This is a genomic window from Bradyrhizobium sp. STM 3561 (assembly GCF_045571455.1).
GTDB classification, from domain to species: Bacteria; Pseudomonadota; Alphaproteobacteria; order Rhizobiales; family Xanthobacteraceae; genus Bradyrhizobium; species Bradyrhizobium vignae.
On the sequence record NZ_CP120695.1, the window covers coordinates 4,591,621 to 4,649,291 of the forward strand.

At 58.2% G+C, this 57,671-nt stretch carries 43 protein-coding genes, 1 tRNA gene and 1 pseudogene; 11 read left to right on the forward strand and 34 right to left on the reverse strand.

Annotated elements, in window-relative coordinates:
• Positions 1-53: 53 nt before the first annotated feature.
• From P6U28_RS21885 to P6U28_RS21905, 5 genes and pseudogenes are all read right to left on the reverse strand, one after another.
• Positions 54-1,367, reverse strand: coding sequence for an HlyD family type I secretion periplasmic adaptor subunit (locus P6U28_RS21885; protein WP_209296111.1), 1,314 nt, complete (start codon positions 1,365-1,367; stop codon positions 54-56).
• Positions 1,364-3,298 carry a type I secretion system permease/ATPase gene (locus P6U28_RS21890; RefSeq protein ID WP_407119845.1) on the reverse strand — a complete coding sequence of 645 codons (1,935 nt, stop codon included), beginning with the start codon at positions 3,296-3,298 and terminating at the stop codon, positions 1,364-1,366. Before P6U28_RS21890 ends, P6U28_RS21885 begins: the two co-directional genes overlap by 4 nt.
• Positions 3,299-3,392: 94 nt before the next feature.
• On the reverse strand, positions 3,393-5,924 hold the full coding sequence (locus tag P6U28_RS21895; RefSeq protein WP_407119846.1) for an Ig-like domain-containing protein: 2,532 nt from the start codon (positions 5,922-5,924) through the stop codon (positions 3,393-3,395).
• Between the two features lie 518 nt (positions 5,925-6,442).
• Complete coding sequence (locus tag P6U28_RS21900) at positions 6,443-6,637, reverse strand: helix-turn-helix domain-containing protein (protein ID WP_407119847.1); 195 nt, start codon at positions 6,635-6,637, stop codon at positions 6,443-6,445.
• Positions 6,615-7,671 (reverse strand): annotated as a pseudogene (locus P6U28_RS21905) (transposase); the annotation flags it as partial. The gene P6U28_RS21900 and the pseudogene P6U28_RS21905, both read right to left, overlap by 23 nt.
• Before the next feature lie 359 nt (positions 7,672-8,030).
• Here P6U28_RS21905 and galE point away from each other — a divergent pair.
• On the forward strand, positions 8,031-9,050 hold the full coding sequence (gene galE, locus P6U28_RS21910) for a UDP-glucose 4-epimerase GalE (RefSeq protein WP_407119848.1): 1,020 nt from the start codon (positions 8,031-8,033) through the stop codon (positions 9,048-9,050).
• A 28-nt stretch (positions 9,051-9,078) separates the two neighbouring features.
• On the opposite strand, the gene P6U28_RS21915 is transcribed toward galE, so the two are convergent.
• The 5 genes from P6U28_RS21915 to P6U28_RS21935 all read right to left on the reverse strand — a co-directional run bounded on the left by P6U28_RS21915 (position 9,079) and on the right by P6U28_RS21935 (position 14,349).
• On the reverse strand, positions 9,079-9,876 hold the full coding sequence (locus tag P6U28_RS21915; RefSeq protein ID WP_407119849.1) for a right-handed parallel beta-helix repeat-containing protein: 798 nt from the start codon (positions 9,874-9,876) through the stop codon (positions 9,079-9,081).
• 315 nt (positions 9,877-10,191) lie between these two features.
• Entirely contained in the window at positions 10,192-10,980 is a 789-nt protein-coding gene (locus P6U28_RS21920; RefSeq protein ID WP_407119850.1) for an FkbM family methyltransferase, read from the reverse strand.
• Positions 10,981-11,050: 70 nt separating this feature from the next.
• Positions 11,051-12,136, reverse strand: a complete 1,086-nt coding sequence (locus P6U28_RS21925) for an O-antigen ligase family protein (RefSeq protein ID WP_407119851.1) — start codon at positions 12,134-12,136, stop codon at positions 11,051-11,053.
• A gap of 321 nt (positions 12,137-12,457) precedes the next feature.
• Positions 12,458-13,183, reverse strand: coding sequence for a polysaccharide deacetylase family protein (locus P6U28_RS21930; protein ID WP_407119853.1), 726 nt, complete (start codon positions 13,181-13,183; stop codon positions 12,458-12,460).
• Positions 13,180-14,349, reverse strand: a complete 1,170-nt coding sequence (locus P6U28_RS21935; RefSeq protein WP_407119854.1) for a glycosyltransferase family 4 protein — start codon at positions 14,347-14,349, stop codon at positions 13,180-13,182. The genes P6U28_RS21930 and P6U28_RS21935 overlap by 4 nt, the downstream gene beginning before the upstream one ends.
• 422 nt (positions 14,350-14,771) lie before the next feature.
• Here P6U28_RS21935 and P6U28_RS21940 point away from each other — a divergent pair, with 422 nt between their 5' ends.
• Positions 14,772-15,908, forward strand: a complete 1,137-nt coding sequence (locus P6U28_RS21940; RefSeq protein WP_407123096.1) for a glycosyltransferase — start codon at positions 14,772-14,774, stop codon at positions 15,906-15,908.
• Positions 15,909-15,953: 45 nt separating this feature from the next.
• Positions 15,954-17,387: a glycosyltransferase family 4 protein gene (locus tag P6U28_RS21945; protein ID WP_407119855.1), complete on the forward strand. Its 1,434-nt coding sequence runs from the start codon at positions 15,954-15,956 to the stop codon at positions 17,385-17,387.
• A gap of 27 nt (positions 17,388-17,414) precedes the next feature.
• On the opposite strand, the gene P6U28_RS21950 is transcribed toward P6U28_RS21945, so the two are convergent.
• A complete protein-coding gene (locus P6U28_RS21950; protein ID WP_407119856.1) occupies positions 17,415-18,290 on the reverse strand; it encodes a glycosyltransferase family 2 protein in 876 nt (291 codons plus the stop codon).
• 516 nt (positions 18,291-18,806) lie between these two features.
• Between P6U28_RS21950 and P6U28_RS21955 the strand changes: the two genes are divergently transcribed.
• Both P6U28_RS21955 and P6U28_RS21960 read left to right on the forward strand, forming a co-directional pair.
• Positions 18,807-19,982: a DegT/DnrJ/EryC1/StrS family aminotransferase gene (locus P6U28_RS21955; RefSeq protein ID WP_407119857.1), complete on the forward strand. Its 1,176-nt coding sequence runs from the start codon at positions 18,807-18,809 to the stop codon at positions 19,980-19,982.
• Positions 19,979-20,980, forward strand: a complete 1,002-nt coding sequence (locus P6U28_RS21960; RefSeq protein ID WP_407119858.1) for an NAD-dependent epimerase/dehydratase family protein — start codon at positions 19,979-19,981, stop codon at positions 20,978-20,980. Before P6U28_RS21955 ends, P6U28_RS21960 begins: the two co-directional genes overlap by 4 nt.
• 232 nt (positions 20,981-21,212) lie before the next feature.
• Here the strand turns inward: P6U28_RS21960 and P6U28_RS21965 are convergent, their stop codons facing one another.
• From P6U28_RS21965 to P6U28_RS22030, 14 genes are all read right to left on the reverse strand, one after another.
• Positions 21,213-22,337 (reverse strand): glycosyltransferase family 2 protein, encoded by a 1,125-nt coding sequence (locus P6U28_RS21965; RefSeq protein WP_407119859.1) that lies wholly within the window; start codon positions 22,335-22,337, stop codon positions 21,213-21,215.
• 20 nt (positions 22,338-22,357) lie between these two features.
• Positions 22,358-23,542, reverse strand: a complete 1,185-nt coding sequence (locus tag P6U28_RS21970) for a DegT/DnrJ/EryC1/StrS family aminotransferase (RefSeq protein ID WP_407119860.1) — start codon at positions 23,540-23,542, stop codon at positions 22,358-22,360.
• A 168-nt stretch (positions 23,543-23,710) separates the two neighbouring features.
• On the reverse strand, positions 23,711-24,814 hold the full coding sequence (locus tag P6U28_RS21975) for a glycosyltransferase family 2 protein (RefSeq protein ID WP_407119862.1): 1,104 nt from the start codon (positions 24,812-24,814) through the stop codon (positions 23,711-23,713).
• Positions 24,815-24,856: 42 nt separating this feature from the next.
• Positions 24,857-25,354, reverse strand: a complete 498-nt coding sequence (locus P6U28_RS21980) for an acyltransferase (RefSeq protein WP_407119864.1) — start codon at positions 25,352-25,354, stop codon at positions 24,857-24,859.
• 25 nt (positions 25,355-25,379) lie between these two features.
• Positions 25,380-26,858, reverse strand: coding sequence for a lipopolysaccharide biosynthesis protein (locus P6U28_RS21985; RefSeq protein WP_407119866.1), 1,479 nt, complete (start codon positions 26,856-26,858; stop codon positions 25,380-25,382).
• Positions 26,859-26,993: 135 nt separating this feature from the next.
• Entirely contained in the window at positions 26,994-28,040 is a 1,047-nt protein-coding gene (locus P6U28_RS21990) for a Gfo/Idh/MocA family protein (RefSeq protein ID WP_407119867.1), read from the reverse strand.
• 213 nt (positions 28,041-28,253) lie between these two features.
• Positions 28,254-29,243, reverse strand: a complete 990-nt coding sequence (locus tag P6U28_RS21995) for a glycosyltransferase family 2 protein (protein WP_407119868.1) — start codon at positions 29,241-29,243, stop codon at positions 28,254-28,256.
• Positions 29,244-29,375: 132 nt separating this feature from the next.
• Positions 29,376-29,879, reverse strand: a complete 504-nt coding sequence (locus P6U28_RS22000) for a glycosyltransferase (RefSeq protein ID WP_407119869.1) — start codon at positions 29,877-29,879, stop codon at positions 29,376-29,378.
• Positions 29,876-30,373 carry a UDP-N-acetylglucosamine--LPS N-acetylglucosamine transferase gene (locus P6U28_RS22005; RefSeq protein ID WP_407119870.1) on the reverse strand — a complete coding sequence of 166 codons (498 nt, stop codon included), beginning with the start codon at positions 30,371-30,373 and terminating at the stop codon, positions 29,876-29,878. Before P6U28_RS22005 ends, P6U28_RS22000 begins: the two co-directional genes overlap by 4 nt.
• 258 nt (positions 30,374-30,631) lie before the next feature.
• Entirely contained in the window at positions 30,632-32,059 is a 1,428-nt protein-coding gene (locus tag P6U28_RS22010) for an HlyD family type I secretion periplasmic adaptor subunit (protein ID WP_407119871.1), read from the reverse strand.
• On the reverse strand, positions 32,056-34,272 hold the full coding sequence (locus P6U28_RS22015; RefSeq protein WP_407119872.1) for a peptidase domain-containing ABC transporter: 2,217 nt from the start codon (positions 34,270-34,272) through the stop codon (positions 32,056-32,058). The genes P6U28_RS22010 and P6U28_RS22015 overlap by 4 nt, the downstream gene beginning before the upstream one ends.
• On the reverse strand, positions 34,250-34,582 hold the full coding sequence (locus tag P6U28_RS22020) for a hypothetical protein (protein WP_407119873.1): 333 nt from the start codon (positions 34,580-34,582) through the stop codon (positions 34,250-34,252). Before P6U28_RS22020 ends, P6U28_RS22015 begins: the two co-directional genes overlap by 23 nt.
• A 10-nt stretch (positions 34,583-34,592) precedes the next feature.
• Positions 34,593-39,428, reverse strand: a complete 4,836-nt coding sequence (locus P6U28_RS22025; protein ID WP_407119874.1) for a DUF4082 domain-containing protein — start codon at positions 39,426-39,428, stop codon at positions 34,593-34,595.
• Positions 39,429-40,091: 663 nt separating this feature from the next.
• Positions 40,092-40,400: a sugar nucleotide-binding protein gene (locus P6U28_RS22030; protein WP_407119875.1), complete on the reverse strand. Its 309-nt coding sequence runs from the start codon at positions 40,398-40,400 to the stop codon at positions 40,092-40,094.
• Between the two features lie 776 nt (positions 40,401-41,176).
• On the opposite strand from P6U28_RS22030, the gene P6U28_RS22035 reads away from it, so the two are divergent.
• From P6U28_RS22035 to P6U28_RS22045, 3 genes are all read left to right on the forward strand, one after another.
• Positions 41,177-43,510: a Wzz/FepE/Etk N-terminal domain-containing protein gene (locus P6U28_RS22035; RefSeq protein WP_407119876.1), complete on the forward strand. Its 2,334-nt coding sequence runs from the start codon at positions 41,177-41,179 to the stop codon at positions 43,508-43,510.
• 70 nt (positions 43,511-43,580) lie between these two features.
• Entirely contained in the window at positions 43,581-45,563 is a 1,983-nt protein-coding gene (locus P6U28_RS22040; protein WP_407119877.1) for a hypothetical protein, read from the forward strand.
• Between the two features lie 191 nt (positions 45,564-45,754).
• Positions 45,755-47,260, forward strand: a complete 1,506-nt coding sequence (locus tag P6U28_RS22045) for an exopolysaccharide biosynthesis polyprenyl glycosylphosphotransferase (RefSeq protein WP_407119878.1) — start codon at positions 45,755-45,757, stop codon at positions 47,258-47,260.
• A 55-nt stretch (positions 47,261-47,315) separates the two neighbouring features.
• Here the strand turns inward: P6U28_RS22045 and P6U28_RS22050 are convergent, their stop codons facing one another.
• Positions 47,316-47,681 (reverse strand): H-NS family nucleoid-associated regulatory protein, encoded by a 366-nt coding sequence (locus P6U28_RS22050; protein ID WP_407119880.1) that lies wholly within the window; start codon positions 47,679-47,681, stop codon positions 47,316-47,318.
• Between the two features lie 81 nt (positions 47,682-47,762).
• Between P6U28_RS22050 and P6U28_RS22055 the strand changes: the two genes are divergently transcribed.
• Together P6U28_RS22055 and P6U28_RS22060 are read left to right on the forward strand one after the other, a co-directional pair.
• Complete coding sequence (locus tag P6U28_RS22055; RefSeq protein ID WP_407119882.1) at positions 47,763-48,059, forward strand: hypothetical protein; 297 nt, start codon at positions 47,763-47,765, stop codon at positions 48,057-48,059.
• Positions 48,060-48,356: 297 nt separating this feature from the next.
• A complete protein-coding gene (locus P6U28_RS22060) occupies positions 48,357-48,740 on the forward strand; it encodes an H-NS family nucleoid-associated regulatory protein (RefSeq protein ID WP_407119884.1) in 384 nt (127 codons plus the stop codon).
• A gap of 118 nt (positions 48,741-48,858) precedes the next feature.
• Here the strand turns inward: P6U28_RS22060 and P6U28_RS22065 are convergent, their stop codons facing one another.
• From P6U28_RS22065 to P6U28_RS22075, 3 genes are read right to left on the reverse strand one after another with little or no spacing between them, the layout of a single operon-like run.
• A complete protein-coding gene (locus P6U28_RS22065) occupies positions 48,859-49,935 on the reverse strand; it encodes a nucleotidyltransferase family protein (RefSeq protein ID WP_407119885.1) in 1,077 nt (358 codons plus the stop codon).
• Positions 49,922-51,118: a serine/threonine protein kinase gene (locus P6U28_RS22070; RefSeq protein ID WP_407119886.1), complete on the reverse strand. Its 1,197-nt coding sequence runs from the start codon at positions 51,116-51,118 to the stop codon at positions 49,922-49,924. Before P6U28_RS22070 ends, P6U28_RS22065 begins: the two co-directional genes overlap by 14 nt.
• A gap of 51 nt (positions 51,119-51,169) precedes the next feature.
• Positions 51,170-51,415: a hypothetical protein gene (locus P6U28_RS22075; protein WP_407119888.1), complete on the reverse strand. Its 246-nt coding sequence runs from the start codon at positions 51,413-51,415 to the stop codon at positions 51,170-51,172.
• Positions 51,416-52,108: 693 nt separating this feature from the next.
• Here P6U28_RS22075 and P6U28_RS22080 point away from each other — a divergent pair.
• The gene (locus P6U28_RS22080) at positions 52,109-52,324 is read left to right on the forward strand and encodes a hypothetical protein (protein ID WP_122402096.1); all 216 of its coding nucleotides are present in this window, start codon (positions 52,109-52,111) and stop codon (positions 52,322-52,324) included.
• A gap of 610 nt (positions 52,325-52,934) precedes the next feature.
• On the opposite strand, the gene P6U28_RS22085 is transcribed toward P6U28_RS22080, so the two are convergent.
• The 5 genes from P6U28_RS22085 to P6U28_RS22105 form a co-directional block, all read right to left on the reverse strand.
• Positions 52,935-53,010: transfer RNA gene (locus tag P6U28_RS22085), tRNA-Lys, on the reverse strand.
• Positions 53,011-53,190: 180 nt separating this feature from the next.
• The gene (locus P6U28_RS22090) at positions 53,191-53,799 is read right to left on the reverse strand and encodes a Spy/CpxP family protein refolding chaperone (RefSeq protein WP_407119890.1); all 609 of its coding nucleotides are present in this window, start codon (positions 53,797-53,799) and stop codon (positions 53,191-53,193) included.
• 297 nt (positions 53,800-54,096) lie between these two features.
• The gene (locus P6U28_RS22095) at positions 54,097-55,101 is read right to left on the reverse strand and encodes a TRAP transporter substrate-binding protein (protein WP_407119891.1); all 1,005 of its coding nucleotides are present in this window, start codon (positions 55,099-55,101) and stop codon (positions 54,097-54,099) included.
• A 224-nt stretch (positions 55,102-55,325) separates the two neighbouring features.
• On the reverse strand, positions 55,326-56,888 hold the full coding sequence (locus P6U28_RS22100; protein ID WP_407119892.1) for a 2-isopropylmalate synthase: 1,563 nt from the start codon (positions 56,886-56,888) through the stop codon (positions 55,326-55,328).
• Positions 56,889-57,383: 495 nt separating this feature from the next.
• Entirely contained in the window at positions 57,384-57,653 is a 270-nt protein-coding gene (locus P6U28_RS22105; RefSeq protein ID WP_129143958.1) for a hypothetical protein, read from the reverse strand.
• Positions 57,654-57,671: the final 18 nt, after the last annotated feature.

A 57,671-nucleotide genomic window follows, 5' to 3' on the forward strand; every position in this document is an offset into this window, starting at 1 on the left:
AGCGCACGCTTTTTCGTACCCTCCGCCCCCCTGCTGCTGGCCGATCTGCAGGATCAGCGCTCCTTGAACGCCCGCCCCGCCTGATCCTGCAGCGGCTTGAGCAGGTATGAAAGCGCGGTCCGACCTGCCGTCTTGATGAAGACCTCGACCGGCATGCCGGGCACGAGCTTGGCCGAGCCGAGCTTCGCCAGTTCGTCCGGCTTCAGCAGGACGCGGCCCGTATAGTAGCTCGTGCCCGCACGCTGATCCTGCGTGATGTCTGCCGAGACCATGCTGACCTCGCCGTCGATTTCGGGCGTGGTCTTCTGGTTGAACGCCGCGAAGCGCATCGTCGCGGTCTGCCCCACATAGACCTGGTCGATATCCTTCGGCGCGATCTTGACCTCGACCGCAAGCGAGTCCGCGTCGGGCACGATCAACATGATTTGCTCGCCGGGCGAGATAACACCCCCGACGGTGTGGACGCTGAGCTCGTGGACGCGGCCGGATTGTGGCGCCCTGATATCGACGCGATTCAACTGGTCGACCGCTGCAGTCTTGCGCTCGCCCAGCTCGGAGAGTTTCGAGCGCGTCTCGATCAGGTCCTTGCCGACCTCCGTGCGCAGATCCTGGTCGATCTGAATGATCTGGAGCCCGATTTCGGAGATCTTGCCCTTCGACTGAGCAATCATTCCTGCGAGCTGGCTCCGCTCGCCTTCGATGCGGGCGGAGTCGCGCTCGAGGGAATTGAGCCGCGTGATCGGCACCAGATTTTTCTGCCAGAGGCTGCGCACGCCCTCCAGCTCCTGGCGGATGAATTCGACTTCCTTCTGCTTGGCTTCGGTCTGCCCCATGTATCCCTTGATCTCGTTTTCCAGCTGCGCGCTTTTCTCCTGGAGCTGCGCTTTTTGGCCGCTCCTTGCCTGACGGCGAAGGTCGAACAGCTTCCGCTCCGCAGTGATCGCACGGCTCGCCTCGGAGTTGCTCTCCTTGGCCCGGTCGAGCAGCGCCTTGGGAAACACGACCTGCTCGGCACCATCGCGCTCGGCCTCGAGACGAGCCTGCCGTGCCAGCAGCTCATCGATGCTGTTGGTGACGATCGTCGCATTCGCGAGCGTCTGCGTCTGGTCGAGGCGGATCAAGACGTCGCCTGCATTGACGCGATCGCCCTGGCGCACACGCAACTCGCCCACGATTCCGCCAGTGGCGTGCTGGACCTTCTTGACGCTCGAATCCACGACGACCACGCCCTGAGCGATCACCGCGCCCGACAATTGGCTCGTTGTTGCCCAACCGCCGATCCCAAAAGTCACCAGACCGAACATGATCATGCCCACGATCATGTAACGCTGGATGGATTGCATCGCCGGCGCCACCTGGCTGTTCATCGGCTGCCTCCTTGAGCTTCCGCGACCACCTTGAGCGGCACGGGATTTCGCAATACCTTCTTGAGCACCTCCTCTCGCTTGCCGAAGGACTGAACCCTGCCGTCCCCGAGGCACAAGACGTGATCGACGGCTTCGAGCGCCTTCGGACGATGGGCGACGATGACGACGATCCCGCCGCGGCGACGCACGTTCAGGATCGCCTCTGTCAGCGCCTCCTCGCCCTCGGCATCGAGATTGGAGGAGGGCTCATCGAGCACGACCAGGAACGGTTTGCCGTAGAAGGCACGTGCGAGCCCGATGCGCTGCCGCTGCCCCGCCGATAGCGCCAATCCTCCCTCGCCAATTTTCGTGCTGTAGCCATCCGGAAGGGAGAGAATGAGATCGTGCGCGCCCGCGGCATGCGCGGCCTCCAGAACGGCGGCGGCCGTCGCCTGCGGATCGAACCGCGCGATGTTCATCGCAATGCTGCCGTCGAACAATTCGACATCCTGAGGCAAGTAGCCGATATGCTTGCCGAGGGCGTCGGAAGACCAATGCTCGAGCGCGGCATTGTCCAGCCGTATCCGGCCTCGAATGCACGGCCATACTCCCACCAGCGCTCGTGCCAGCGTCGATTTTCCGGATCCGCTCGGCCCAATGATTCCGACCGCCTGGCCGCTCCGCAGTTGGAACGAGACTTCGTTGATGGTGGGCCTCTCCGAGTTTGGAGCGCCAATATAGACATGCTCGACCGTGAGCGTTTCAACAGGAGGAGGCAACGCCAGCCGCTCCTCCTCGCCGGGCAGCAGCTTCAGCAAAGCATCAAGCCGTTGTCCCGATTGCCGCGCAGCGACGAACCCTTTCCAGTTCGCAATCGCCATTTCGACGGGCGCCAAGGCCCGCGCGGTGAGGATCGATCCGGCAATGATGATGCCGGCCGTGGATTCCTGGTTGATGACGAGGACTGCGCCAACGGCAAGAACCAGCGATTGCAGGATCGCTCGGAAGATCTTGGAGGCGCCCCCGAGCCCGTTTGCGACATCGCTGGCCCGCTCGTGCGCCGCCAGATATTTCGCGTTGACATCCCGCCACCGCAACGCCGCCTGCTGCCGCATGCCCATGGCCTGCAGCACCTCGGCATTTCGTCGGCCCTCGATCGCGAGGGCCGTTCGCGAGACTGCGAGGCGCGAGGACGCCTTGGCCGGTCCCCGCGTCCGGGTTTCCGTCAGCATCGTAATGCCGACAAGCACCAGCGCGCCGGCCAGCGCGGTAACGCCGATCCAAAAGTGAAAGAGAAAGCAAACGCCGAGATAGATCGGCATCCAGGGCAGATCGAAGAGCGCAGTCGGTCCGCCGCTCGACAGGAAGCTGCGGACCTGATCGAGATCCCGCACCGGCTGCAAGCCGTCGCCATCGGCCCTCGTCTTCAAAGGCAGACGAACAAGCGCGTCGAATATGCGAATGCCGAGCCTTTCATCGAAATACCGGCCGACCCGCGCGCTGATCCTGCTCCTGACGAGGTCGAGCCCACCCTGGAACAGGTAAAGAACCGTAGCCAGAACCATCAGGGCGACCAAAGTCGGTATGCTGCGTCCGGGCAGCACGCGATCATAGACTTGCAGCATGAAGAACGAGCCGGTGAGCATGAGGAGATTGCTCATCCCGCTGAAGGTCGCGAGCGCCCAGAATATCCTGCGGCACGACTGCAGGAATGCCGAAATCTCCGACTGCGGCTCCTCATAATTCTTCGCCGGCCGGAAGCGGTCGACGAATATCCGTTGCCGAAGGACTTCAACCAGGCGCCTTGCCCAGCCGACGAGTCGCGACGTCGACCGCTCGGCATCGTCCGTCAGCCGGCGCCCGGCCGACCAAAGTCCCGACAAATGCATAATTGGGATTCGATAAAGATTCGAGGGCGGGGAGATCATCCCCCGCCGTCCAGCGTCAGTCATGTGCCTGCCCTTTAGTCATGCCTTTGTCGGGGGATCCCCCAAGAGATCCCCCGAGGCAGTTGTTGAGTACCAGCTAGTGTGGCCGAGTCGTCCTCTACGCGAAGTGGAAGTCGTGGCTGTTCAGCTTGTCGAGCTGGGTGTTCTTCAGCGTGAGGGTGTCGCTCCCCGCCGCGATAACGACGTCGTGGCCTGACTGGGCCGCGTGGGAGAGAACGCTCGCAAAACTGTCGAACACGCTCTTGCTGAACTCGATCGTGTCGTGAGCAGGTCCGCTGACAGCGAAGTCCTTGATGACGTCCTGGCCGAAGTTCGACGCAAACTGGAACGTATCCGCTCCCGCTTTGCCGACCATGACATCATTGCCGCTGGTGCCGGTCAGCGTGTCGCTGTGGCCCGAGCCGATGACCGCCTGGCCAGAGCTGGTCCCGACCACGTGGCCCGTGGTGCCGACCTGCTCCGCGGTAAAGGCGTGGCTCTTGCCCGACAGATCGGAGGTCTGGAAGCTCCACTTGCCGTCGGCTCCCGTGGTGGCCGAACCGACCGAGGTCGTGCCGTCAAACAGCTTGATCTCGCTGTTGGGATCGGCCGTGCCCTTGATGGTTGCGGTGTGATCCCAGTGCTGACGCACATTGGTCACTTCGACGGTCGAGGCGTCCTTGCCGCCGCTGTGCGAGCCGATCGGCGGATCGATCGGCTGCGACAAGGCGCTGGTGTTGCCGGCGGCGTCGGTGGCCGTCGCAGTGAAGGTGTGTGACCCGTGCTTGAGATTCGGGGTCGTCACGCTGAAGCTGCCATCGGTTGCAGCCGTCGTGGTGCCAAGCAGGGTCGTGCCCTCATAGAGCTTGACCAGGCTGCCGGCTTCCGCCGTACCGGATACCGTTGCGCGATTATGCGTCGTCGGATCGCTCAGCAGCACCGGAGCATCGGGGGCAGCGGTATCCACCGTGACGTCCAGTGCAGTCGATGCCTTGCTGGTAACGCCGGACACCGTGTCCGTCGCAGTGAAGCCGTGCTTGCCATCCGGCAGCGCGCCGGTGGTGTAGTGCCACGCTCCGCTGGAATCCGCTGTGACCGTGCCAAGCTGGGTGGCGCCGTCGAACACTTTGACCGTGCTGTTGGCAACCGCAGTCCCGTCCAGGGTCAACGTCTTGTCGCTGGTGATGTGATCACCGGCGACACCGCTGTCCGTCGAGAAAGAGGCGATCTGCGGTGCGGCCGGCGCAGTGGTGCCCGTGCCCGATGTGCCGGAGCCGGACGTGCCTGAACCGGACGTGCCCGAGCCGGACGTGCCCGAGCCAGACGTGCCGGAGCCGGACGTGCCCGAACCGGACGTACCCGAACCGGACGTACCCGAACCGGATGAGCCGGACGATCCAATGACAGGATCAAAAGGCGCTGACGCGGCGCTTACGTTGCCCGCAACGTCGGTCGCCGTGGCCGTAAGAGCGTGCGTGCCGGCCGCCAGAGCAGCCGTCGTCAGCGTCCAGGCCCCTGTAGCGTTCGTCGTAGCGGTACCGACCTGAGTCGTGCCGTCATACACCTTGATCGTGCTGTTGGCTTCGGCGGTCCCGGACGCCACCACCTGATTGGCGCTATTCACGGTGTCGCTCGCGATTGTCGGTGCAGCCGGCGCCTTGGTGTCGACGGTGACCGCCAGTGCCGCCGACGCAGCGCTGACCTGGCCCGACGAGTTCGTCGCGGTCGCCGTCAGCGTATGCTTTGCGTCGGTCAAGACCTGGGTGATGTAATCCCAAGTTCCGGTCGAAGTCGCCGTCGTCGAACCGATCTGGGTCGTACCATCGTAGATTTTGACCGTGCTGCCGGCAGCAGCGGTGCCCTTGAGCTCGAGCGTGCTGTCGTTGGTGATCTTGTCCCCGGCAACACCGCTATCGGTCGAGAACGAGGCTATAGTGGGTGCACCCGGTGCCGTCGGTGTGGTGGGTACCGTCGGAGTGGTGGGAGCAGTCCCCGACAACGGCTGCGGCGGAGGGATAAGAGCGCCCGGAACGAGCTGACCGTCCACGATCGTTGCCCAGCGCACATTGTCCCACTGGGTAATATTTAATGTGGCGCCTTCATAACCAGCCGGAACCGAGATGGAAAACGGCGCAGAACCAAATGAGTCCTGTATGAAATACACATCTTTGAGGGCGACGTTGTATGTGTGACCGGGTCCCGCATCCGCGTTAATACGCAGACCAAACGGACCACCTTCGAATACATCGTTAGCGAACGTGAAGTTTCCGTCAAAATAGTCCGCAACGAAGAGTCCGGCGGTCGCATTTTGGTCGTGGGACACGATCATCGTATTTGTGATGGTCACATTGCCATGGCCGCCGGGAGCATAGGCCTGAATACCGTCCGCGTGATCTCCCGGCAGTCCCGTCGTTTCGATGTACGAGTTATTGATGCTTACGGTCCCACTACCACCAATGCGCACACCTTCCTGTGAATTGATACGGACGTCGTCGATGCTGAATGAGCCGGTGCCTACGACGGACGCGGTATCGCCGGTGTCGGTAATACTCTTGTTCGAAATCGTCCCGCCATTTGGAACGTTGACCGAATTCGAAGTAGTAACCCCGCTAAACATCGGGTCATTCCAGCTCAGAGGAATGGATGCCATCTAATTTCTCCTGGTAGTTTTCGATCTGGTTTGTCCCCGGTACGCGCCCAACCTTCCCCCGAGCGTCGGTACCGCAAGTGCGACGCCGCTGGCGCGGCGCCGTTGGTTGGTCTTTCTCGATTGGCAGAGGCTTTTTTGCGACGACATGACGGCCTGCTCAAGGTGATTATTGGCTGACGTCGCCAAGCGGCAAACAAATTTAAATAAGGCCACAATTACTTAATCAAGTAAGGCACTCGCGTGGGAGCAACAGTTACACGGAGAAATCAACAACATCGAGGAATACTGGTATGGACGCCTGCTCCCATGGCGCGCTTCATTTCGCCTGGTTCGACTGCCACTCGACGATGCCAGGCGCTCGACCTGCTGGCAAACCTCTTCGCCTCGCGGGCACGCGAACTCTGCAGTTTGTCGGAGATCTCGATGAGACCGTGCGCGGATCAACCGGACCGCTGCGGCCCGCGCGGCATCCGCCGCCCCGCCTCGGCTTTTTCACCGTCTAGGAGCTCGTCGATGATTTAGGCGGTTCGATACCGAGTCAGATTGGGATCGGCAAGTTTTCTGGGGCAGGACGATTCGACGCTTCTGCGGGTGTCGCCTGAACGGCGAATGAGGCCTTTCCGTTCGAGCGTGACGATCATCTGATGGACTGAGGGCGGGCTAAGATCGAAGTGACGCTGCATGTCGGCTTCAGCGGGGGGCCGTCCGAACATATGCGAGGACCGCACGCAGAGCCGACAATTGCTTCTGCGCCTCCAATGGTCGGAAGCCGTTATTGGCTTTAATCATACCGGCCACTACTGATCGCGGGCCAAATCGGCATCCCACCAACGTTTGACGTTGCGCTGACGCGGCGAATGGTCCGATCATGCTTTCGGCGATGCCGGTACAGGCGAGCGATGGACGGAGCTCCTTTGGCAGCGTCAACCGGACGACCGTCAGGAGACCGTCGAGGCCTTCGGGCATACTGGCCGCTACGCCGGCGCATTGCTGGTCGGGTCGACGCCGAGATTGCGGATCAATTGTTCAGCCGTGACGGCGTCATCGCTGGCGGTCTCATGACGCTCTTTCGGCAGCAGGCGCTCCATGATGTTGCGCGCCTTGTGGATCTGGCACCGTTGGATCGCTGCGGCCGAACCGAAGGTGAGGCGGATCGCTTTAGATAACGCCTTCGGCCGTCGGCGATGAACGGTCTTGGCACGTCGCGGCAAGCCCGCGCGAGACCAGGTTGTCCAGCGGGGCCTAAACCTTTGTGGCTTTCTCGGTCGCCCGATGCTTGTTGCCTTGGCCGTTACCCAATCGCGGCGACCAGCACGAGATCCTCGCCGAGATTCAGCCCGTCGATTTGGACGACCAGAAGGTCGAGCGCGGGGCGGCAGCCATGAAGTCGGCCGGCCGCCCCGCCGCCAGCGCGACGAACCGCCGCGAGGCCGACGGCTTCGAAACCCCCGATCCGGGCGGTGCCGGCACGTCACCTTCAGTGCGGCTGAACCAGCGCGTCGACACATTGATCGGCATCAGGTTCATCGCCCAACGACCGAGCCAATCCTCCTGCGCCGCCGCCATTTCACCAGCTCGGGATCGTGACCTCCCGGCCGTCACCCGGGCGATCGAGCTCGATCTTGCTGACGTCAAAGCGGATCCGTCCCCGCGTTCGGTCCAACGATGCGGCCGCCGGGCCGGGTCGCAACCGTGGCAACGCGCAGGCCGCTGTGACATCCGCCTCCATCGTCGTGCCAATCGTCTGCCGTCAATCAACTAAATCAAAACAAATTAATTAGATAAAAAACAAAATAAATCGCTCGACCGCCCGCTCATTCGGCGGTATTTCCTCGTAGTCCAACCCGGAAGTCAGGCAATCTCCGCTTTAGCGTTGCTACTAGGGGAGAAGCGGACATGGCTCGGGCAGGCGCTTAGTGAGGTACACGTCATAGGAGGGTTTGAGGGACCTATTGGGCATTTTAAGTGGCAACGTTGAACAAAGTCGATCAGGTCTGATGAGCGCGTCCGGATGTCTCGTCATGGGAGAGCATATAGAGGGTACAGCGCCCGGCTGGCTACAATTTGGCACCTACACGCCAACTCAATCTGGAATGGTAATCCCGCATGGAACTGACAACGAGGCCGCTTAATCCGCCCCCTAAGTCGACGTGCTTGGTCACAGGTGGGGCGGGCTACATCGGAGGTCACACAGTCCTCGCCCTTCTCGATGCGGGACATGAAGTTATCGTTCTCGACGACTTGTCCACGGGCTTCCGCTGGTCCGTCCCAAACACCGCTAAACTTATCATAGGCGACGTGGGCGATTTTGACCTGGTCTGTCGCGTGATTAGGACAAACGGGATAACTTCTATCCTACATTTCGCGGCGAAGACGGTCGTCCCGGATTCGGTGCGAGACCCGCTCGGCTATTACTTGGCGAATGCTGTGAAAACTCAAACGCTTCTGGCCGCCACAATAAGCGAAAAGGTCGGTAATTTCATATTTTCTTCGAGCGCCGCGATTTACGGAAATTCAGAATCGTTTGTTTCGGAAGCCCAGAAGGCTGATCCCCAATCACCATATGGCCGGTCAAAGTACATGGCCGAGTGCATGATCGAGGATACAGGGGCAGCGCACCAGATGCGTTATGCTATTCTACGATACTTCAACGTGGCCGGCGCCGATCCAAAAGGCCGAATGGGTCAATCAACGAAGAATGCTACTCATCTCATTAAGGTGGCGATCGAAACAGCTCTCGGGAAAAGACCCTGCATGGAAATCTTCGGAAACGACTATCCTACACCCGATGGATTTGCCGTCAGAGACTACATCCACGTTGCAGATTTAGCGGACGCTCACGTCCTGGCACTCAGCCGTCTGCAACGAGGGACAGGCAGCTTCACCGTAAATTGCGGGTATGGTCGGGGTTATTCGGTTAAAGAGGTTGTCGATATCGTCAAGGCATTAACTGGAATTGATTTTAAGGTTAGGTTAGCCCCGCGCCGAGCTGGGGACTTGGCATCGGTGGTCGCCAATAGTGATCAGCTTAGATCATTCGGTTGGCGCCCCCGTTTTGACGAACTATCAACAATGGTGCGACATGCCTACCAGTGGGAGATGGAGCTGGCAAGCAAAAGGCATTGAGAAACCTGAGTACTAGGTAACGGCTCGGTCAGAATCCAACTCGCTTCGGAGGGGCGATCCTCGATCCCGGTACAAGCAACCCATTTACAATCGTGGCGTAACGAACGTTGTCCCAGAGCATAATGTGATTCACGTGCCCGCCATAATCCCTGAGCAAGAACGGGCCGTATTGGAATGGACCGACGAAGTATACGTTCCTTAGGTAAACGAAATTGTCGCCCCCGCTGTCGGGATGCACGCGCAACCCATAGGGACCGCTGATAAAAACGACATCCTGCAAATCGATCGTGCCCGTCCAGTTATCTGCGACAAAGATGCCAGCGGTCGCGTCGTGGTTGTAAGAATAAAACGTTGTATTTCTGATGGTTATGGCCCCACGGTTGCCCGGTGCATAGGTCTGCAGACCGTCAGCGTGATCGCCAGATATGCCTTGTGCCTCGATGTAGCAATTGCTGATGTTGAATGCCCCCGAACCACTGACGCGAATGCCCTCCCTCGAAAGGATGCGGCAGTAATCGATGGTATTGTTGCCGCTCATCCCGATGCTTGCCGGTTCAGAGACCTGCTCCCTAATTGAAGTACGAAAAAGGTTCTGGCCCCTACTGAGCCAAAGCCCGCTGGTTTTTTCTGTCATCCCTGTGAAGATCGCATCGTTGAAGGTGAGCGGGATAGAGCCGACAGGCGTGCTTTGCGGGGCATCGTTGATCGATACTGCGTCAGCGTTGTCGCCAGAACCATTTGTTGCTCCGACGTTCAACGCGATGCTGCCCACGCTCTTGCCGAGAGCAACAATACCAGCTGCCGTGACGGTCCGGTCCGACCTCATGCAATGACTGCCGGACGACGTATACCCGCTCGCACATTGCCCCACTTTCGGGATGGCAGGTTTGGCGTCGGTTGAGGGCCGGCAATATGAGGCCGAGGACGAATAACCCGCTGGGCATGTATGACCGCCCTTCGGCAACGGCATCGCCGCTATGCCGACAATGATTACCAGTGGAACGAACATTAAGACCAGCTTAGCTAAGACCAGCTTAGCCGCGAACCGGGGCCGACGGGCGGACTCGCTGGCGCGCCGCTTCCGACTAACAGGCCAAACTCGCACCAGTTGGATCACATGGAGGACCTTTCTTTTTGCATTTTAGCTTAGTATCCGGCCGCGACAGACCTGCGGCAAATCCGGCTGCAGCCCTCTTTCTCTTAACATGTACCAAGTACCGGCCCGGCCCGTCTTGTGATAGATCTCCTTGAAGTGGCCTTTGGCCTGCATTACCGATGCTTCGGCGCCCGGTCTTAAGTGCTCGTGAATTTCGATGACCAGCGATCCGATGCGGTCGATCCATCCGGCACAGCTCTCGAAGACCTCTCTCTCTGCTCCCTCAACATCCATCTTGAGGACGTCGACTCGCGGCATGTCGTAGCGCCGCATGATCTCCGGAAGCGTCAGTCCATCAATACGTCCATCGGCCGATGCCATGGTCTGCATCCCCCACGATCCGGTGCCGGGGTCGAACATGTCAAGCTTCGCATTCTCCTTCCAGACTGCAGCCTGAAGCGGTTGAATGTTCGGGTAGGGCCTGGTGTTCTCAACCAACAGTTCGAAGTTTGCCGCGTCCGGTTCGATTGCCGCGATTCGCGCGTTGGGCCATCTATTTGCAAAGTAGATCGATGCAAAGCCAATATTCGCGCCGGCATCGATTATGGTTGAAGGGGGCTCTGGAGGATTGAACAAGTACTCATGCTGCTGAAAGATGTCGTGGAAGACTCGGTGGTCTGACGATCGCATTCTGATCGTGAAAGGTTGCTTGACCCCATTTATTTGCACGCGAACGCGTTTCGGATGCCCTGTCAGGCCAAACCTCGCAATACTCGAGACACCGCCAAATCCGAATTCAGTATAGTACGCACGTAAACCGGCGAGAAGCCCCATTTCTTGCCTCCCATCTTTCTGAAACTGTCACGGCACTTACAAATTCCATTGGATAGATCAGGAAACATCTTCACAGGCCGGGACGAGTGACCCAATGGGAATGAGCGTCTTGCGCCGCGGACGGTGTGGAAGCGAACCCCTTATTGTAGTCGAACATCCACATGCCGCTACCGAGCAGGAAGATGAGCAAGACGTAAGGAGCATCCCACAAGTGGACTGTGCAGGCGGCGAAAGCCAGTCCGCAAAGCGTGATGATAAGACCCTTTCGGCATTGCGCTACCTCAAACGAGAGGTTTCTCAGCCGGCCCAGACCAAAGCAAACCGAAAGAAAAGCGCCAGCCGTAAACAACAAGCCGGGGATACCGTACCGAACGGCGGTTTCCAACCAGAAGTTATCGATGCTGCCGGGCATCCACTCGGGACGATCCCAGTCATATAGAGCAGTTCCAAAGATCGGGTGCGCCATCACTGATCCCGTGCCGTACTGCCAGATGAGCACTCGCATGTAGGACGTGTCCGCATTGAACGTCAGGTATGAAATGAAGACCTCAAAAGGAGTTCGGTTGGAAAGGACGTTCACGACAAGATAGGCACTGATCATCAGTAAGGCCAATATTGCCCAACGTCGCGTCAAGGTCACAGTAACTTTGTCCCAAGCGATAAACATGGCCTGAACGACAACCGATAGGAGAGCACCGGAGGAAAGCGAAAAGAATACCGCCATCACCACAGGGCCCAAGGCTAATCGCCCCATTTGGCGCCGGGCGGCGCCAAATGCGTAATAGCTCAAGGCGAATGCACTTGAACACACGACACCAAACAAGATCTGGTGTTCGAAGGGGCCCTGAGCGCGTCTAAGCCCCATCCGTGGCTCATCATAAACGATCCTGTAGACGGAAAATACCTTGCCAAACAATTCAATCAAGATCGGCGAGCCCGAGATACTTTCATACGCGGCGAATGGCAGCAGAAAAACGACTATGAGTGCCAGACACCTCACCATGTGCTGAAACGCGAAAACATCCCGAACGTATCGCTTTGCAAGCAGGAAGGTTCCGAGCGTCTCGATCACGAAGATCCCTGCGGACTGCAGACCGCTGTCGATGCCGTGCTGGCTCACCAATACGATCGCCGGCCATATCGCCGTCAAAAGCATCAAGATGTCCGGCAGCCGTGTTCGCCCCATCCGTCCAGACAACCACGCTATCAAACACGGAATGAAGGTCGCAACCAGCACGAGCCGGTAAGGGGACAAGCGTATCGAGCCTATATAGATAAGAATCGGCATAGCCAATGAGAAAGCGAAGACCGTAAGAAGCGGAGAGATCTTGGGGCTCCGCGTCTGTTGCGCCGCTGCAACTTGTCGGCCGAAGGGAGGCAACGACCTTCCGACCTGACGAGACCTTTTTGCCGCAATGCTTACCACCGGCTTCCTTCCTATGTGAATGCCTCTGGCCGCCGCACAGGCGTGACGATATTATCGATACTTGAAGCGCATTAGTTGGCGATACAGCCCCAGTTTTGTGCTGATTCTCCAGGCAAAGCCCCGCATCGCATCCGGATCAATCAAGTGCTGGCGCATGTACGTCGTGTCCATGTTGTTCGTCAGGCAAAGACGGGAATAGAGAAAGATTTCGAACCCGCGATGATAGCCAAGCTGGATTGTAAAGAGGTGCGAGTAGCCCGCCTTCAGAGCCGCGTCCCAAACCCGTCGGGAAAAGCGCCCGTATGGAAACGCGAAAAGGGTAACTTGTTGCCCGAGGCGATCCTCCAGCATCGACTTCGACATCGTAAGCTCGCGATCGAGTTCGACATCCGAGACAGTGGTCAAGTCGACATGGGCCATGCCATGCGAGCCAATCACAACGCCGGCCCTGCCAAGTTCCTCAATCATGTCCCAGCTCATGCGTCCCGGCGAGCCTACGAAATCCACAGGGACAAAGGACATGAACCCTGGAATCCGCCCGGTCTCCACGTAACGAGCATAGACATGCGTGTAGTCCGAAAGAAATCCATCGTCGAACGTGAGCAGGACAGCACCGCTGTGACTGGCTTTCGGATCCCCGCAATGCTCCAGAAACGCTTGAGGCGAGACCAGCATGTCCCCGCAAAGCGCGAGATGCGCATCAAATGTTTCATGCGTCAGGCACCACGCATTGGAAGGCGACGCATCCACCAATTCGTGATAGTTGAGGACAATCATAGAGCTTGTATCAGGTCTGAGACCCGTCGGCCCCAAGCCTGCCAATTCAGTTGCGTCTCGTAGGCGTCGCGGCTCGATTGTCTCAAGCGCGCCAGCCTGTTCGGGTTCGCAAAAATCTCCGCAATGACGCCAGCGTAGTCTGACTTGCTCGCGTTCGACGGCACCAGTACGCCGGTCGCTCCCTCGCGGACGGCATAAGGAACGCCACCTGTCGCCCGCGCAACGCTCGGGACACCATGAGCTGCGGCTTCGCACAACACGATGGGGAAGCAGTCCGCGCGAGTCGGCAACAGAAAGAAATCCGCATCGCGATAGAGTTGCTCGAGCCGGCTGCGCTGTGCAGGATCATTCTTGTCGAGGTAAGGGATGATCGTCAGGCCCTCCCGGGTAACAGGCTTCGGCGGAGAGCATCCGCAGATCACGAGTTCCGCCTTTACGCCTCTGTCGTTCAGTTCAGCAAGAATCTCGATCGCGGTGTCCGCACCCTTCTCTTTCCAATTGACGCCGATCAGGAGCATCCGACACGGGCCTGGCTTCCGGCATCCAAGCACGGAGTCGCGATCGGGCGCCTCTTTGAGATTGGCCCCCCAAGGAACGACGTGCACCCGCGCAGGATGGGCACCATAATCCCTAATGGCGGATTCGGCCGCCCATTGCGACGGATAGAGGATCAAATCGGCGCGCGCGATTGTATCCCGCTCCAGGCGTTCCGAAGTCTCTCGAGCCGAGCGTGACAGGTTTCGATAATTGGGATGGTAGTCCTCGATAAGCCGAAAAGTCGCATCGGACGCATAGACGAGGGGAACGCCATCGGGCACGCTCCAAGCGAAGGTGGATCCGGCGGGCGCGAAGACGATATCGGCCGACGCGGCGCGGATTTTGCGTACTGCGTCCGCTGCATACTCTGCTACGACAGGGCCCGCCTGGAATGGGGAGATGCCCCGACTGCGAACAGTACGCCGAAGTCTGGAATATACCTTGTATAGAGGCAGGCTTGGTGCGGTCAGCGGTCCGATATGCACGACCTCGTGCCCCTGGCTTGCGAGGGATTTCGACATGTGAAATGGCGTACCGGACCAGAATTTCACCTCGCTCGCATCGCCGATGGTGGCGAATGCAACCCGCCGTGCTGAGCGGCAGCTCGGGATATGTTGGTTGTGATCCATCTTGTTGCCCCCTATGGATTGCGCAACCAGCAGATCGTGCCAAAACGGCACTTGACGAAAAGGTGCGCTGGACTAGTTTCCGCCTGGATTAATGGCTGACAGTCGCCGTGGTCCTCGCTTGGGATGGCCAAGCTAACAGCTCCCCTAGAGCGGACAATTGAAACCCTGCCGAGAGTTTCCAACCCGATCGCTTCATCAATACTGCCCATGACGACCTCAACCCTTTACGGAGCCCAACTCCCAAATTAATACTTGATTATATATAATCATCAATTAAAAAATACATTAAACTTCCGGCGGGATGAGAGAGCGTCGGGAGCAAGAACCCTCTTCCGGCTATTCCATATTAACTAGCAGGATAACTATTGATTTGCGGATTCGATTAAAAAACCACATATTAAATCGTGGAAACGGATTTGCTGGTGGCAAACGAGCAAACTGAAGCATCCGACAGAGGTATGGTCAGGTCTCTGCTCAAGCGCGCTCGTTCGACGCTTCGCCACCGCTCGCACCAGCTTCGCTTTTTCTTGGATGAGGCAAGTGCCGACCACGCTATTAGCAAACTCCGGGCGAGCGTTTTAGCAGGACGCAAGCCCGCTTCGTCCTCTCCAACCGCGTGGTTCGTATGCCCGCATTACAAATCCCCGAGCGGCGGAGTCCGCAAGCTATATCATTGCGTCGACACCCTGAATGACGCTGGACTGGATGCAGCCATCGTACACGCCCGACCGGGATTTCGCTGCAGCTGGTTTGAAAACACAACCCGAGTCATCAGCGCAAGTGAGCTAACCTTAGGACCGCGCGACATATTCGTGGTGCCCGAAGTGTATGGCCGGTCGATCTGCAACCTGCCGCCCAACGTTCGACAAGTGATTTTCAATCAGAACGCCTATCTTACATTAAGCTCCCTGCAGAATGGGCTTGCCTACGCGGCGCCGTATACAAATAACCCAGATCTCGCGCTGGTGTTGGTCGTCTCTCAGGACAATGCCGACGTCATCAGACGAACCTTTCCAGCAACGCCCGTTCGGCGTCTTCGACTTGGGATTAATCCTAGTTTGTATCATCCGCCCCAAGGCCCAAAACAACGTCGGATCGTTTACATGCCGAGAAAACGACCGGACGATTCAGCTGCTGTGCTTGCGCAACTGAGACTTCGGGGTGCTCTCAACGGCTGGAACATCGTTGCCATCGATGGTCGCAGCGAGGCGGAGACAGCCGAACTGCTTCGAACGGCAAAAGTATTTCTCAGCTTTAGTTTTCGAGAGGGATTTGGCTTGCCACCACTCGAGGCCCTTGCCTGCGGCTGTATCGTGGTTGGGTATCACGGTTCTGGAGGTCGCGAATATTTCCATCCTCCTTTCGCAACCGCCGTTGAAGACGGCGATATTTCTGATTTTGTAAGCGCGGTTGAAGCGACCATTTACAACATCGACAATGACCCCCTATCGGCAGACTCCCTGGCGGCTGCGGCCGCCCGTTTCGCGCTTGAGCGCTATCCGCTCGAAGTAGAGAAACAGGATATGCTCGACATCTTTGGACCCCTCCTCCGGTCATGAACATGCGAAAATGGCCTTGGAATCACGACAGGCAGTTGGTACGTCATGAATAGTCTCGTGCGCAACGGTCTTTCAAAGCGGACGATATTGTGGGCTCAACGCAATTCCTGGCGCTTGCCGCGGAGCTTCCGGAGCGCCGGAAGAAAGCTGATTGTTGGCGCGCCGTCCAGCTGGGAAAACAACGAAATCGTCGATGGTTGGTCAAGACCGCTCGTCCCGTACGATACGCCCTCTTTGCCGATCGTTCCCGAGCTCCATTTTCCGGATCCGCCCGATATCCAACCGATTGAGCTCGTGGCATCGCCCCGTCATGCGCATTGCCTGATCACGACCCCAGCACTCGACGCGGGAGGTCTTGATGAATTTGTCGCCTTCCTTGCGCGACGGCTACCCGTTCTGGGATTTCGAGTGACCGTCATGTGCACGCCCACTTCCTTGGGGCCGGACGTGAGAACCTATTCGGGACAATTGTGCATGGCGCTTAAGCGAGAGAAAACATCGGTTGTTGTTGCCTCACCAAGCCAGTGCCGTCAGTGGTTAGCAGCAAACCGTCCTGATGTCATAAGCGCACATGATCCGCCAGACTGGATTCTGGAAGATGCTTTGAGCGCTGGCATTCCCGTTGTCGAGACGCTCCATGGCATTCCAACCCCGATAAGCACGGACTGGAGCAGAGAGGCCACACGGTCCAAGTTCATTACATCGTTCGTGGCGGTAAGCGAACTCGTCAGACGACAATACTTAAAAGGCAATCGCTCATTCCGCGACGATCGGATCATCACGATCCCGAATGGCTACAATGACACCCATCGTCCGTCCTGCGATCGTGCAGTTGCGCGGGCTTGGCTTGGTCTCAAAAACGAATTTCTTTTCCTCAGCCTTGGCCGGCATTCCATTCAAAAGAATGCATATGGACTCGTTCAGGCATTTTCCGAGGTCGCACAAGGTGCTCCGAACGCACATCTCTTGATCGCTGGCCGTCTAGACAACCACATGTACACCAGCCAAGTGCGCTCACTTCGCGAACATTCATCAATGAAGGACCGAATTCACCTTAGGCATTCCTTTGCAAGCCCATCGATTTTATTTGCCGCTGCTGACTGCTTCGTTCTGAATTCATTTTTTGAAGGGTGGTCGCTGGCCAGCATGGAGGCGCTAAGCGCAGGCCTGCCTGTTGTTCTGAGCGACGTTGGCGGCGCGCGTGAGCAGGTCGGTACGGACGGCAGCCGAGGTTTTGTCGTCGGAAGCCCGCTTGGGCGCGCGGAGACGCCGAGTTGGGAAAGTGCAGGCCGTATGCGGTTCAAATCGCAGCCAAACAAGGAGGAGCTTGTCGCGGCAATGAGATCTGTGATCGCACAGCGTGAGCAATGGTCGACTGCGCGACAATTTTTGGCTGAAGACTCAAGAAGGCGCTTCAGCGCCGCGGACTGCGCAAAGCGTCACGGTGAGGTACTCCTTCGTGCGATTTCCGAGCCGTAGAAAACTGATACGAGGAGGATTGCACCCTCATTTGACCGAATCGACAGAAACCGCCGCACGAGAAGTCTCATCGCGTTCCCAAGGATGGGTTCTGCTACGCGACCGTAGCGTCGCCCTGCATCGAGCAATGATGTTAACACCACAATAGATCAATAGTCCGGACCACAAATGAGGCTCTTTGATCAGTGCAAAGAGCGTCCAATTATTGGATTCCCCTTTATTCACGCTGAGTTCGGGAAAGCGGCGGCCCAGCTCGAATGCTCCACTATAGACACGACTTCTAACCGCAATCAGCTGCAGCACAGTGCGTGGAGGGAATACCGTTGACCTCACGGAAGGCAGTGTCTCACGCTCTTCTGGTCTGAACTGAAGGCGAACATACGTGTCATCAGCGATGATATCTGGAAACTGGCCGAACCGCCCGCGCCCAGCCTCAGATAAGGCGTAGACGCCGGAACCGCCGATTCCCTCTTGCGAAGACGGCAGCCGTGACCGGATCTCGTAGTATTTGCGAACCAGCCAGGAGCAGCCCGTCAGATTGATGTCGGCCGTGGGAGCCACCACCAAAACGTCCCCTTGCTCAAGGCGTTTTGCAAGAGCTCGAATGCCATCAACGGTAATAACAATATCGGCGTCAGCATAAATCCGCGGAAATGCGCCTGAGATTCGGTCGCCAAAGTTCAGGGCGTGAGTCTTCCCTGCGATATCAGTTTCGGCAACAAGAACGGCGGGACTGAAGCGCCGGGCAACGTTCGCAGTGTCATCTGTACACCCGTTACAAACGACGACTACCACGATCTCATCCGAGGCCCGGTTGCCCCCCCCTGGGTTGCCGAGCCATTGGCTCAACGTCCGCGCAATAACGGAACTCTCGTTGTGGGCCGGGACGACGATCGAGATCATAGGCTAACCCGGTCGGAATCGATCAAACTGGAATACGCCTCGGCGCTAGGATCGGCTCGGTCGTTCTCAGGGTAAACGTGATCACCTTGCGCGGCCGCTACGCAGGCGTCCGCTGTGCCGTCCCCAAGTGCCCCGCTTCGGCTTCGGCCTGACCTGCCCGCCGCCCCCTGCGATGCGTCCCTCGATCGAAATCGGCTAATTCCAGCCGAGCACAAATGCCGTGGTCCAGCGGCGCGCGTCACACCGGCAGCAGACTTCATGCGAGATACGGGCACTTCAATTTCAAACAACTGCATCCACCGGATTTTATCCATAGTTTAATCCTATTTAAATTACAGATTTTACATTGAATCAACCACAAAAAGATGACTTCAGATCGCTCGCAACCGGAGAACGGCGTTGGGTTGCCTCCCCGGAGGATTAACATCCAGTTTTTATTGCATTATTTTTTTGTTGATTTAATAAGAGATTTATTTTAAATCGTACACCCAAGGTTTAATCAAAAAGGATTGCGCCTTGATACCTTTTCTGGACTTAAAGGCCCAGTACCGTCAGATCAAAACCGAAATCGATGCCGCTGTGGCGCGCTCCATCGAGAGTGCGCAATTTGTGCTCGGGCCGGAGGTTGCTGCTTTCGAAGAACGATTCGCAGACCACTGCAGGGTCGCGCACTGCCGCGCGGTAAACAGCGGCACCTCGGCGCTCCATCTTGCGCTGCTCGCAGCCGGTATCGGACCGGGCGACGAGGTCATTACAGTCTCGATGACGTTCGTTGCGACAACGGCTGCTATACTCTACGCGGGCGCCACACCGATTTTTGTGGACGTTGATCCGGTTACGTGGACGATGAATCCGGCATCCATCGAGGGCGCGATCACGCCGCGGACAAAGGCGATCCTGCCCGTCCACCTTCACGGGCTCATGGCCGACATGGATCCAATCATGTCGATCGCTCGACGGCATGGTCTCGTTGTCATCGAAGACGCGGCACAGGCGCATGGCGCGGAATACAAGGGGCGCCGCGCAGGTTCGATCGGCGATCTCGGCTGCTTCAGTTTTTATCCCGGCAAGAACCTAGGCGCGTTTGGTGAAGGCGGGGCACTCGTGACGGATCAGCCCGAACTTGCGCATCGCGTCTCGCTGTTGCGCGATTGGGGTCAAGAGGCCAAATACAATCACGTGATCGCCGGATATAACTACCGCATGGACGGCATTCAGGGGGCGGTGCTGAATGTTAAGATGGACTACATTGAAGCTTGGACGGAGGCGCGCCGGGCAGTTGCCGCGGAATACGATCGGTTGCTATCGAGTCTCTCGTGCGCTCGTCCTCGGTCACCGTGGAACAGCCGCCATGTCTATCATGTTTATGCTGTCAGGCTGTCGCGCCGCAACGAAGCGCTGAGCGCCCTCCAAGAGGCCGGCATTGGCGCCGCCATCCATTATCCCGTTCCCGTGCATCTGCAGAAAGCATACGCAGAGCTCGGATATGGTCTGGGCGATCTTCCCGTCACTGAGCGGCTTGCGAACGAGTTCCTCTCGCTCCCCATTTATCCGGAGCTGTTGTCGGAGCAGGTGGCCGAAATCGTTTCCACGTTGAAAAAGGTGATTGCCCCAGAGTTCGCGCGGCCCATCGACGGCGAACGGGAAGATATTCTGGCACTGGCAAGGCCCAGCAATAGGAGCGCAAGTTGATCGATCTCAAGGGCAAACGTATTCTGGTCACCGGTGGCGCGGGCTTTATCGGGTCCCATATTATCGACCTGTTGTGCGACGAAGGCTGCATCGAAATCGTCGCTCTCGACAACATGGTCCGAGGTCGGCCTGAAAATCTCCGACGGGCACTGGGACGCGGACCGGTGCGGCTGGTCCAGGGCGATATACGCGATGGCAAGCTGATGGGCGCACTGGTGAAGGCGGCCGATATTGTGTTTCACCAGGCTGCACTGCGCATCACTCACTGCGCCGCCGAACCTCGTCTCGCCAAGGAAGTCATGGTTGACGCCACGTTCGACCTCCTTGACCTCTGCGTCAAGCATGATGTCGAAAAGGTGATTGCCGCCTCCTCTGCATCTGTGTACGGCATGGCGGAGGAGTTTCCGACGACCGAGCGACAGAATCCGTACGATAACCGAACTCTGTACGGGGCCGCTAAGGCCTTCAATGAAGGGCTGCTCCGCGCGTACAATGACATGTACGGCCTTGACTACGTGGCTTTCCGATATTTCAACGTGTATGGCAGCCGTATGGACATCCATGGACGTTACACCGAGGTGCTGATCCGCTGGATGGAGCGGCTGGAGGCCGGCCTGCCTCCTGTTATCTTCGGTGAGGGCGGCCATACCATGGATTTCGTGCACGTACGCGATGTCGCCCGCGCCAATATCCTCGCGGCGAGGTCGAAGGTGACGGACGAGGTGTTCAACGTGGGCAGCGGCACCGAGACAAGTTTGGTGCAGCTCGCTCAAGTCCTCGCGTCGGTAATGGGAAAGCAGGGGATAAACCTAGAATTCGCACCAGAGCGTTCGATCAATCCAGTGCCACGCCGACAGGCATCTACCGGAAAAGCGGAGCGCCTGCTGGGATTCCGGGCTACCACTGCGCTTGACCACGGCCTCTCAGAGCTTGTGAAATGGTGGCGCGCGGAGCGCGAGCTCGCTGCCGGTGCTCCACGACAAGTAGCTGCATCATGATTCGGACCGAAATGTTGCTGCTGGCCAATGAAAAGGCCGAGGCTGCGAGCAGCCGTCCTGTCTGCTTGAGTTTTCATAAGGTCGGCGAGTGGCCGCTTTCGAGCGCGCGTCCCGCCCTTACCGGCGTCCCTTTTGCATCAGTAGCTAAAAATTCCGCACAACGACGTGAATTACCGGAGGACCGTCATCGAGGCTGCGTCCCGGGCGGCTCTCGGATCGGCGCCCGCCACCGCTAATGAGACTTGGAGTTCGCCAGAGTTTCGCGAATTTCTGCCATTCTGTCCCTCAAGGCGACCACGACGTCTCCCGCGCCGAGACCAAGAAGTGCTTGTTTAACCGTGATCGCGAGTCGCGCGCCATCATACTTGCGGCTCAGCGCGTAGTAACTTCTTGCCCGTTGGAATTCGCGCCTAGCAAAGCAACGGTCCGCCACAATTTCCCAGGTCCGAGCGCGAATGGCATTCTCTTCGAGTGGGTCGATTGTGTTCTCATGAAGAGAGTCCTCGAATTCCTGCACGGTCATAAGAAAGGTCGACTTCCCGAACTGTCTGCCAACAATGTTGTGCCCGTATTGATAGGCGATACGATATCGGCACAATCCCACAACGTCCAAATACCCTAGCGCACGTGCCTCATTGTGAATTCGCCACAAAACCGCCAAGCCGTCTTTAAAACGGACGGCGAAATGTTCGCCGGTGAGGTGATTTGTCATGCTGAGATCATGCTTGCGGTAGTTCACCATGGGCTCGCTGAAGTAGGCGACATCATAGTGTAAAGCGAAAAGGCACCATAGGAACCAGTCCGCGGCATAGGGCAGGTCCAATGGAAACGCTCCCAGCTTGTCGTAGCATTCTCGTCGTACCATGCCCGACGCAGCGATCACAAAATTTCCTGCCCGCAACAGTTGTTTCGCAAACTTCTTGCCCGAAACAATTGTGTCGCGCTTCGAAATGGATCCTTCCAGTTCTGTTTCAACGTCATTCTCGAGACTGATAGCGGGGCAACAAGCATAACCCACGCGCGGGTTTGTCTCCATAATTCCAAGATAGCGCTCCAGAATGTAGTCGTTTCGCAACCTGTCATCCGCGGAGATGAGCCACACATACCGGCCCCGCGCCATCGCAATTCCGTAGTTATAGTTTTTAAGGTGACCGATGTTTTTGTCATGTCGAACAGATTTTACGCGCGGGTCGTTAAACGAGCGTGCAACATCCGGAGTGTTGTCCGGAGAGCAATCATCCAGAATGAGAACCTCGAAGTCGCGATAAGACTGGGCAAGAATCGAATTTACGCATTCCCGAAGCACATGCGCCAGTTTGTAGCACGGAACTATGAAACTGACTGTCGGGGCATCCATAGGTACGATCTTTCCAGCTGCTATATTGCGTTTCGCAACGCATCGGCAATCCGAACCTGATCTCCTTCGCTCATCTGAGCGTAAATCGGAAGCAGGATCGAACGATCCTGCGCGATCTCTGATTGGCGCAGGCCATGCCGTTGCGTTTCGCCAGCATAAGGAGGCTCCCGGTGCGAACACATGATGCCTCGGCGCGTCGCAATGCCCTGGTCCAGCAGGCTCTGCATCACCGTGCGCTGATTGACGCGATCCGGCAGGCGCACGCAATAGCTCTGCCAATTGGATCGCGCCCATGATGGCTCGAGCGGCAGTCTCAGCCCCTCGATGTTTCCGAGCAATTCAGCATAGCGGGAAGCTATCGTGCGGCGGCGCGCGACAAGCTGCGCCAGCCTCTCAAGCTGCTTGCGACCGACGGCCGCCTGAATATCCGTCATCCGGTAGTTGAAAGCGACCATCAGATAATCCTCCAAGATTACCTGCCGCGCCCCGTGCCGAACTGTATCTGGCACGCTCATGCCGTGTTGGCGTAGCAGTCTGAACTTGGGATCGAGGTCTGCGTCGGACGTCGTTAGCATGCCCCCTTCACCAGTTGTAATGACCTTGCGCGGATGGAATGAGAAGCAGGCGATGTCGCCGTGCGGCTTGCCGATGGGGTCCCATCGGCCATCGATGCGGATCTGGCTTCCTGCAGCACAAGCGGCGTCCTCGATCAGCAGGATACCATGGCGCTTGGCGAGGGCCATCAGCGCCCCCAGATCGCACGGCATGCCCATCTGATGGACGGCGAGTATCGCACGCGTACGCGGCGTGATTGCTTCAGCCGCGCATGCCGGATCAATATTATAGGTCTCCGGATCAATATCGACGAAAACCGGCGTGGCACCGCAGTATCTGATTGAGTTCGCCGTCGCGATGAAGGAGTGACTGGCAGTAATCACCTCGTCGCCGGGCCCCACATTCACGGCCATCAAAGCGAGGTGCAGCGCGGTCGTGCAGTTTGAGACCGCGCACGCGTGAGGCGCGCCGACCACGGTTGCAAACTCGCGCTCGAACACTGCGACCTGCGGTCCTTGCGAAACCCAGCCGGACAGTACAGCCTCGCGGGCCGCATTGGCCTCGTCCTCACCAAGCAGCGGCAACGCAATCGGGATATCGATTTCCGATTTGATCTGGTGTTGAGCGTTCGAACCGTGGAAAGGATTCAAGGTGATAGCCTCTTGCGTCGGAGAAACCACTTTAGCAATTAAATCACATCAAACAACGTAAATAAATGTTTTAATCAAGCGGGTGCTCCGTCCTTAGCTCCCACGTTCGTTGCACTCCGCGGCTGCCGTAGTTTGCTGTTGTTATGCTGTTGCAATAGCTGCTACGCTTTACATTCCGGTGAACCGCCACAGCCGCCAACCCAATTTTCCGCTGAACATCCGAACTTGCTCACGGCCCAGAAAAATGGGATTGCGCCGGGCGCTTTCGATCCCGGCTTTTCGTCGCCGTTCGAGCGCGGCCCATTCTCGCGATTCAGCCACTTCCGGATCGAGCCGCAAGGCAAACGACTTGTATGAGTCTACGCGGCCGGATCCTCCCGCATCCGACATGAAATCAGCGATTGCAAAATGAAGGGCCTGCCGCGCAAGCGTTTGATAAACTGTTCTGCGCAGGTCCAAATGCTGGGCTGCGGACAGCGCCGCGTCGAACGCCCTCTTCGTCTCCTCCAGATTGATCAGTGTCGTGCCATACTGCACCCTGCTCATGTTCGAGCCGTGAAGCCGGTAATACATCTGATCCACACCACCGACGATGCCGACGTCCGATACCAGCGCCGCGCGGAGCCACCACTCCAGATCACCACTATGAGGAAGATCTTTTCGGTAACCTCCAACTTTCTCGAGCACACTGCGCCTGATCAGCGCATCACTGGATCGGATGACGTTGGCCCCCCGCCGGCACAAAGCAGAGACCCATTGCTCGCCGTTCCACACCGTCCAGCGCCTCGCCTCGGTGCGCGCCGGCGGCAGAGTCGAGGTGAAGGGCACCGACCAACCATAGGCAAAACCGACCGTCGGATGCATTTCCATAAGCGTCGCCGCGCGAGCCAATGCGCCAGGGGTCAGAACATCGTCGGCTGAGAGAAGGAAAACATATGTTCCCGTGGCTTGAGCGAATCCGATATTATAGGTCTCGATATGTCCCTTGTTTCGGCTATTGCGAATGAGCTTCACTCTTGAATCCGCGTCGGTGAAGCGACGCGCAATTTGACTGCTTTGGTCAGTAGACGCGTCATCCACGACGATGATGTCGATGTCGACGCCTTCCTGGGTCAGGATACTCTTCAGGCAATCGGGTAGGAAGCGGCCATAGTTGTAGCACGGCACAACAACCGAGACTCGAGCTGGCGCAGACTCCAGGCGCAAAGGCCGCAGAATGCGCGGCGAACCTCTGCGCGAGGCAACTAGTTTCTGAAGTGCCAGATCAAGCATCGAGGCGCACGCCCAATGTCCCTCCTGCTCAGACACAGACTCCTATGTCGGTGCGGCCGCTGAACGTATATTTTCCGCGAGGGACATCGTCCGGGCGGGCACCCCTGCCACAATCGCTCCTGCCGGAACGTCACGCGTCACCACCGCGCCGGCGCCGATCATGGCTCCGGGGCCGATCGTTATGCCGCACAGGATAGTCGCATTCGACCCAATCGACGCTCTCGCGCCGACCCGGGTCGGCTCGACCGCCCAATCGGCAGAGCCCTGAAGCCGTCCATCGGCGGTAGTGGCCTTGGGGTATTTGTCGTTAGTGAACATGACTCCATGCCCGATGAACACTCCATCCTCGATCGTTACGCCCTCGCAAATGAAGGTGTGCGAGGATATTTTGCAGCGTGATCCGATCTTCGCGCCCGACTGGATTTCGACGAAGGTACCGATCTTCGTCTCATCCCCGATTGCGCACCCATAAAGGTTGACCAACTCCAAGTGAAAGATCTTCACATCCGTGCCTAGTCTTACGTCCTTCGAAATGGGCATCCACGCCTCCAATCCTTGTGAATGACTACAATGCCGAACGTGACGGCAGCAGTCTCGGTGCAAAGCGGGCGAGACCGGCTGCGGTACGATGGACATGATACAGAAGCGGATGACTAGTCAGCGCCAGCCCCAACCACCAGCCCAGCGCAGCAACCGACAACGACAAAGCCAGCCCGAAAGGCGAAGAGAGCACACCCGCAGTCGTCAGCGCCGCACAAACTGCTACCCCGGTAGCCGTTGTGGCCGCGACGATACTGCTCTTCATCAACGCGAGAGCAACCTCCCCTAGTCGAAGGCGCAGATGCCGCCCGATGAAGTAGATCGCGACTGCCGCCTGAAACGGCAATGTTAGGAGGGTGGATGCGGCAACAGCTTGCACACCGAAGAAGGATGCGCCCAAGACCACAAGAAGGGACGGCGGGACCGAGATCATTGAGGAGATCAATGCATCTCGCACACTTCCGACAGCTACAAGCATCGGATAGCTCAAGCACGCGGCGAATAGTGCCATGCTTGCGATACAAAGCAGACGCACGAGCGGCACGATCTCAAGCCAGGACTGGCCGAGCCAGATCGAAATGATCGGTTCCGCCATTAGCGCAATGAATATCATGAATGGCCATTGCACGGCCGAAAGCAGCCCAATGGAGTTCAGGTAAATGGTCTTGAGGTCTTCCCCGGCCTTTCGCCTTTCGACAATTGCCGGCATGATGACTGGATCCAACACTCGCGAGACAAGCTTGTCAAACATCTGCGTCAGGTTGATAGCGCGGCTGTACAGACCCAAGGACATGAAATCCAGAATCTTCCCGAGGAACAGCTGGGGCGCGAGATTGTAGAACACATTAATGACGCTCACGCCGCTCGAATAGAGGCCAAAGCTGACGACCTCTCGATATCCGCTGAGCGAGGGACGCAGCAGTGCGCCAACACCCTGGTGCCTGGCAAGCAGCATCGCTGTAAGGATGATGCTCCCCGCTACGCCGCCCCAGATCGGCGCCATATAGCTAAATCCCGCCATCGCAAGGCCGATCGAAACCACGACTCCCCCCGCGCTGGACGCGAGATTGTAAGTGGCGAGCGCGCCGAATTTCAGTTCTCTGCGCAACAGCGCGGATATCGTCCCGGAGAACGGCGCCAGCAGAAAGTTCAATGAGGTAACCTCAAGACCTCTCTTCAGCTCGTGCTCAGCGTACCAATGCGACAGAGGGCCGCCGAGGGCAAACAGAAAGCCCGCAATTCCCAGCGAGATCCCCAACGTGACGGTGAATGCCGAACGAACGTCTTCAGACGATAATTCATCTTTCTGAATAAGATAGTTCGCGCCGCCGAATTCCTGAAAAGAGGCCGTAAGAACGGCGGCGATGGCATTTACTACAGCAAAGACCCCGAACTCTGCCGGTGACAAGAGGCGGGAAAGAACTGCGGTCGCAACAAAAATCAGGATCACGCCGCCATAGCGATCGGCCGCCGAAAGCAAGATCGACCGTTGCACCGAAGTCATTGCGGCTCGCTCGCAAACTTGTTCGGATTTTTGATGCTCGAGCGCCTTGGCCGCCAGCTCCCGGTCCGGCCGCTCTCGCTCGTAGCTCGATCTGCTAAGTGTATTCTGATTCTGTCGCCCATGTTGTACGTCAGCTCAGCCAGCCAGCTCTTTCTCTGGATGGGGCAAGCGAACCGGATTGCCTTGCGTGGCAATGGAGCGGGAAGCTGCCTCCAAGATTTGCACGACCTGCAATCCAGTAGTCCCGCTGCTCAGAGGACTGTCACCGCTGCGGATACATTCGACGAAGTGCTTTGCCTCGACGCTGAGCGCCTCGTTTGCTCCGAGATGGGGGGCCCACATGTCTCCGGCTCGGTATCCGATCCGAAGCTGGTGCGCCGCCTGGGGGGAGTGGTTGACCGAAATGCCCTTATCATAGACTTTTATCTTTTCGGTCGGCTCAAGATCATCGTACACGATCATCTTGCGAGTACCGCCGATGAAGGTCTGCCTGACCTTGATTGGAGAAAGCCAGTTGACGTTGATCTGAGCGATACAACTGTTGTCGAAGAACAGCGTCACGTGCGCCATGTTTTCCGGTGTTCCACGGACGTGCGTCGCTCCGGTTGCAGAAACGGCAATCGGCGCCTCTTTCAAAATGTACTGGATGATCGATATGTCATGCACGGCCAGATCCCAGATAACATTGACATCCTGCTGAAAGAGCCCGAGGCTTGCACGATTCCCATTGTAGTAGAGAATCTCGCCCAGCTCGTCTTCGCGAATCAACTGACGAATTTTCTGTACGGCCGACGTATAGATGAACGTGTGGTCGACCATAAGAGTCAGATTACGGAGCTGGGCTTCATCGATTAGTCGACGGACTTGATCCGCACTCTGCGCCAACGGCTTTTCGACCAAAACGTGCTTCCCTGCTTTGAGCGCTGCCATCGCAATTTCAAAGTGACTATGTACGGGGGTTGCGATTGCCACCGCATCGACTTTCGTACTCTCGATGACGTCGTGGATTCTGGTCGTAGTCGCAGTACGAGGGTACAAGCGCGCACATGATGCGAGCCTCGTTGGCTCCAGATCGCAGACGGCCACAAGTTCGCAGCCCTCCGTGTTCACAAAATTGCGCACGAGATTGGGACCCCAGTAACCGTACCCTATAACCGCGACTCTGATTCGCCCGCTCAACATCTTTCATATCCCTATCAGTGATTTCGGCGCATTGCCTGCCTGAGGGATAAAGAAGTGCACCCTCCGCATTTAATAGTAATCATAATAATCCTGCATTAACACCACAAAAAAGAATTAAATACACACTTATAATGAATTCAGGAAGGCTCGGTTTCCACAGTCACGCAACTGCAGACGCACACGCCCAGGCGCACGGCGCGTGCCCTTGCTGGCTCAGCTAAACTGCCCCGCAGTCTTGGAACCTTCCCCAGACACGGCGTTTACGGCGGCGTCTGTCCAGCCATTTACCCAGCGCCAGCGATTTTCCCAGACCTGATACCATTCACGCGCACTCGCGCGACAATTCCTGCTCCGCAACAGCGGAGCCGCCGCTGCATAGCCAAGCCATCGCGTTAACGGCATGAGCAAATACAATCTCCTCCCGATCACGCGGGAAAGGGGCGACCAGTGGCGGTCCATCAGGGTCACGCGGCCAGCCAGCAGGTGAATTCGGAGCTCGCTTTTCTGGGGATATGAAGCTCCACCGTGATGTATGATGGTCGCTGTTGGAGTTATCTTAGGCCGCGCACCAAGTTTTCGCGCCCGAATGCACAGATCAGCCTCCTCCGCATACATGAAGAACACCGGATCGAACCCTCCGAGATCCTGCCAGAGTGGGCGGTCAATCAGAAAAAAGCAGCCCGATACGATGTCGACCGACCGGACCGAATCCCGCTTCCAGCCTGGATAGCCTTCCGGATTGAATAGCACGCTGCGCTTGAACAGGTTTAAACCGACGGCCCAGCAGAACACGCTCCATAAGGTCGCAAACTTCCAGCATGATGCCGGGTTTAGAGATCCATCGGCAAAGACGGTGCGCCCTCCCCATATGCGACATTCGGGAGTCGAATCGGCAAATTCGTTAAGACGATCGATCGCGCGATTCAAGACCACAGTATCCGGATTAATGAGCAACAGCCGACGTCCCTGTGCACCTTTCGCTGCGATGTTGTTGGCCTTGCCGAAACCAACATCCCGTTCTGACGTGATCAGTTTGACGGCCGGGAAACGTTCCCTGATCGCTTCAGAAGATCCGTCAGTGGATCCGCTATCAAATACGATCAGCTCATATCGAACCCTGGTCGTTTGCTCCAAAATCGAACGGAGACATTCAATCGTCATCTCGCGTGTGTTGTGGGTTACGACGATGATACTAACGTCCATTGCAAGCCTCCGAAGACGATACAAACGTTCTCAAACGGGGTAGCTAGTCGCGCGAGGCATTATCCGTCCAACCCGCCAACAAGCACCAGAGATCAAGGATTCCCTCGTTCAAGATAGCAACACCTCCGGCCATTACGTTCTATTCTCAACACGAATATGCTCCGCGTCGATGAACGTCCGAATGGTGTCTATGAGATGAGATGATGCTTGCCCACCGAGCCGCTCGGCGTTTTCAGCGGAGCCGACTCGATCCAGCTTATCGACCAATTCCTTCTCATTGAGAGCAACGATGATCCGGCCTTGTTGGGCGAAACGCTTTGCGCTTGCGACCTGATGATCATTTCGATGCTCGCCCAACTCCGCTCGGCGAGGCATGACAATGATCTGCTTCCCCAGCTCGAGAGCCGTGATGATCGACCCCATGCCCGCATGGGCGACCACAAGGCTTGCTGATTCCACGCATCTCCTGAATTCGCTGGGATCAATAAACCGTTCGACGCGGATGTGCCGGGCGTGATAGTCTGATGGACCCGTTTGGGCGAACACGTCCGTTCTTCCACGCACGCGGGCCCATTCATCGATGGTCCGGATCAAGCGGTCGAATTGCCCCTGAGTTCCGACTGTCACGAAAATCATAGCACTGCGCCTTCGTAATGGGGGCCTTCGGGGCGCGCCAGGTGGGGCCACTGCGTCAGCCAAAGGTCGGCAGAACGACCAATCCTGAACCCGGACATCGAGAGATGTTCTACGTTGGCGATGCTATCGAGCCAGATGGTTCGCGCACCCATGATCCGTCCGAGCCGGAGCGCCAAATATCCCGGAGCGGCCCCCGTAGAAATGACGATATCAGGCCTCTCACTCCAAATGATCCGCGCGAGGCTTTGCGCGGTTCTTAAAAGCCTGATCTTGGTCCAACGATTGGCATCATTCACCACGTGAAATTTGTGACCGGCCACTTGCGCGCGATAGGACTCGTGAACAGTCACGAAAACGACTTCACACCCTTCAAAGGCGTCCTTGATGCGCAAAAGTTGCACCCAGTGCCCTCCTCCCGAGGAAACCGCCAACAGCTTTGGACGATGTCGAGCCGACACACTTGGGTGTTGCTGCAGCATGAAGCCTCGGAACATGGGCTGCCTCCTTTACAGTCGTGAACCGGAAAGCGCCGATTGCAGACCAGCAAAATGAGTTCGAACACTCATGCGGAGTTAGGCGAGAAACTTCTCGGAATTATTATTAAATAGCATTAAACGATTTAATTGTCAAAATATCTATTTTATTTATTTAACGCGGATCGAGAGGCTTTTGAGGTAGGAGCCGCGAGAATCGGTCGTTATCTCCGCGGCGACTTTGCGCACCGCGAGGCAAGGTCCGGTATTGCAGACTTGTCAGTACTCCCGGATGCTTTCGTCCAGGCCGCGGAGCAGCGGATACAGGAAATACGAAATGACCGTGCGCCGTCCGACCTTCAGCTCAGCCGTGACCGCCATGCCCGGGATCAACTGCATGCGTTCTGGCGGCAGCCGAAGATGCGTATCGGACAGGTCAACGCGTACGCGGTAGTACGGCGTCGTTTGGTGACGCGCGCCTTCACTCTTCGGATCAGGAGAAAATGAATCCTGGCTGACGACGCTGACCTCTCCGGTGGCCGTTCCGTATTTCTGAAATGGAAACGCTTCGAACTTGATCCGCACCGGCTGCCCAACCGTCACCTGGCCAATGTCCCTCCCTTCCACGTTAACCTCAGCCTGGAGTAGCGCGTCACGACGGACCAGCATGAAGAGCGTCTCAGCCTCCCGGACGACCGAGCCAACTGTGCGGTTGGCAATCTCGAGCACCACCGCATCTGCCGGGGCCTGCAGCACGATCAACTGCCGGCGCAGCTCGGCCTTCTTAAGATCTTCGGCGGCACTGTCGCGCTTGGCCAAGGCCTCGACCAAGTCCTGATAGGCGGTGCGACGAAACTCCTCCGCGAACACCTTTTGATCTGCCCGGGCTTTGTCCAAACGATGCGAGTTGTCGACGATGCTGCCGCGAACACGCGCCAAATTGCTCTCGACCTCCAGCCGCGCATCACGGGAAAGCAGGAAGTTCAGCTTCGAGCCCACCTCCTTGGCCATCAACGAACTTCGCATGCTCTCGACGAGCTGCATGTTGTCCAACCGCTGGACCAGGACCGCCTCTTCATCCCGCGCTGTCTTCAGATTCGCCTGCGCGGAAGCGATCTGCGCCTCGTAGTTCTGGAACTGGGCATCATAGGCGCTCTTTCTCTGAAGGAACACCTTCTGCTGAAGTATCTCATCGGCATTTGCAGGATTCCTGACGACATACTCCGTTCCGCTCACTTCCGCGCGGAGCCGGGCGATAGCCGCATCGAAGGCGGCGACGCGGATACGTAACTGGTCGAGATCAGCTTGCGAGAAGGTTGGATCAAGGGTTGCCAGCACGTCGCCGCGCTTGACTCGATCGCCAGGCTTGACGTTGATCTCCCGAATTACCGACGTTTCCAACGGCTGCACGACCAAATTGGGTTGGGTCGTGATCAGCTTGCCCTGCGCCGTCACGATCATATCCACTTGCGACAGCGACGCCCAGGCGATCGCAACCGCTATGAGCGCTACAACAGCATAGAGCATCATGTGCGCGGCTCGCGAAGGCACCCGCTGCTCGATCTCCAGCGCGTCGGACTGGAATTCCGTGACTACGGCTGGCCGCGGCGTAGCCGGCCTGAACATCGTTCGGCGCCTTCGATCGACCGTCTTTGCGACCGATTCGTCGGGCCTTCTTTTCGCGGGAGATTTTTCCATCCTGCTCATGCGACTTGCTTCGTCTGCTGGTTCCAAAGATGTCGGTAGATCGTGCATTTCGACAGCAGGTGGTCATGACGATCGATATCGACGACTCGACCACGGTCGATGACGAGGATTTGAGCCGCCTCCGTCAACATCGAGAGGCGGTGCGAGACGATGATGACCGTTCTTCCCGCCGCCAAGCGGCGCAGATTACGCCTGATGATCATTTCACTCTCGGAATCGAGTGCACTGGTCGCTTCGTCGAGGATTAATATGCGCGGGTTGGTGATTAGAGCTCTCGCGATAGCCAGCCGCTGCTTCTGACCGCCAGAGAGGTTCGAGGCCTCTTCCTCCAGCATGGTATCGAAACCACGGGGTAACCGTTCAATGAACTCGACGGCCCCTGCCAGTTGTGCTGCTTTAACGACTTCCGCGAATGTTGCATCACGCTTCACGCAGGCGATGTTCTCGCGAACGGTTCCGCGAAACAGGAAATTGTCCTGCAGGACAACTCCAAGATTCCGGCGCAGATGAGCGAGGTCGAGCTCCCGGGCATCATATCCGTCAATGCGCAGCAAGCCCTGCTGCACCGGATACATTCCCGAGATCAGCCTTGTCAGCGTGGTCTTACCCGAGCCGCTCCGGCCGACGATCCCGAAGATCGAGCCCGGTGCGATGTAGAAGGAGACCTGGTCGAGCGCCGGCCCTCCTTCCGGTCCATAGCGGAATGAGACACTCTCGAACTCGATCTTTCCCGCAAGATCCGGGCGCAGGCCATCGCTCTTGCCATCACGCTCCGGCTTCTCGTTCATCACCTCGCCGAGCATCTTAACTGCGAGCGCAACTTCCTGATATTCGTGCACCATGGTCACGAGTTGGACGAGCGGTCCCGACACCCGCCCTGCCAACATGTTGAACGCGACGAGTGCGCCGATCGTCATTTCGCCGCTGAACACGTCGAGCGCGCCCGCCGCGATGATCCCGAGTGTCATCATTTTCTCGAGGAATCCCGTAACCGCCTGGGCCCCCGCCGAAATCTTCTCAACCCCGAAGCGCATCGTCACCGACTGAGCGCAGCGCTGGTCCCACACCCTGCTCTGCAGCGGCTCCATTGCAAGCGATTTCACTGTGCGCATGCCGTGAACGGTTTCGACAAGAAGTGCTTGCCGCGCGCCTTCGGCCTGATAGAGGTCGTATAAACGACGCCGGAACGGACCCATCAGTAGCGTGACGACGGTCGCACTGACGGCTGTGAAGGCCAGGACCACACATGTCAGCTTGGCGCTATAGAGCGCCAGCACCGGAATGAAGACGAACAGCGACAGAGCATCGAGGGTGGTCAGGAAGAGTCGGCCAGTCAGGAATTCGCGAATCCGGGCCGCCTGCTGCATGTGCTTTACGAGAACGCCGGCTGAAATGTGCTCGAAGAACGTGACCGGCAGCCCGAGGAGGTGGCCGAATGTCTTGGTAGCGACCCGGATATCGACCCTGTTTGTTGCGTAGAGCAACAAGTAACGTCGCAAGAACCCGAATGTCGCATCAAAGACAAGTGCTGCGGTCGCACCGGCCGTGAGCACATAGAGCGTCGTGAAGCTCTCGTGCACAAGGACCTTGTCAATGACAAGTTGAAAGAAGATCGGAAGCACGAGGCCCAGTGCGTAGAGAAGGACTGCGGCAAGCGCGACATTACCGAACAGCCGCCATTGCCGGAGGAGTTCGGGTACGAACCACCTCAACCCGAACGTTCTCCGATTCTCTGACGACAGATTCTCACGCTTCGTCAGGACTACCTCCCCCGCCCAGCGCGCGCAGAACCGGTCTTTATCAACGATCAGGGGTTCGCTCTGACGGTCGGCAAGCGGATCCAAGACCGTAACCGCCTCAACACCGGTTGCTCCCTGCCGAGCTCCAAGCACAACGATCCAATTGTCGTTTGAGAGGCGGACGATGGCCGGATAGGCCTCTCCTAGGCGACATAGCGCGCCCCAATCGAGGTTCACAGCTTTTGCGCGAAGCCCGGCCTCGCGTGCCATTCGCAACAGCAGATCCGTCGCGATCGCCTTGCCATCGGTGGCGTAGGCATGCTGCAGACGGTCCGCAGGCAGATCGATGCCGTGGTGAGCTGCGACTTTGGCTAGACTTTCCAGTGCCGTTCGAGCAGCTGTATGCGGTGGTTCGGCGCAAACCACAACTGAGCTGTCGGCGCCGCCGAGTTCAGCTGAAATTACTTGAGACATTCGGAGGCCGGGGGCTAATCGTGGCTGAGGGTGCGCGCTCGACAGACGAAATGCTGTGCGGAGACTCCGCCGTCCTCGGCTGGTTGCGCCGGATCGCGCCGGCATCAATCAGTCCCTGAAGGGCATTCTGCATCACCTCGACTGAGTTCGCAAAGGATTCCACCGAGAAGATCAGCCTCTGGCATAAGACCTTCTTCGGCGCGTCGTTGGCGTCACGCTCCGTGGGTGAAAGGCTGATCAGATCGACCCGTACGATCGACCCTCCGATGGTGATCTCGTCTACTCCATCGGTGTAGATTTCTGCGTGCATTCCAAGACTCCTATGCTGCCAGCTGCGCCCTGAAGAGGACATCCACGGCGTAGCTGGTCGAGTTGAACGTGTTGGTCGGGAAGAGGCTTCCGGTCCCATAGGCGTAGACGCCATTGCCGCCACTGGATGCGGACGAAGGAGCTGTCAACGGTCCGTTCGTGACTGAGTTGGCGAAGAGATTCGGATCGGCCGAGTAGTTTCCCGCAGTGTGGTAGGATGCGATGTAAGTGGTCCCCGCCGTTATCGTCACGGGCGTACTGAAATTGACCTGCTGCCAGCCGCTTGCCGTCTCATTCGTGAAGGTTGCCGTGGCCAGTAAGGTGCCCGTGCTGCTCCACAGATCGGCGACATGGGTGCCCGTGTTGTTCGGCCCCTTGTAGAAGCGCAAGCCGGTGATATCGCCTGCAGTGGACGCCTGGAATTTCATGCCAAGCTCCACCGAATTTGGATCGTTGACCGAAACAATGCTTGGCGTTGGATTGGAGCTGAATAGGCTTACGATGCTGGACGATGGCGCGTGAACGGTCACACTCACGGTTGCATTAGCTGTGCCACCCCGCCCATCCGTGATGGCGTAATCGAATGAAGCCGCTCCGGTAAAGTTATTGGCCGGAGTGAACGTCACTGTGTTGTTCTGAGCGTTGAAGCTGGCGGTGCCGTTCACGCCTCCGCTGACGCCCGTGATGGCCAGGATATCACCATTCGGATCGGTGTCGTTGGCCAGCAACGACGTCCCGGAAATGCTAAGTGGAACGTTTTGCGTGGCATTGAACCCGCTGTCGTTGTTCGCGACCGGTGGCTGGTTGGTGCCGCCGCTCGAGCTGCTGAACACGACGTCCACCCAATAATTGGTAGCGTTGAAAGTACTGGTCGGAAATGAATTGCCGGTGCCATATGTGAAAACGCCATTGCCGCTCGCCGGAGCTGTAAGCGGCCCGTTGGTGTGGGAAGTCGTGAAATAGTTGGTCGTATCGGTGTAGTGACCATTGCTATGGAAACTTGCGACGTAGGTTGTGCCGGCGGTGATCGACACCGGACTGCTGAAAGTGACGGTTTGCCAACCGCTGCTGGTCTCATTGGCAAATGTCGCGCTTGCCAGCAGCGTACCAGTACTACTCCACAATGAGCCTGTATGCGTGCCCGTATCGTTCGCACTCTTGTAATACTTAATTCCGGTAATCGTGCCGGCAACGGATGAGGTAAATTTTACGCCGAGGTTGACCTGCGACGAGTCGGGGTCCGACAGCACTGCGGGCCTATCCGAGCTCGAGAACAAGCTTACCGTTGGTGGAGCTGTCCCCACAGTAATATTGAATGTCTCGCTTGCGGCGAGACCGCCGAGATCGGTCGCTGTGACTTTGACGCTGATGGTACCGACGTTTGCGGACGCCGGTGTGCCGCTGAAGGTACGGGTCGACGGGGTGAAGGTCAGCCAGCCGGGAAGCGCCGTGCCGTCGGCAGCAGTTGCGGCGTAGGTGAGCGAGTCGCCGGAATCGACATCGGTAAAGGTGCCGACCGGCAGCGTCAGCGTGAAGGCCGAGCCAACCGTTGCGGTCTGGCTGTTGGTCTGGACCGCCAGCACCGGCGCATCATCGGCACCATGAATGGTGATGGTGAGCGTCGTCGACGACGTTGCACCGGCGGTGTCGCGCATCGTATAGTTGAATACGTCAGTCAAGGTATTTGTCGACAGCCGCAATGCCTGCACGGCCGAATCCGTTTCATTGACCGTGTACGTGAACGCACCAGAGGCATTGAGGACCAGGCTGCCGTGCGCCCCATTGAGCGCCGTACCAAGCGTCCCGGAGGTCGAGCCGAAGCTGACGGCGGTGACGGTCTTCGTGTCTCCCGCATCGGGATCGGTATCATTGGTCAACACGTTGCCCGTGGCGGGCGAGCCACCCGTGCTGTTGTTGACCCCGCCCTTCTCCGTCGCGTCAGCTGTGTCGGCAACAGCGGTCGGTGGCGTGTTGCTGCCACTGCTCGGCGCAAACACGATGTCGGCCCAGTAGTTCGAGGACGCGAATGTGCTCGTCGGAAAGATGCCGGCGGTGCTGGTGCCGCCATAGGAATAGACGCCGTTGCCGCCGGAAGAGGTGGATGAAGGCGCCGTCAAACCACCGCTCGTGAAAGCGCTGGCGAAGAAATTCGTCGTGGCGACGTAGGCACCGCTGGTGTGATACGAAGCGATGTAGGTTGTATTGGCGCTGATCGAGACGGGCGTCGTGAGATTGACCGTCTGCCAGCCGCTTGCCGTAGTGTTGCTGAAGGTCGCGCTGGCGAGCTTGGTACCATTCGAGCTCCAGAGATCCAGGAGGTCGGTCCCCGTGTCACCCGCATCGCGATAGAATTTCAATCCGGTGATTTGACCAGCCGTAGAGGACGTGAACTTCACACCGACCTCGAGTGGCGAGCCGTCATTCAAACCGGTCGCGGTCGGTACGTTGCCGGCGCTGAACAGGCTTGTTCCCCCGCCACTTGTTCCTGTGACGTTGACGCTGACGTTGGCCGGGGTCGTCTGGACGTTGACGCTATCATCGGTCGCGCGAGCCTCGATGATATGCGTGCCCGGGCCAGAAGCGACCCATGAGTAGCTCCAGCTCGTCGTCCCGGTTGCAGGGTGCCAGGTCGCGCCACCATCAGTTGAGACCTCGATGCCAGCCACGCGTCCGCCGACGTCCGATGCGGTACCGGTGATCGTAACGCCCTGACCCTGATTGATGCTCGTGCCGCCTGTCGGGGAGCTGATGGCTGCTGTCGGCGCAGTATGGTCGGTCGATGCTTGAGCAAGCACGAGGCTAGCCTGCAGCGTCTGAGGCGACACCCCCATGTCGGCAAACAAATTTACCATCGATTGCTGCACAGCCGTGCTGACCGGTGCAGTGATGCCGTGGTATGGAACGTACTGATTTGACAATCCCCAGGACCACATCACCGTGCCTGCGCCAAAAACCAAGGCGCCGCTGGTCGTATCACGGTAGAGCGTGAGGCTGTGCGTTGCTGTCCCGGGACCGGTCGTCAATCCGTTATCCAGCAGGAGCGAACCGACGTTCATCGTGGTCGAGGACAGATCGATCAACCCGCCCGGCCGGGCGCCGTTGTCGAGATCGCTGTCCCACTCGTAGCCGAGCAGCCGGGTCAGTGTTCCTCCATTGCCGGTGGCAATGCTGGTGTTTCGCCAGAAGCGCAGCTGCGACATGCTGGCGGGGATCGTGATATTGTCGAGCGTCCCCGTATCGTCGACCGTGAAGATCGTGCCGGAAAGCGAATTCTCCGGCGTGCCAGGTCCGTAAACAGGATCGCGAAACAGGCCCGCCCCGCCGTTCGCGGTGCCGTTCGGGTCGAGTTGTGCGCCACTCCAGATGTCCTTGTACTCGACGACCGTCCTGTTTGGCGTATGGCTGGCGTCGAAGCTTGGAGCAAGCTCGGTGTCCCAATAGATTTGATTGCCGCTCAGGAAAGCGAGATCGACACCTGCATCGGCCGCTGCCTTGACATTGGCGAATTGCGATTGGGTCCAGTATTCGTCATGGCCGACATCGACGTACGCCTTGGTGTTGAGCAGTGAAGAAGGATTGATCGCGGCATCGATGCCTGAGATGTAGCTGACGTCGTAGCCGTTCTGCTCCAACCAATAGATCGCCGCATATTCCTCGCCAAACAGGAAGTCCGCCGGCCCGGCCAAATTCGAGGTGGAATTCATATCAATCGGTCGATTGTAGCTTACCGCATACGCACGATCGCTGTTTGTGCCGCTGGGGCCTTGGTACAGATTGTACCCCCCCCATGGGTTGTACGCTTCCCAGGTCTGATCGCTGGTCTGGAATAGGAGATCCGAGGCCGTTCCATCGTTGCGAACGATGAACGGAATCATGTTTTGGAAATTCCCAGTATCCGATGTCAGTTTTGCGAAATAGACCCCCGAGACGGCTGTGCTCGGGATCGTCCATGAATCCGTCACGGACCAGTTTCCAGCGTCGACGGTTCTGGTCGCAGAATTAAAAATCGGGTCCGGCTGATTGTCCGTTCCAGTGTGATGCATGCTGGTGATCAGGCGTGCACCATTGCCACCATAGTAACCCAGCCGGTAGATATCGAGCGTATAGCCGTTCACACTGGAAGCGGTATCGATCTTGAAGGAAACAGTTTGTCCAGCATTGGTGCTGATCTGCGTCGTGAAGCCTTCAATCTGCGAGTCGCCCTCGTTGTTGATCGAACCGTGGATCGCCCACGTACTCTTCGGCGTACCCGGTAGTTGATTCTCCGTGACGATCTTGTTGCTCGCGTCGCTGAAGGTCACCGTCGCAGTCTGGCCGTCGGAAGTGGCGGTGAGCTGCAATGTCGCACCTGTCGAGCGGCCGTCCCCTGGCACCTGCCATTGCGCGACAACCCTGCCATTGGCGATTCCGTCCAGATCGCCACTGCCGCCGTCCTTCACCGTGAATGGCGCATAAACATCAGCAATGCCGTTAGCGCCTGGTGCGCTCAACAGGTCCGCAATCCTGAATGTGACCGACGCTCCCGACCTGATGCCGGTTGCAGTGAACGTTGCCGTGCTGCCGGGCGCGTAGTCTCCGTTATCCGTAGCTACGGACATCGATCCTGTTCGGACAAAATTGAAGGCCGACCCGCCATGTGCGCCGACGGGCTGGACCATCTCGGCGGCATCGTCTCGGGGACGCCAGCCGGAGACGAAATTGTTCGAGTCCCAGGCAATATTCGAGCTCTGCGTCCTAAGATCGCCCGCCGTCTGGTCGGGGGAGGCAACTAACGCCACACCTTGCCATCGGAATGATGCCGTTCCGCCGAAAAAGCCCGTCCATGAAGCCAGCTTTGGGCTGGCCAAATCAGAATCCAGGAGCCTTCTCAATCCAGTACCCTGCGGTCCGATTCCGCCGCCGTAGAGACTGCCCTCCGATCTCCCAGGAAGAAGCCGCTGCGCGATTCGAACGCTCGACAAAATGTCTGGACTGTTCGACATGGCCGACCCCTAATTACAACTTTTAATAATTAAAGTACGGATCAATTAAATCGTCAACTCACATTATGGAAATGTTGTCTTATTATAAACGGAACCACTCATTTAATAAAGCGTCCCTCTGACGACCTCCTCCGCATATTGGCCACACAGGATGCCATACACCCTTTGCCAGGCGTCGCAGCGACCACGATTTCGCATGCAGCGAGCATCAGCGTCGACAACCGGATAACACGGGTGGCAACCTCCTGCTGACCACGCGCAAGATCGGGTAGAATCGCGTTCCGCTGCCGCCATCCACGCCGGGAGCGTCAAACCCGCCACCGCAAAACGGTGCCAGGTCGCAGCCCTCTGGCCGGTCGGATGACAGATGCGGGCTACGATGCGACGATGATAGCGACTGATCCGCGAGATCGAAGGCAGATGTCGGATTTGCTTGCTATTACGGTGGGCATGGTTGCGGATAACCGCAGCATAGTTCGGACAAAGTTGTTGCCATGTGGACGGTAGTCCAAAAGGATCTGATCACCGTCACAAGCGGATGCACCGCCAGGACGGCGGCTTCGCTGGCAGCGCGGCGCCGTAGGCGTTTAACTGTGCGGCAATATCCGTCTTGTCGTAAGCGTCGTGCTTCGCGCCGTCGAACACATAATCGGTCGAGACATATAAGAAATGGAATGTTTCGTTGGCGACATTAGCCAATCGCGCTGCGCCGTCGCGATTGATGCTGATGGCTCTTTCGAGTTCACGGCCAGATCCACCGCCGCGTAGGCGGCTTCGTTGATAATCACGCATGGGGCGATCGAGGCGACCGTTCTCCTCGATTCCCTCGCGGCCCATTTGGTCGAGCCCCTGCCGCCCAAGAGCCATCGCAGGAACACCACGGAGGGCGGCGACTTCGCGAAGACACCTGGCCAGCCCCGACCGGCAACGAGGATGGTCGTCCGTCAAAGCGGCCTCAGTGCTGGGTGGCAAATGCGAGCCGTCGTACGCGCGCACCGGGCCCCGCTGGCGAGATACTTCGTGGCCTCGCAGGCCCCTCTCTCACCTTCGGACTTCCAGCATCAGCGTGTCTCCGGTATTCTGGCTCCTCGGTCTTCCCAGCCGACATCAAGGTTTCCATCACCGTCCTCGCCGCTGCTGGAAGCTCAACCTCCCTGCAGGAACCGATGACGTGGCAACTGGGACCACGCCTCTGATGCGGCCCGCAACATCGAATCTTGCCCAGCATTCTCCGAAGCAAAAGGCGCACCCCAATGCCTCGCACCACCGAATGCAGTATTCGGCCCGCCGCTCTGCTCTGATTCGCAAGCCATGGACCGACACTCAAGGGATCCAGCTTGCGGTCCATCCACTCGGCCCCAATCGTTCCAGATGAACCAAATTCAGTTTCAAGACCGGTCAAACCTGCCAATGTTGAGCGCCACCGTTTACCAAAGCCCAATAAATCACCGCCGGACGATTTGCGCTATCAGTGTCGCAAGCGGATTAAATATTATCCGATTTAATTTGGCAACTCGACTTTCATGAGATATATTCCCTTTTTAATATGAACGTGCACGGCTCAACCTCACACTGGTGCCGCGTGACCGCATCGGCGCCCAGATAGGTACGGAATGCTTCAGAGCAATCTTCTACAGACCGACAGCACACGCCTGCCATTCGGCGCCCCGGCGCAATCCGATCAAATGGAGAGTGGGGGGATCGGCGATCTTATCAATTTCGGACTAGCCTTTCTCCGCCGCCGATACCTGATGATCATTGTTACCACCGTGCTCGCAACGGCGATCAGTCTGCTCTACCTGAGAGTGACGCCTCCAACCTATACCGCACAGGTTCAGGTACTGCTGGGCAATCCCCGGGCGCAGTTCGTCCAGCAACAATCGATCCTCGCAGAGCAGGCCTTCGACGGCACTCAAATCGAGACGCAGCTTCAACTCCTGAAATCAAGGGCCACCGCCGCTGCCGTGATCAATCAGCTGAAGCTAACCGAGGATCCGGAGTTCAATGGATCCGGGGCATCTCTGCTGTCACTATGGCAGCCGGTCCGAACATTGCTCTCGTCGCCTCCACAAGAACGGCAATCCGACGCGCACGGCGGGCCATTGGAAAGCGTCATAGACACATTTCTGGATCGGCTCTCGGCAAGCCGCGTCGGATACAGCAACGTGATTGAGATCAGCTTCAATTCCAGTAGCGCCTCCCGAGCGGCGGAGATCGTCAATGCAGTGGCCAACGCCTATGTCACAGACCAGCTGGAACAGAAATTTGAGGCCAATCGCAGCGCGACCAGCTGGTTGCGGGAGAGGCTGCACGATCTTGACGAGCAAGCGCTGACTGCACAACGTGCCGTCGACGCCTACAAAGCCCAGAACAATATTGTTTCCACGGATGGTAAACCTATCGGTGATCAGCAAATCACCGACCTTAACGCCCGATTGGCGGCCGCCCGCGCGCAGACTTCCGAAGCTAGGGCCAAGTTAACTCGCTATGAGAATCTCCTTGGCTCTGATCCAGCGAAACTCACGTCGATTGACGGTCTGGATGCTGTCGGACCTGACGCGATGAATAGTTCGATCATCACTGCCCTGCGCCAGCAATATCTCGAGATGTCGAGGCGGGAGGCGGAATTGTCGGCCCGCGTTGGTCGTGACCATCTGGCGGTCGTCAACGTGCGGAATCGTATGCGCGAGTTTCGCATCTCAATTTTCGAGGAAGTCAAGAGACTGGCCGGAATCAGCCAAAGCGAATTCGAACTGGCCAAACAGCGCCAGCAGGAAATCGAGAAGCAATTGGCTCAGGCCGTGTCGCAGTCACGGTCGACGAATTCCGCGGAATTGACCATCAAGGACCTGGAAAGCCGCGCGAAAGGCTTACGAAGTCTCTACGAGACTTTCCTGCAGCGTTACGTGGGCTCGGCACAGCAGGAGACATTTCCCATCTCAGAGACTCGGGTGATCTTTCCCGCGTCGCCGCCCCCGAGCAAAAGCAAGCCCAAGACAATTCGGGTGCTGGGATTCGGCCTAGTCGGAGGCTTGTCGCTTGGCATAGCCCTGGCATTTTTTAGAGACGTCATGGACCGCGTCTTTCGCACCTCGTCGCAGCTCGAAGCCGCCTTAGAGCTGCCGTGCCTGTCCCTTGTGCCGCTGCTGCAGCTCCCAAGCCCGACGAAATCAACGATTCGCGCCGCGCAAACGGTCGAGGATCTGCGACAACGGACGATCTCGAACGCGCCAGCGGTTCACCAGACAGTTGTTGGGATGCCGCTATCTCGGTTCACCGAAGCAATCCGCTCAATTAAGCTCGCCATCGACCACAATCCGGCAAAAACTTCCAATCAGGTCGTCGGCATCACGTCGGCTCTGCCGAATGAAGGCAAGACGACGATTGCTGCGTCTCTTGCTCAACTGGTCGGGCACAGCGGGAAGAGAGCGATCATTGTCGATTGCGATCTCAGGAATCCGTCGCTCTCCGGCACTCTTACGCCCAAAGCGGTTGATGGGATCATAGAAGTCGCAAACGGCAACTGCTCGCTCGAGGAAACGATTTGGCGAGATCCCAAGACCAATCTTGCCTTCCTACCAGCGGTGCGGCGTAGGCCCCTGATCCACACAAGTGAGATTCTTTCCGCCGAGAACATAAGTACTTTGTTCGATCATTTGCGGGCCAACTACGACTACGTGATCGTGGATCTACCGCCATTGATCCCCTTGGTCGATGTACGAGCGTGCGCGCCGCTGATTGACTGCTTCGTTCTCGTTGTCGAGTGGGGGCGGACTAAGATTGATGTGGTTCAGCACGCTCTGCACACGGCGCCGGACATCCATGAGTCGTTGATAGGTGCAGTCCTTAACAAGACCGATATCAAGGCGATGGCTCGATACGATGCATACCGGAGCGACTACTATGATGACAGCCATTACACCCGTTACGGCTTTTCCGATTCGTGAGATTACCTAGACCCCCCTTCGCCAGCTCGCTGGTTCTTCGGTGGCCGCCGCCGCCAGAGATGATGACTGCATGATTGTCCGGCCCGCAATGCTGAGTCTGCTGTTGGCCCCCTCCTCATTAGCCATGGCCGCAACTCTGCAGAGGGTGGCGGTGGTATCGGTTTTGGTAGCGACAGCAACGCTGACGGCAGCCTTTTTCCTGCCAGCCATCAATATCAGCCGGCTTGGCAGGCTTTTGCGACCTTTTCTCATGATGAGCCTCGTGGCGCCGGCGCTCTGGATGATTTTGCAGCTAGTTCCGATCCCGGTGCGCGGGCTAGGGCACTCCATTTGGACAATCGCCTCGGCCGCTTTGAACGAACCGCTCGTCGAACGGTTCACCGTTGATCTTTGCGCAACTATGTTCTCGCTCGCACAATACAATGTCATTCTGAGCACTGCCCTGATCATCGCGGTCGTCACTGTGGAAAAGCAACGTGCGGCGCAGGTCCTTTACGGCCTTGCGGGGATTACGACGCTCAGTTCCGGACTTACGATTTGGATCACAGTTAACCGCTCGCATGATTCCTTACCTAGCGAGCATACCTCGGTTATCACGACTGCATCGATCGCAGCGACAATCGGGGTCCTTGTCTCTACCGCGCTGGCCATCCGGGCGTTCGATCAACTGCAGCGTCGCGGGCCGCGACCACGCTCCCAGGCCGGCCCGACGATCAGACTTTTGCTCGCCATTGTATCGCTGATCGTCTCCATGGCAGCAGTTTCAATCGGTACCGATTTCACCACCATGGTCGCTATCCTACTCGGTGACGGGACGTTGCTGGCCGTCGTCGCTATTCGTAGATGGTTCTTCGGGCCCTGGGGTACAGCGGGTGTTCTCGCAACCATAGCAATCGTTTTCTTCGCGAGCTTCACCATCATTCCGATCAATCGAAATGCGGACCTGACGATCGCGCTGGCGACGGAGACTCAGACCGCAACCGAACGTATGCTGCAAGACGTTGGCCCGGTTGGCTCCGGGGCAGGAACGTTCAATGCGCTGCTGCCGATCTATCGAGAGATTGGCACCACCGCGACGCCGGAACGAACGACGGCCGCCGCTACCATCGCCATTGAGATGGGACGGGCGTTCCTTTGCGGGCTGCTGGTCGTAACATTGGTGGGTGCCTGCACCCTGTTCAAGCGCTCCCTGTCAAGAGGGTACGATTACGTATACGCAGCCTTAGGCGCCGGCGCTTCGGTCGCGCTACCAATCTTAGCGTTCGCGGAAGATGGTGTCCTCAATTTTGGCGTATCGCTATTGATCGCGGCGCTCTATGGCTTGGCCTTCGGTCAAAGCCTCTCCTCGCAACAGCTTTTGGAAAACGCGAGTGCCCGACAATCGACTGGTTGGCGAGCCCATTTGGCCACAGCTCACAAGAGCTGGGCGCGCCTAGTACTGGCTTCTTTCGGTATGCTACTGATCGCCCAAGCAGCCTGGATGATCTCACAGTGGTGGTATTCCGGCGACAGCATCTCAACCATGCCAGCTTCCATTTCAAGCGGAGCCGCGACCGACAAAGCGTGGAACGCGGCCTTGATGGAGCCTGCGCGCAAAGAGGCATGGACGACCACGCAATCTTCAGCCGCAGCGCAAGCCAAATCGGATGGCGCTGAGGCTTTTGGCCGCCCATCGGCGATGAGCGCTTTCGCAAACGCGCTACACTATTCGCCACTTCGCGGTGATAACTGGCTCATGCTTGCGGCAGTTTCAAAACAGCAAAAATCAGCCGGATACAACTCGGCGGCCTTGCTCAAGATGTCATATTATACTTCACCAAACGATCTAGATTTAATTCCATTAAGGGTGTCACTTGCTCTTAGCACGGATACTTTGACTAAGGAGCCCGAGCTTCGTGATCTAGTTAGGCACGATCTCAAGGTTGCGATAGCGCGCCGGCCTGCTTTCAAGTCAGTTATCATAGCTGTGTACCAATCCGCATCACCCGACAGCAAGTCCCTCATCGAGGGTCTGATCTCCGAGTATGATCCGAGCTACCTTCGAGGTCCTTAATTTCGCCCCGGAGAATAGACGACTTCGCCGCGCCCGCGAATAGATCCGCAACGCGCCATGCCCGCCCGCCTATTCGAGATCTCCATCTCGCATTGCGAGCGTTCCAGAAACGAAGCACGAGAAATCAAATTTGAGATTTTATTTTAGATGATTTTTTTCTTGATAAAATTAACAGCTTTATAATAAATTAAATGGACACCGAAATATCGAACCGCCCTCAGGCAATGAATTTTGTCAACCGAGATGTCAGAGACCGTGGCAGCCCCATGGCTAGCCTCGGGCTAGATTTGTCGGGGACTGCCGAGCGAAAATGGCCGGTCCGGTACGAGTGGATTGAATTGGTCGCGCTTTGCGCGGACGCTGCAACCATCCTGTTCGCAGGTGTTTTTTCTATATTGCTCTACCAGCTTCATAACGGCGGAGCCGCCGGCGACGGGGGTAAGATCTTCGGCTCCGCTATCCTTGCGACTGTAATCTTCGTTTCGGTATGGAGGGCAAACGGTCTGTATAGAGTGACTGAACTCCTGGCGCTGCGAAGCCAAATCCGCCGCGTGTGCATGGCTTGGGCATGGTTACTTCTACTCGCCGGCATGATGGACACATTCAACTTTTGCCCTGACTTGTCCCAAGGGGCTGGCCCGCTCTTTGCCATACTCGGTTTGATCGCGTTGATCGCCGAGCGGTATACTACGAGGGCATTGCTGCTCAGGTGCGTCACCGGAAGAAAGTTCGCCAGCACGAACATTGTTCTGATCAGCGATCAGCCGCTATCGAAAAATGCGGGCCTGTCCGAAGCCCTGGCTATGCACGGTTATTCTGTCAAGCGACGGTTCAGCCTACCCCCAATTGGCTTCAGTCCTGCCGGTCGAAGGCGGCTGAGTTCCCGGGTGATCGACTACGTTCGCAACACTCGGCTCGACCACGTGGTGGTCGAAGCCAGCCCGGAACGATGGCCCGAGCTCCGGGCCTTTGTTGCCGAGTTGCGGGTATTGCCGTTCCCGATCATGTTCGTGCCGGTCGGCACAACAGCCGAATTGCTTCGACATCCTACGCGCAGCCTTGGAAGTGCCCTTTGCGTAGAATTGCAGCGCGGTCCCCTTACCCCGTTCGAGTGCGTGACCAAACGAATCGTCGATATTCTTGGCGCCGGCCTCGCTTTGGCAATATCCGCACCGCTGCTTGCGCTTGCCGCAATCGCAATCAAGCTGGATTCTCCCGGCCCCGTGTTGTTCCGACAGAAACGCTGTGGCTTTAATGGTCGGACATTCTTGATCCGCAAATTTCGGACCATGCATGTGCTCGAGGACGGTCCCGTGATCCTTCAGGCCACCCCCGTCGACCAACGCATCACCCGCGTGGGCAGGTGGCTACGTCGAACCAGTTTCGATGAGTTGCCGCAGCTGCTCAATGTGCTCGAGGGCAGCATGTCCTTGGTGGGGCCGCGTCCCCACGCCTTGGCCCACGACGGACAGTTTGACAAGCTCTTGCGAAATTACGCCTTTCGCCGCAGGGTCAGACCAGGACTGACCGGATGGGCCCAGATCCACGGCTGCCGCGGCGCAACGCCCACGGCGTCGATGATCGAAGCACGTGTCCAGTACGACCTCTGGTATATCGACAATTGGAGTATTCGGCTGGATCTCGCAATCCTGTTGCGAACTCCGCTGGAGGTCTGGCGAGGCCGCAACGCCTACTAGGATCGATCTCGACTCAAAGCGTCGAGCTGCGCCAGTTCGCTGGCGCAGCAAGTTCTCACGCCCGCTGCCGAAGCTTCGGAGCCTCTCCGATGCGAAACTCCTCGATCCGACGGCCGGATTTCATGGCAGCAACCAACCAACGCGGCCGCTTGCCACGTCCCGACCAAGTTTCGGAAGTTTGCGGGTTACGATATTTCGGCAGTACGCGCGGATATTTGCGCCTCTGCTTGCCGTTGGGAGAAATGCGCAACCCGCTTGTTTCGGCTAACGCGGCCATCCCGCCGCCGAGAACCGCCAGACGCTTCTCAAGTTCCTGCTTTTCCGCCTTGATCCGATCCGACAAAATGCCGCTGATCTCCCCATGAAGCGACCATAGATCATCGAGGGACATCGCTTCTAGTTCGAGCTTCTTAGTCGACATGCTAACATCCTGTGGTTGCGTCCATTTAATATAATCCCGGCCTAGTAATCAAGGACCTAGGTCGGGTCGGTGTAAAATACCGTGGAACCGAACGGCAAGTTCGTTGCCCCACATAACTGCGTCGCCGGTTCCAATCAAGACCAAAAAACGGATTATCCGCTCAAATTTAATAGCGCCTGGAGTAACAACACGCGCCCCGCGAGCACCGAGGTACGATTCAAGCGGGGAGTGTCTCATGGGCGCAAGCTCACTCTCCTCGCCGCGCTGGCCAACATGACCGGCGCGCAAGGCCATTTTTCTTCGTTGGCAATCTTCTCAAATCCGGTCGTCGACCCGCCTCAATCGCGCGCTTATAATTGCCATTTCTATCGGGGCTGATGGTCGCAGGTGAATTGGTAACTTCGGCTTGATATCGGCCGAAGGAGGATGGACCGATTGTTCGCCACTTGGCAGCGGACCAGTGGAGCTTCTCTCCGGGCCTTCAGCAAGATTTCCTCGCCCTCGCAATAAATGGATGAAAATAATCCTCGCAATATATATTAAATAATTATACCATTTATTTATTGTCGCGCGAATTTTGAAGTCCAAGCCTTGCTCTCCCTGTCCATGGGCGCGTTATTCGACGCAGCTAATGGACTGGTAGCAAGGGGCCGGTCGAACGGTGCCGAGAATACTATGCGAAGGCAGGATCTCGAAGCCATGGATTTTGAAGAACTTTGGCTCCTCCACGAGGAGCTGACAAAGATTCTGGCTGAAAAGATCACAGCCGAAAAGCGGGAATTGGAAAAGCGCCTGGCGCAACTCAATCAGACGGATCAATTAGGCGCGATGGGGGGCGGGGCGACAGCGGCTGGCTCAAGTCAGGCCCCTCGGCGTAAATACCCGAAGGTCGTTCCGAAATACTTCAACCCACTCAAGCCCACAGAGACCTGGTCTGGGCGCGGCAAACAGCCACGCTGGTTGGTCGCAGCGCTTCAATCGGGGCACACGCTGGAGGAGTTCAGGATCCCCGAGAACGGCGAAGCGCCGAGCCGGAATGCTGGAGGTCACGAGCATTGATGGCGGCGCCCCCCACCGCAAATACCGTCAGGAGCGAAATGCTCCACTCGCTGCGCTCGCAGTCGATTGAAGACGTTAGCCCTGGGGACATGCCGGGCACACCGAAGGCGCTCCCGGTTTAGACCTTCCCTGCGCGCTCGGCGAAGGCCGTCTTCAACAGGAACTGCACGGTGCCCACTTTCGGCAAGGACCACAGTCCACGCGGATGCGCGGCGGCTTGCCGGGCGCCGCGTGCCGCTTTCCGGTAATTTCCGAGATCCAGGGCCATCAATGCGAGGAAGGGAACGCGCGTAGCCGGCAACCGTGCTTGCATCGACTGTCGCATGAACTGCAGGCGAGGGATCAGTCGGGAGCGTAACGCGCGCGGAATATCGACGCCAAGCAGCTCGGCAAGAGCGATCAACTGGGTTTCGACCGCGTTCTTCATCAATTCGCCCGAGACAAGAGCGGCAAGCTTCTCCCAATCGAGAGGCTCGGCGGAATCGTTTAGATCGCGTAATTCTACAAGATGCCGCAGGTCGAGGTCGCCGAGCCAGTACCCATAGTCTTGAAATTGATCATGGATGATCAGGGTGAGCGCCCGGTAGATTGGCTTGGGAATATGCACTCTCCCCGAGCTCAACATGGCCGGGACGCAGTGGCTTAGAGCAAGTCCGGGGCCGCGGTAGAGATACATAGGGCCGGGAGCGGCCTGCTGCAGATCGATGGCTCCGACGTCGCCCGACCGGTTCAAGTCGACACACCATCTCTGGCTTCCGGGGGGCGCCTGATCATGAATTTCATAGCCAATTGCCCGCAGAGCGGCGAGTCCGCGTTCGGTTTCGTTCGGCTGAACCATGATATCAAGATCACACATCAGCCGAACGCCTCGTCGCTCGGCCGGCGTGGTGGCCAGCGTCGCTGCCCCCTTGATCAATATCGGCGTAACTCCCTCGCCATTCATCGCAACCACAGCTTCTTCCAGCTGAGCGAGCAGCCGATCGTTCCGCAGCACGTTTCGGCCGTGGATATGGCGGATGTATGTGCAGACGTCCTCCGGCAGCATCCCTGCATATTTGTCGACATAGTCGATGAGAGCCGGCGTGGTCAGGGTCTGATTTGCGAGCCCGATGACGGACGTCCAGTCTATGTCGACGGGCGGCATGCCTCGCAAGCAATTGCAGAGGCTCGTGAGCGCGCCGCTATGCCTTGCCATTGCACAATTCCATGAGCAAGCGCCGAGCCTCCACGGCCTCGCAGTAGTTGAGTTGAAGTGATCGCGCGCCCGCAACAATCCGCTTTAGAGCGAAAAAACCGGTCTGCGACAATCTTCCGTCAGCAGCAAATGCGTTCTCGATGAGCCGCTTCATCGAATCCAACTGATCTATCGCAGTCAGTTCGGCCGGACCGCCCGCGACCCGGTTCAAGAAGATGATCCAGCCTGCGGAAACGCATTGGTCCTGCGCATCCGCAATGGGTAGGTACCTTACTCGAACGCCGTCGGAGCGGCAATGCGTCGCGTCGTACCGGTCGCCATGTAGTCGCGAGAGCAAGTCCCACGATCCCTCCTTGAGGGTGATCGCAAACGGGATTCCGCAGATCGTTCCGTCAGCGCCGACCAGCGCAACGTCATCGCCGGCGTAGCGAAATCCGGCGTCCACCAGCTGCAGTGTGAGGGTCGACTTTCCGGCTCCCGGTTGACCGCACAACAGCAGGCCCATGCCGTCTTTCACGAGAGAAGCGGCATGAAGGGAGAAGACCCAACGATTGCTTCGAATAAGCCGCTCGGTGACGTGAGCTTTGATTGTAGGAGCCAGTGCTTCGACGTCACATCTGGAGATGCTGGAATCCTCTCTGCGCAAGAGCACCTGCTCGTCCAGCATCATTGCCTCGATCGCGATGTCGCCGTCCCCGCCCTGGTCCGAAACACAAAATGGCGAAAGCAGCCGCCTCAAGAGGTCCCGATTCGCCGCTCGGACGCTTATTCGGTGCCGACCTAGATTAGCCGAGAAGGCGAAATCGGTCGGCATTCGCCAATCGACTTCGAGCAACGCTCGATCGATCCAGACATTTACGACCTGTCGCGTGAACCGGCGTGCCGTGTGCTCGTCAATGCCGAGCTCCGCAAGTCCCTGATAGACGTCTTGCAGAGAGGCGCCTTGCGCCAACTTACACCAAATGAATGCCCCGACCCGGTCGATTTCAAAGATCTTCTGCCCTGCCTCGCTGAACAGCATTGATCGACCGTCGAGCAGCGCAAATACTGCATCCGGGGCCGGTCTCAACACCATCTCTGCCGACGATCTTTCCAGCACGGCTTCAACCAATGTGAACAAATCTGCCTCGCCCTGCACCGGCGAGGCGGCGACAGCGTCCGGGATGCGCTGTTTTGGCGGCACCCGACAAACGGACGGCCGTCGCCTGCGCTTTCGAAATGACAATCCAGTCGGTCATGCCGCAAGCTGACCGTCCTTGCCCCTTTCTTGCGGAGAAATCTTCAACACCTGCTCTCCAATAAGGCTCGCTTTCGCGATCAACCGATGAGCGTCCAAGAGGTACCGATAAGCTTCGCGATCGGCACTCCGCTCTCTCAGAATGCGCTCCTTCTCGCCAATGCTTACCAACTCCGCGCGCATCTGAGCCAATTGCGGTGACTCCGAGGTGAGGTCGTGCCCGTTAAGAATTAATTCCCACATCGTCTCCTCCAGCCGAAGAAACTTCGACCAGTTTAGCTTACGTGATCGGCAGCAATTAACAACGAGATTTATATATTTAGCTTACAATCAAAATTTGTTTCATATTTGAACCTCGCGCGACCATTCAATACCGCGCACAAACCGCAGCACGCACAGAGCCGCCATCGAGGATAGGGCTGCTGAAGCCTACGGGAGAGGCACTGATGGGTTCAGCAATGCATCGCGCCGCGCAAAAAAATAAATCTGCCGAGAGTCGCAAATCAGACCGACAGAGCAAATTTTAATTTGCACATTAAATGCAAACAGAGAATATTAACGAAATACGCAGTTGGGAGTGAAACGAGTGATGCGATTGGCCGATCCGTCCGTCGAGAGGAAGAAAATGGTTTCGTCGCGAGCGGACCATTCCGCACGAAGTCTCAGGCATTTCTACACGACAATTGTCAGGGGCCTTCCAGAAGCTTTCGGTTGAGATCGCAGCACCATTCAGCGTTGCCGCACGAAGCCGGCGGCATCCCAATAAATCGCCAAGCAGGAATCCGGTCGGTTGGAGAAGCGTCGTCACGAGCAAGCTGCCCTTTGCTCGAACAACGACCCCAGGTGCGATGCCCCCCAAGTCACCCGCACCTACGAGAGCGCGCTCCAGCCGACCGGCCCTTTCACTCGACAAATACGTGTTTCAGGGAGGCTCGTATGGGCATGGTCATGGTCAAGTGTCCGCAAACCGGTCGCGCGATTCCCACCGGCATCAAATCCGATCGTGAGACTTTCCTGCGGAGCATCGTGTTCTTCGGCAATACTCGTTGTCCGATCTGTCAGGCCAATCACAACTGGTTCGCCCGCGAGGCCTGGGTCGAAGAGCCAATTGTCCGGACGGCGGAGATCCTTGGAGCGGCTCCCTCGTGCTGAGCCAAATGACGAGTCCGTTTCAGAGAGGCGCCCAAATTCACATTTTCCGATGCACGCATCTTGTTGCAACGCACCAGGATGATGCGCGAAATTGTTTCCGCGTATCGTCGTAAAGCGAACGGACGGCCCGAGCACCCATCGCTTAGACCTCATTGGCACGTCATCACAAATCCGAGCTTCCCGTCACGGATTCGCCAAGGGCCTGTTTGGGGGTGTTTGTAGTGAGTAGTGGGGTTTGCAACCTGGCAGTTCTGCGTCACACAACAATCGAGCTCGTTAGCCTGCTCGCTCAATTGCAGCGGCTCCGGGAGAAAGTTCGAAGGGCGGAGGCGCGGCGCGCCCGAGAAAGACGACGATCAGCGTCGGCGTCGCGCGCGCGAAGGCTCCGAGCAACGAGCTATCGCACGCGAGTGCGCCCGTGACAGCGATCACCTGCGAGCGTCATATTCTTCCGAAGCTCCAAGCGCGACTCGCGCTTGCGTCAGGCATGGCTCGCCTCAGGGCCGTAGCGGTCCGATAAGGCGCCGCAGATATTCCAATTGTACGAAGAAAGGCCACTAACGGTCGGCTGGAACGGCGGCCTTGCCAGTACCTAAGCTATTGAAAAGCTTGGTGGGCGCACCAGGGCTCGAACCTGGGACCCGCTGATTAAGAGTCAGCTGCTCTACCAACTGAGCTATGCGCCCGAAAGGCGGTCAATGCCTTGCGAGGCCGGTCGTTTAGCAAAGCGATCCGGGGATGGCAAGCGATCGGGCGCAAGTTTTCCAAGGGGTTCAGCAAGGCTTCGTCCGCAGCTCCGGAAATGCGAAAAGCCGCTGGATTCCAGCGGCTTCGCCAGGGGTAACGGACACAGAAACCGGCCCCGCTCAGAGCCGGCCCTCGCGGTCCCGCCCCTCGCCGCCGTCGCGGTCGAACCGGTCATGATGGAAGTGCTCCATGCCCCTCTCCATCATCCGGTCCATGCCCCGTTCCATGAAGTGCCGGGGCGGGCCATCCTCCCCGCCGCCGAATGGGCCGCGGTGACGGGTCAGCACGGCGAGGCGCCGTTTCTGGCCCTCGTCCAGGGTCTTGTAGAGCGGATCGGCGGCATCGGCGATCTTCTTCAGGGCGGCGGAACTGGCGCCCATGTCCTCGGCGCGCTGGCGCAGACGGGCAATCGGATCGTCCGGCCTGTCGGTATCCCTCGACGTGTCACCTGGGCCGGCATTCATCCGCGCATTGGCGCGATCGATCCGCAGTTTGGCGAAGTCGCGCACCGCGGCCTCGACGGGCGGCCACAGCTTCTCCTGGTCGGCGTTGAGCCTCAAGCCGGCATGGACGGCGGCAATCCGCGCATCGACGAAGGCGGCGCGGTCCTCGGGGTTCATGCGCATGTGGCGGACGTGCTCCATCCACGGGCGATGATATTGGGCATAGACCGCGCCCGAGCCGGCAATGCTGAGCACGGCGATGGCGGCGATGGTGAACTTCTTCATCCGGACCTCCTCTGGAAGGATGCCCGCGAGGATGAGCGCGAGGAGGCTGACGCGCAACTTACAACTTGGACAGAGAGCGCGTTTCTAAAGCATGATCCGGAAAAGTGCGAAGCGGTTTTCCGGGAAGATCATGCGTAAACAACAAGCTAAAGCGCGATGACGATTCATCCAAATCTCATCGCGCTTTAGGCAGATGCAACGGCCGTGAATGTCCGTTCAGATGCAAACTGAAATGATTTGCAACACATCGGGCTTCCGTGCGGTGCGCGGAAGCCCTTCGTTGATCCTCTGTTCAGGTCAGTTCGTCGTGCTCTTTGCTTCCTTCAGGAACTCGTCGATCAGCCCCTGGCCGACGCGGCCCGCGGCATCCTTATAGACCGGCTCCATCGCCTTGCGCATCGCTTCGTCCTGATCGGCGGTGAGCTTGATGATCTCGCTCTTGCCGTTCTTCTTGATCTCGGCCAGCGCGCCGTCGTTCTCCTTCTGCGACTGCGCGTTGTTGAAGTCGGTCGCTTCCTTCATCGCCTTGGACAGCTGGCCGCGGATGTCGGCCGGCAGATCGTCCCAGAACTTCTTGTTCACGATCACGACGTAGCCGATGTAGCCGTGATTGGTCTCAGTGATGTACTTCTGCACCTCGTGCATCTTCTGGGTATAGATGTTCGACCAGGTGTTCTCCTGGCCGTCGACCACGCCGGTCTGGAGCGCCTGATAGACTTCCGAGAACGCCATCACCTGCGGCAGAGAGCCGAGCGCCTTGAACTGGGCCTGCAGCACACGCGAGGACTGGATGCGGAATTTGACGCCCTGGTAGTCGGCCGGCGTGATCAACTTCTTGTTGGCGCTCATCTGCTTGAAGCCGTTGTCCCAATAGGCGAGGCCGGTGATGCCCTTGGGTTCGAGCAGCTTGAGCAGCTTTGCTCCGAGGGGCCCTTCCGTCACCTTCCGCAGCGTCTTCAGGTCGGGCAGGATGTAGGGCAGATCGAACACCTCGAACTCGCGGATGCCGAGCGGACCGAACTTGGAGTTGGACGGTGCCAGCATCTGCACACTGCCGAGCTGCAGCGCCTCGAGCTCTTCCTTGTCCTTGTAGAGCGTCGAGTTCGGGTAGACCTCGACCTTGACCTTGCCGCCGGTGTATTTCTCGGCGAGCTCCTTGAATTTCTCCGCGCCCTTGCCCTTCGGCGTGTCGGTGGCGACGACGTGACTGAATTTGATGATGATCGGCGATTGCGCCAGTGCCGGCCCGGTCAAACCGAGGGCCAGGACCGCGATGGACGCGGCGATCGCGAAGGTGCGCATAGTCTCTCCCTGTTGTTTTTTGGGCCGCCCGGCGCGTAGGCGGCCAATCCTTGCTCCGGCTGCATCAATAGCGGCTGGGAGATGGAGCCGCTATTGGCCCTTAGCAGGGCAGCTATTCGCCACCACAATCGGCGTCATTCCGGGATGGTCCGAAGGACCAGACCCGGAATCTCGAGATTCCGGGTTCGCCTTCGAGGCGCCCCGGAATGACACGCTGACGCGCCTCAGCTCGCCGCGGCCGTCGTCACCGTATCGCGCTGGCGCTTCATGACGATCTTGTTGAGCGCGCCGAGATAGGCCTTGGCCGAGGCCACCAGCGTATCCGGATCCGCCGCGCGCGCTGTCATCGAGCGACCGTCCTGCGACAGCCGCACCGAGACTTCCGCCTGGGCGTCGGTGCCTTCGGTGACGGCGTGGACCTGGTACAGCTCGAGCTTGGCCTCGTGCGGCACCAGGCGCTTGATGCAGTTGAACACCGCGTCCACCGGACCGTTGCCCTCGGCTTCCTCGATCCTGATCTGGCCATCGACGTCGAGCTTCATGGTGGCGCGCTGCGGACCATGGGTGCCCGCGATCACCGTCAGCGAAGTCAGCTTGATGCGGTCGTGCGATGCCGCCATCTCCTCGTCCACCAGCGCCTCGATGTCCTCGTCGTAAATGTCCTTCTTGCGGTCGGCGAGCGCCTTCATCCTGTTGAACGCGTCTTCCAGCTGGTTCGGACCGAGCTTGTAGCCCATCTCCTCCAGCTTGTGCACGAAGGCATGGCGGCCGGAATGCTTGCCGAGCACCAGCGAGGACTGCTTCAGGCCGACCATCTCGGGGCGCATGATCTCGTAGGTGGAAGCGTCCTTCAGCACGCCGTCCTGATGGATGCCGCTCTCATGCGCGAAGGCATTCCGGCCCACGATGGCCTTGTTGTACTGGACCGGAAACGAGGTCGCCGCCGACACCAGCTTCGAGGCGCGGGTGAGCTGGGTGGTGTCGATCTTGTTCCAGTAGGGGAATTTGTCGTTACGGACGTTGATCGCCATCACGATCTCTTCGAGCGCAGCGTTGCCGGCGCGCTCGCCGATGCCGTTGATGGTGCACTCGACCTGGCGCGCACCGCCGGTGATGCCGGCCAGCGAGTTCGCCACCGCCATGCCGAGGTCGTTATGGCAGTGCACGGAGAACACGGCCTTGTCCGAATTCGGCACGCGCTCGATCAGCGTCTTCATGAAGTGGGTGTATTCCTCCGGCACCGTGTAGCCGACGGTGTCGGGGATGTTCACCGTGGTGGCGCCGGCCTTGATCACGGCCTCGACGATGCGGCACAAAAAGTCCATCTCGCTGCGGGTGCCGTCCTCGGCGGACCATTCGACGTCGTCGATCTGGTTGCGGGCGCGCGCGACCATGGCGACCGAGGTCTCGATCACCTGCTCCGGGGTCTTGTTCAGCTTCACCCGCATATGCAACGGTGAGGTCGCGATCACGGTGTGGACGCGGCCGCGTTTTGCAAATTTCACCGCCTCGGCGCAGCGGTCGATATCGGCCGGATGCGCGCGCGACAGGCCGGCGATCACCGAATTCTTGGAGCGGCGGGCGATTTCGCTGACCGCCTGGAAGTCGCCTTCGGAGGTGATCGGAAAGCCGGCCTCGATGACGTCGACGCCCATATCGTCCAGCAATTCGGCAACTTCGAGCTTCTCCTCGAAGGTCATGGTGGCACCGGGGCACTGCTCGCCGTCGCGCAGCGTGGTGTCGAAAATGATGACGCGGTCCTTCTCGGACTTGTTCTGGGTGGCCATTCCTAAATTTCCTTTTGAGCGTTTGCGCCGTTCAGACCGGTTTGGTCCCTTGGCGCTTGAGGTGTCCGGTGATCTCGACCAACCCCTGAGCGCCCAGGCGCGTGGCGCCCAGCCGGCCCTCAGGGGCAAGTAAGAAGAAGGCCGCCAATAAGGAGGGTGGGCAGCGACGCGGCCGGGATCGTGGCGGCGGCCAGAGCCACCTCCCCCGAAATCCCATCGATTTGGCCGCGAATCAGCATTGCCGGACCCTTTTGAGCCACAAATCCTCGGCCAAAACCGTTGACGGTTGGTTGCCAGGGGGCTCAGTGCGTTCCGTTTCTAGACGAGAAATGGCTGCAACTGCAACGCCAAAAGATGGTCAGCATACGTGACCTAACGGTCGATGATAGCCGCACAGAGGGCGTCGCCCGCATGGGAGCGAAGCGCGATGCGGGAGCATTGTCCTGGATTTTGCTTGCCGCTCCATCCAGGCTGCCAGATTTGCGAGGGAGACGCCTATCCCGTGCCGGTGCGGCGGGCGCGGGCCCTGTTTTCCCAGCGGTTCAGCATCTGACCGAGCTCGCCGGTGACCGCGGGTGCAGCCGTCCTGGCGTTCGTGATCTCGTTGGTGTTGGCCGGTGCGTTGGCTGAGAGCCAATCGGGCTCCGTGTACTCGCGCCAGCGGCGCGCCTCCGCCCGCCTTTTCCGGGAGACGTGATCCCGCGTGAAATAGCCCGCCGCAAATGCGATCGCGAGAAGGATGACCAAGACGACAACCTGCACAATGAGCTCCGGCTTTATCCC

What these genes read in the sequence shown, in the direction of transcription:
- P6U28_RS22060 (WP_407119884.1), top strand. Translation starts at nt 48,357, where the DNA reads ATGCGAAGGCAGGATCTCGAAGCCATGGATTTTGAAGAACTTTGGCTC.
- P6U28_RS21890 (WP_407119845.1), bottom strand. Translation starts at nt 3,298, where the DNA reads ATGACTGACGCTGGACGGCGGGGGATGATCTCCCCGCCCTCGAATCTT.
- P6U28_RS22075 (WP_407119888.1), bottom strand. Translation starts at nt 51,415, where the DNA reads ATGTGGGAATTAATTCTTAACGGGCACGACCTCACCTCGGAGTCACCG.
- P6U28_RS21930 (WP_407119853.1), bottom strand. Translation starts at nt 13,183, where the DNA reads ATGATTGTCCTCAACTATCACGAATTGGTGGATGCGTCGCCTTCCAAT.
- P6U28_RS21965 (WP_407119859.1), bottom strand. Translation starts at nt 22,337, where the DNA reads ATGGATGCCCCGACAGTCAGTTTCATAGTTCCGTGCTACAAACTGGCG.
- P6U28_RS22010 (WP_407119871.1), bottom strand. Translation starts at nt 32,059, where the DNA reads ATGAGCAGGATGGAAAAATCTCCCGCGAAAAGAAGGCCCGACGAATCG.
- P6U28_RS21915 (WP_407119849.1), bottom strand. Translation starts at nt 9,876, where the DNA reads ATGAGGTCGGACCGGACCGTCACGGCAGCTGGTATTGTTGCTCTCGGC.
- P6U28_RS22045 (WP_407119878.1), top strand. Translation starts at nt 45,755, where the DNA reads ATGGACACCGAAATATCGAACCGCCCTCAGGCAATGAATTTTGTCAAC.
- P6U28_RS22095 (WP_407119891.1), bottom strand. Translation starts at nt 55,101, where the DNA reads ATGCGCACCTTCGCGATCGCCGCGTCCATCGCGGTCCTGGCCCTCGGT.
- P6U28_RS21900 (WP_407119847.1), bottom strand. Translation starts at nt 6,637, where the DNA reads ATGTTCGGACGGCCCCCCGCTGAAGCCGACATGCAGCGTCACTTCGAT.
- P6U28_RS21985 (WP_407119866.1), bottom strand. Translation starts at nt 26,858, where the DNA reads ATGACTTCGGTGCAACGGTCGATCTTGCTTTCGGCGGCCGATCGCTAT.
- P6U28_RS22015 (WP_407119872.1), bottom strand. Translation starts at nt 34,272, where the DNA reads ATGTCTCAAGTAATTTCAGCTGAACTCGGCGGCGCCGACAGCTCAGTT.
- P6U28_RS21935 (WP_407119854.1), bottom strand. Translation starts at nt 14,349, where the DNA reads ATGGATCACAACCAACATATCCCGAGCTGCCGCTCAGCACGGCGGGTT.
- P6U28_RS21995 (WP_407119868.1), bottom strand. Translation starts at nt 29,243, where the DNA reads ATGGACGTTAGTATCATCGTCGTAACCCACAACACACGCGAGATGACG.
- P6U28_RS21945 (WP_407119855.1), top strand. Translation starts at nt 15,954, where the DNA reads ATGAATAGTCTCGTGCGCAACGGTCTTTCAAAGCGGACGATATTGTGG.
- P6U28_RS22040 (WP_407119877.1), top strand. Translation starts at nt 43,581, where the DNA reads ATGATTGTCCGGCCCGCAATGCTGAGTCTGCTGTTGGCCCCCTCCTCA.
- P6U28_RS22050 (WP_407119880.1), bottom strand. Translation starts at nt 47,681, where the DNA reads ATGTCGACTAAGAAGCTCGAACTAGAAGCGATGTCCCTCGATGATCTA.
- P6U28_RS22005 (WP_407119870.1), bottom strand. Translation starts at nt 30,373, where the DNA reads ATGTTCCGAGGCTTCATGCTGCAGCAACACCCAAGTGTGTCGGCTCGA.
- P6U28_RS21950 (WP_407119856.1), bottom strand. Translation starts at nt 18,290, where the DNA reads ATGATCTCGATCGTCGTCCCGGCCCACAACGAGAGTTCCGTTATTGCG.
- P6U28_RS22090 (WP_407119890.1), bottom strand. Translation starts at nt 53,799, where the DNA reads ATGAAGAAGTTCACCATCGCCGCCATCGCCGTGCTCAGCATTGCCGGC.
- P6U28_RS21895 (WP_407119846.1), bottom strand. Translation starts at nt 5,924, where the DNA reads ATGGCATCCATTCCTCTGAGCTGGAATGACCCGATGTTTAGCGGGGTT.
- P6U28_RS22030 (WP_407119875.1), bottom strand. Translation starts at nt 40,400, where the DNA reads ATGGGCCGCGAGGGAATCGAGGAGAACGGTCGCCTCGATCGCCCCATG.
- P6U28_RS21975 (WP_407119862.1), bottom strand. Translation starts at nt 24,814, where the DNA reads ATGCTTGATCTGGCACTTCAGAAACTAGTTGCCTCGCGCAGAGGTTCG.
- P6U28_RS22065 (WP_407119885.1), bottom strand. Translation starts at nt 49,935, where the DNA reads ATGGCAAGGCATAGCGGCGCGCTCACGAGCCTCTGCAATTGCTTGCGA.
- P6U28_RS21920 (WP_407119850.1), bottom strand. Translation starts at nt 10,980, where the DNA reads ATGGGGCTTCTCGCCGGTTTACGTGCGTACTATACTGAATTCGGATTT.
- P6U28_RS21925 (WP_407119851.1), bottom strand. Translation starts at nt 12,136, where the DNA reads ATGCTTTTGACGGCGATATGGCCGGCGATCGTATTGGTGAGCCAGCAC.
- P6U28_RS21885 (WP_209296111.1), bottom strand. Translation starts at nt 1,367, where the DNA reads ATGAACAGCCAGGTGGCGCCGGCGATGCAATCCATCCAGCGTTACATG.
- galE (WP_407119848.1), top strand. Translation starts at nt 8,031, where the DNA reads ATGGAACTGACAACGAGGCCGCTTAATCCGCCCCCTAAGTCGACGTGC.
- P6U28_RS22035 (WP_407119876.1), top strand. Translation starts at nt 41,177, where the DNA reads ATGCTTCAGAGCAATCTTCTACAGACCGACAGCACACGCCTGCCATTC.
- P6U28_RS21980 (WP_407119864.1), bottom strand. Translation starts at nt 25,354, where the DNA reads ATGCCCATTTCGAAGGACGTAAGACTAGGCACGGATGTGAAGATCTTT.
- P6U28_RS21990 (WP_407119867.1), bottom strand. Translation starts at nt 28,040, where the DNA reads ATGTTGAGCGGGCGAATCAGAGTCGCGGTTATAGGGTACGGTTACTGG.
- P6U28_RS22020 (WP_407119873.1), bottom strand. Translation starts at nt 34,582, where the DNA reads ATGCACGCAGAAATCTACACCGATGGAGTAGACGAGATCACCATCGGA.
- P6U28_RS22000 (WP_407119869.1), bottom strand. Translation starts at nt 29,879, where the DNA reads ATGATTTTCGTGACAGTCGGAACTCAGGGGCAATTCGACCGCTTGATC.
- P6U28_RS22100 (WP_407119892.1), bottom strand. Translation starts at nt 56,888, where the DNA reads ATGGCCACCCAGAACAAGTCCGAGAAGGACCGCGTCATCATTTTCGAC.
- P6U28_RS22080 (WP_122402096.1), top strand. Translation starts at nt 52,109, where the DNA reads ATGGGCATGGTCATGGTCAAGTGTCCGCAAACCGGTCGCGCGATTCCC.